Annotated in this window: 43 protein-coding genes and 5 pseudogenes; 27 read left to right on the plus strand and 21 right to left on the minus strand. The window is 68.7% G+C overall.

Annotated elements, in window-relative coordinates; all coding sequences use genetic code 11:
* From AB0L53_RS49750 to AB0L53_RS49765, 4 genes are all read right to left on the minus strand, one after another.
* Window positions 1-296: hypothetical protein (locus AB0L53_RS49750; protein ID WP_364010977.1), on the minus strand; the 296-nt coding region annotated here is incomplete at its 3' end.
* A gap of 496 nt (window positions 297-792) precedes the next feature.
* A complete protein-coding gene (locus tag AB0L53_RS49755; protein ID WP_364010980.1) occupies window positions 793-1,608 on the minus strand; it encodes a DUF998 domain-containing protein in 816 nt (271 codons plus the stop codon).
* A 368-nt stretch (window positions 1,609-1,976) separates the two neighbouring features.
* Window positions 1,977-2,630, minus strand: coding sequence for a TetR/AcrR family transcriptional regulator (locus tag AB0L53_RS49760; protein ID WP_364010983.1), 654 nt, complete (start codon window positions 2,628-2,630; stop codon window positions 1,977-1,979).
* Window positions 2,627-3,520, minus strand: a complete 894-nt coding sequence (locus AB0L53_RS49765; RefSeq protein WP_364010986.1) for an alpha/beta hydrolase — start codon at window positions 3,518-3,520, stop codon at window positions 2,627-2,629. The genes AB0L53_RS49760 and AB0L53_RS49765 overlap by 4 nt, the downstream gene beginning before the upstream one ends.
* An 88-nt stretch (window positions 3,521-3,608) precedes the next feature.
* Between AB0L53_RS49765 and AB0L53_RS49770 the strand changes: the two genes are divergently transcribed.
* Together AB0L53_RS49770 and AB0L53_RS49775 are read left to right on the plus strand one after the other, a co-directional pair.
* Window positions 3,609-4,316: a DUF998 domain-containing protein gene (locus tag AB0L53_RS49770; RefSeq protein ID WP_364010989.1), complete on the plus strand. Its 708-nt coding sequence runs from the start codon at window positions 3,609-3,611 to the stop codon at window positions 4,314-4,316.
* 302 nt (window positions 4,317-4,618) lie between these two features.
* A pseudogene (locus AB0L53_RS49775) lies at window positions 4,619-5,070 on the plus strand (transposase); the annotation flags it as partial.
* A gap of 28 nt (window positions 5,071-5,098) precedes the next feature.
* Here the strand turns inward: AB0L53_RS49775 and AB0L53_RS49780 are convergent.
* Window positions 5,099-5,347, minus strand: a complete 249-nt coding sequence (locus AB0L53_RS49780; RefSeq protein WP_364011281.1) for a hypothetical protein — start codon at window positions 5,345-5,347, stop codon at window positions 5,099-5,101.
* A gap of 384 nt (window positions 5,348-5,731) precedes the next feature.
* Here AB0L53_RS49780 and AB0L53_RS49785 point away from each other — a divergent pair, with 384 nt between their 5' ends.
* From AB0L53_RS49785 to AB0L53_RS49800, 4 genes are read left to right on the plus strand one after another with little or no spacing between them, the layout of a single operon-like run.
* Window positions 5,732-8,578: a BTAD domain-containing putative transcriptional regulator gene (locus AB0L53_RS49785; RefSeq protein WP_364010992.1), complete on the plus strand. Its 2,847-nt coding sequence runs from the start codon at window positions 5,732-5,734 to the stop codon at window positions 8,576-8,578.
* 49 nt (window positions 8,579-8,627) lie between these two features.
* Window positions 8,628-9,524, plus strand: coding sequence for an alpha/beta hydrolase (locus AB0L53_RS49790; RefSeq protein WP_364010995.1), 897 nt, complete (start codon window positions 8,628-8,630; stop codon window positions 9,522-9,524).
* A gap of 9 nt (window positions 9,525-9,533) precedes the next feature.
* Window positions 9,534-10,547, plus strand: coding sequence for an aldo/keto reductase (locus AB0L53_RS49795; RefSeq protein ID WP_364010997.1), 1,014 nt, complete (start codon window positions 9,534-9,536; stop codon window positions 10,545-10,547).
* A 48-nt stretch (window positions 10,548-10,595) separates the two neighbouring features.
* Window positions 10,596-11,843, plus strand: coding sequence for an alpha/beta fold hydrolase (locus AB0L53_RS49800; protein WP_364011000.1), 1,248 nt, complete (start codon window positions 10,596-10,598; stop codon window positions 11,841-11,843).
* Window positions 11,844-11,888: 45 nt separating this feature from the next.
* Here the strand turns inward: AB0L53_RS49800 and AB0L53_RS49805 are convergent, their stop codons facing one another.
* Window positions 11,889-12,131 (minus strand): substrate-binding domain-containing protein, encoded by a 243-nt coding sequence (locus tag AB0L53_RS49805; RefSeq protein WP_364011003.1) that lies wholly within the window; start codon window positions 12,129-12,131, stop codon window positions 11,889-11,891.
* Window positions 12,132-12,225: 94 nt separating this feature from the next.
* Window positions 12,226-12,852 carry a TetR/AcrR family transcriptional regulator gene (locus AB0L53_RS49810; protein ID WP_364011006.1) on the minus strand — a complete coding sequence of 209 codons (627 nt, stop codon included), beginning with the start codon at window positions 12,850-12,852 and terminating at the stop codon, window positions 12,226-12,228.
* Window positions 12,853-12,955: 103 nt separating this feature from the next.
* On the opposite strand from AB0L53_RS49810, the gene AB0L53_RS49815 reads away from it, so the two are divergent.
* Together AB0L53_RS49815 and AB0L53_RS49820 are read left to right on the plus strand one after the other, a co-directional pair.
* Entirely contained in the window at window positions 12,956-13,543 is a 588-nt protein-coding gene (locus AB0L53_RS49815) for an NAD(P)H-dependent oxidoreductase (RefSeq protein ID WP_364011009.1), read from the plus strand.
* Entirely contained in the window at window positions 13,540-14,682 is a 1,143-nt protein-coding gene (locus tag AB0L53_RS49820; protein ID WP_364011012.1) for an erythromycin esterase family protein, read from the plus strand. The genes AB0L53_RS49815 and AB0L53_RS49820 overlap by 4 nt, the downstream gene beginning before the upstream one ends.
* A 441-nt stretch (window positions 14,683-15,123) precedes the next feature.
* Here the strand turns inward: AB0L53_RS49820 and AB0L53_RS49825 are convergent, their stop codons facing one another.
* Window positions 15,124-18,249 (minus strand): Tn3 family transposase, encoded by a 3,126-nt coding sequence (locus tag AB0L53_RS49825; RefSeq protein ID WP_364011015.1) that lies wholly within the window; start codon window positions 18,247-18,249, stop codon window positions 15,124-15,126.
* A 135-nt stretch (window positions 18,250-18,384) separates the two neighbouring features.
* Between AB0L53_RS49825 and AB0L53_RS49830 the strand changes: the two are divergent.
* The 3 genes and pseudogenes from AB0L53_RS49830 to AB0L53_RS49840 form a co-directional block, all read left to right on the plus strand.
* A pseudogene (locus AB0L53_RS49830) lies at window positions 18,385-18,576 on the plus strand (Tn3 family transposase); the annotation flags it as partial.
* A gap of 1,079 nt (window positions 18,577-19,655) precedes the next feature.
* Entirely contained in the window at window positions 19,656-19,988 is a 333-nt protein-coding gene (locus AB0L53_RS49835; RefSeq protein WP_364011018.1) for a GH32 C-terminal domain-containing protein, read from the plus strand.
* A 258-nt stretch (window positions 19,989-20,246) separates the two neighbouring features.
* Window positions 20,247-20,906 (plus strand): TetR family transcriptional regulator, encoded by a 660-nt coding sequence (locus AB0L53_RS49840; RefSeq protein WP_364011021.1) that lies wholly within the window; start codon window positions 20,247-20,249, stop codon window positions 20,904-20,906.
* Between the two features lie 135 nt (window positions 20,907-21,041).
* On the opposite strand, the pseudogene AB0L53_RS49845 reads toward AB0L53_RS49840, so the two are convergent.
* Together AB0L53_RS49845 and AB0L53_RS49850 are read right to left on the minus strand one after the other, a co-directional pair.
* Window positions 21,042-21,530, minus strand: a pseudogene (locus AB0L53_RS49845) (hypothetical protein); the annotation flags it as partial.
* A gap of 39 nt (window positions 21,531-21,569) precedes the next feature.
* Window positions 21,570-22,121: a recombinase family protein gene (locus tag AB0L53_RS49850; protein ID WP_364011266.1), complete on the minus strand. Its 552-nt coding sequence runs from the start codon at window positions 22,119-22,121 to the stop codon at window positions 21,570-21,572.
* A 115-nt stretch (window positions 22,122-22,236) separates the two neighbouring features.
* On the opposite strand from AB0L53_RS49850, the gene AB0L53_RS49855 reads away from it, so the two are divergent.
* A complete protein-coding gene (locus AB0L53_RS49855) occupies window positions 22,237-25,158 on the plus strand; it encodes a Tn3 family transposase (protein ID WP_364011024.1) in 2,922 nt (973 codons plus the stop codon).
* A 13-nt stretch (window positions 25,159-25,171) separates the two neighbouring features.
* Here AB0L53_RS49855 and AB0L53_RS49860 read toward each other — a convergent pair whose 3' ends face one another.
* Window positions 25,172-25,831 carry a recombinase family protein gene (locus AB0L53_RS49860; RefSeq protein WP_364011027.1) on the minus strand — a complete coding sequence of 220 codons (660 nt, stop codon included), beginning with the start codon at window positions 25,829-25,831 and terminating at the stop codon, window positions 25,172-25,174.
* Between the two features lie 312 nt (window positions 25,832-26,143).
* On the opposite strand from AB0L53_RS49860, the gene AB0L53_RS49865 reads away from it, so the two are divergent.
* From AB0L53_RS49865 to AB0L53_RS49875, 3 genes are all read left to right on the plus strand, one after another.
* Window positions 26,144-27,271, plus strand: coding sequence for a hypothetical protein (locus AB0L53_RS49865; RefSeq protein ID WP_364011030.1), 1,128 nt, complete (start codon window positions 26,144-26,146; stop codon window positions 27,269-27,271).
* Between the two features lie 96 nt (window positions 27,272-27,367).
* Window positions 27,368-27,619, plus strand: coding sequence for a hypothetical protein (locus AB0L53_RS49870; protein ID WP_364011033.1), 252 nt, complete (start codon window positions 27,368-27,370; stop codon window positions 27,617-27,619).
* Window positions 27,620-27,837: 218 nt separating this feature from the next.
* Window positions 27,838-28,935, plus strand: a complete 1,098-nt coding sequence (locus AB0L53_RS49875) for a helicase-associated domain-containing protein (protein ID WP_364011036.1) — start codon at window positions 27,838-27,840, stop codon at window positions 28,933-28,935.
* A 143-nt stretch (window positions 28,936-29,078) separates the two neighbouring features.
* On the opposite strand, the gene AB0L53_RS49880 is transcribed toward AB0L53_RS49875, so the two are convergent.
* Window positions 29,079-33,113, minus strand: coding sequence for a S8 family serine peptidase (locus tag AB0L53_RS49880; protein WP_364011039.1), 4,035 nt, complete (start codon window positions 33,111-33,113; stop codon window positions 29,079-29,081).
* A gap of 199 nt (window positions 33,114-33,312) precedes the next feature.
* Here AB0L53_RS49880 and AB0L53_RS49885 point away from each other — a divergent pair, with 199 nt between their 5' ends.
* On the plus strand, window positions 33,313-33,636 hold the full coding sequence (locus AB0L53_RS49885) for a bacterial transcriptional activator domain-containing protein (RefSeq protein ID WP_364011042.1): 324 nt from the start codon (window positions 33,313-33,315) through the stop codon (window positions 33,634-33,636).
* 685 nt (window positions 33,637-34,321) lie between these two features.
* Here the strand turns inward: AB0L53_RS49885 and AB0L53_RS49890 are convergent.
* A complete protein-coding gene (locus tag AB0L53_RS49890; RefSeq protein ID WP_364011045.1) occupies window positions 34,322-34,513 on the minus strand; it encodes a hypothetical protein in 192 nt (63 codons plus the stop codon).
* A gap of 709 nt (window positions 34,514-35,222) precedes the next feature.
* On the opposite strand from AB0L53_RS49890, the gene AB0L53_RS49895 reads away from it, so the two are divergent.
* Both AB0L53_RS49895 and AB0L53_RS49900 read left to right on the plus strand, forming a co-directional pair.
* Entirely contained in the window at window positions 35,223-39,041 is a 3,819-nt protein-coding gene (locus AB0L53_RS49895; protein ID WP_364011048.1) for a hypothetical protein, read from the plus strand.
* A 61-nt stretch (window positions 39,042-39,102) separates the two neighbouring features.
* Window positions 39,103-39,303, plus strand: a complete 201-nt coding sequence (locus tag AB0L53_RS49900; protein WP_364011051.1) for a hypothetical protein — start codon at window positions 39,103-39,105, stop codon at window positions 39,301-39,303.
* Between the two features lie 220 nt (window positions 39,304-39,523).
* Here the strand turns inward: AB0L53_RS49900 and AB0L53_RS49905 are convergent, their stop codons facing one another.
* The 5 genes from AB0L53_RS49905 to AB0L53_RS49925 form a co-directional block, all read right to left on the minus strand.
* Window positions 39,524-40,384 carry a hypothetical protein gene (locus tag AB0L53_RS49905; protein ID WP_364011054.1) on the minus strand — a complete coding sequence of 287 codons (861 nt, stop codon included), beginning with the start codon at window positions 40,382-40,384 and terminating at the stop codon, window positions 39,524-39,526.
* 768 nt (window positions 40,385-41,152) lie between these two features.
* Window positions 41,153-41,428: a hypothetical protein gene (locus tag AB0L53_RS49910; RefSeq protein WP_364011057.1), complete on the minus strand. Its 276-nt coding sequence runs from the start codon at window positions 41,426-41,428 to the stop codon at window positions 41,153-41,155.
* Between the two features lie 98 nt (window positions 41,429-41,526).
* Window positions 41,527-41,793, minus strand: coding sequence for a helix-turn-helix transcriptional regulator (locus tag AB0L53_RS49915; protein ID WP_364011060.1), 267 nt, complete (start codon window positions 41,791-41,793; stop codon window positions 41,527-41,529).
* 27 nt (window positions 41,794-41,820) lie between these two features.
* A complete protein-coding gene (locus tag AB0L53_RS49920; RefSeq protein ID WP_364011063.1) occupies window positions 41,821-42,984 on the minus strand; it encodes a methyltransferase domain-containing protein in 1,164 nt (387 codons plus the stop codon).
* Between the two features lie 221 nt (window positions 42,985-43,205).
* Complete coding sequence (locus tag AB0L53_RS49925) at window positions 43,206-44,504, minus strand: helix-turn-helix transcriptional regulator (RefSeq protein WP_364011066.1); 1,299 nt, start codon at window positions 44,502-44,504, stop codon at window positions 43,206-43,208.
* Between the two features lie 183 nt (window positions 44,505-44,687).
* On the opposite strand from AB0L53_RS49925, the pseudogene AB0L53_RS49930 reads away from it, so the two are divergent.
* The 5 genes and pseudogenes from AB0L53_RS49930 to AB0L53_RS49950 all read left to right on the plus strand — a co-directional run.
* A pseudogene (locus tag AB0L53_RS49930) lies at window positions 44,688-45,383 on the plus strand (hypothetical protein); the annotation flags it as partial.
* Window positions 45,331-45,618, plus strand: a complete 288-nt coding sequence (locus AB0L53_RS49935) for a hypothetical protein (RefSeq protein ID WP_364011269.1) — start codon at window positions 45,331-45,333, stop codon at window positions 45,616-45,618. The pseudogene AB0L53_RS49930 and the gene AB0L53_RS49935, both read left to right, overlap by 53 nt.
* Window positions 45,619-45,692: 74 nt before the next feature.
* Window positions 45,693-46,661, plus strand: a pseudogene (locus AB0L53_RS49940) (threonine/serine dehydratase); the annotation flags it as partial.
* 25 nt (window positions 46,662-46,686) lie between these two features.
* Window positions 46,687-47,262, plus strand: coding sequence for a C39 family peptidase (locus tag AB0L53_RS49945; RefSeq protein WP_364011069.1), 576 nt, complete (start codon window positions 46,687-46,689; stop codon window positions 47,260-47,262).
* A gap of 22 nt (window positions 47,263-47,284) precedes the next feature.
* Entirely contained in the window at window positions 47,285-47,374 is a 90-nt protein-coding gene (locus AB0L53_RS49950) for a M55 family metallopeptidase (protein WP_364011072.1), read from the plus strand.
* Between the two features lie 72 nt (window positions 47,375-47,446).
* On the opposite strand, the gene AB0L53_RS49955 is transcribed toward AB0L53_RS49950, so the two are convergent.
* The gene (locus tag AB0L53_RS49955; protein WP_364011075.1) at window positions 47,447-48,112 is read right to left on the minus strand and encodes a recombinase family protein; all 666 of its coding nucleotides are present in this window, start codon (window positions 48,110-48,112) and stop codon (window positions 47,447-47,449) included.
* 239 nt (window positions 48,113-48,351) lie between these two features.
* Between AB0L53_RS49955 and AB0L53_RS49960 the strand changes: the two genes are divergently transcribed.
* Window positions 48,352-49,860, plus strand: coding sequence for a hypothetical protein (locus tag AB0L53_RS49960; protein ID WP_364011078.1), 1,509 nt, complete (start codon window positions 48,352-48,354; stop codon window positions 49,858-49,860).
* 27 nt (window positions 49,861-49,887) lie between these two features.
* On the opposite strand, the gene AB0L53_RS49965 is transcribed toward AB0L53_RS49960, so the two are convergent.
* Window positions 49,888-53,076, minus strand: a complete 3,189-nt coding sequence (locus AB0L53_RS49965) for a Tn3 family transposase (protein ID WP_364011080.1) — start codon at window positions 53,074-53,076, stop codon at window positions 49,888-49,890.
* Window positions 53,077-53,167: 91 nt separating this feature from the next.
* Here AB0L53_RS49965 and AB0L53_RS49970 point away from each other — a divergent pair, with 91 nt between their 5' ends.
* The gene (locus tag AB0L53_RS49970; protein WP_364011083.1) at window positions 53,168-54,433 is read left to right on the plus strand and encodes a hypothetical protein; all 1,266 of its coding nucleotides are present in this window, start codon (window positions 53,168-53,170) and stop codon (window positions 54,431-54,433) included.
* Window positions 54,434-54,586: 153 nt separating this feature from the next.
* Here AB0L53_RS49970 and AB0L53_RS49975 read toward each other — a convergent pair whose 3' ends face one another.
* Entirely contained in the window at window positions 54,587-55,306 is a 720-nt protein-coding gene (locus AB0L53_RS49975; protein ID WP_364011085.1) for a helix-turn-helix domain-containing protein, read from the minus strand.
* Window positions 55,307-55,537: 231 nt separating this feature from the next.
* Between AB0L53_RS49975 and AB0L53_RS49980 the strand changes: the two genes are divergently transcribed.
* Both AB0L53_RS49980 and AB0L53_RS49985 read left to right on the plus strand, forming a co-directional pair.
* Window positions 55,538-56,506, plus strand: coding sequence for an alpha/beta hydrolase (locus tag AB0L53_RS49980; RefSeq protein ID WP_364011088.1), 969 nt, complete (start codon window positions 55,538-55,540; stop codon window positions 56,504-56,506).
* Window positions 56,507-56,546: 40 nt separating this feature from the next.
* Window positions 56,547-57,557: an NAD(P)/FAD-dependent oxidoreductase gene (locus AB0L53_RS49985; protein WP_364011090.1), complete on the plus strand. Its 1,011-nt coding sequence runs from the start codon at window positions 56,547-56,549 to the stop codon at window positions 57,555-57,557.
* Window positions 57,558-57,671 lie beyond the last annotated feature (114 nt).

Here is a 57,671-nt window from a genome sequence, read left to right on the forward strand (position 1 = left end):
CGGGCGACGGCTTCGCGGGCCAGTTCGCTACTGCTCCACCGCGACAGCGGAGTCCCGGTCTCGGCCGGTAACTGGCAGGCCAGTGCCGTGATCTGGGGGCGAGACCGGAATACGGGCGAAACGTGCCACGTGGCCCACGGCCGGGTGCCGATCGTGATGGTCGACTCGGTGGCCTGGTAGGTGGTGCCGCGGCGCTCGGCCGCGGTGCGGAGGGCGGCGTGGATCCGGCCGCGCAGCCGGGTCGCCCGTGCCGGATCGGCCGCGCGGTCCAGGCCGCTGATCGTGAGAAAACACATCCCGGGATCGGGGTCCGGGGCCGCCGCGGGGGCGGCGTCGTGCAGGACGGCCTGGACCCGGGCCCTGCACGCCTACCTGCGCTGGCGCTGCCACCGCCGGCGAGTCCGCCCGATTCTGGACCTCGGTGATGAGCGACCTGCGCAACCGCGGCGTGCGCGACACCTCATCGCCTGCACCGACGGCCTGACCGGAGCGGGAGTCAGCGAGGTAGATATGGATGGGAAACCGTTCAGCGGTAGGAGGCCCGGGCGGGTAGAGGTCGGGATCGTCCTGCCGGACAGCCTGCCACGGCTGCAGCCCCCAGCCGGCGGTGCCGAAGTGGTGGCAGACGGCGAACCGGGCCCGACCCGCCTGGCCGTGCATGGCCGCCACTTCCTCAGCCGTCGGCCCGGGCACCGCGATGAGCAGCTCCATATCCTGCGGCGACAGCCGCCAGGACATCGCCTGACCAAGCGTCAGATGAGGAAGGGCACGGTTCCTGAAGATCAGCGGTGTCTAAGCCGTGCGATCCTCGGAGGAAACCGTGCCTGTGGTCCCATCATCGCTCGTGAATCCTCGACCTCTTGTGCGGTGCTGGGCGGCGGTGTTGCTTGAGGGGCGCCGGGACGGGTGAGCGACAGAGCGTCGGCCGGCGACTTGGGGGGCGTGCTCGCTGTCGCGAAGCAAGCGTGCCGAGTAGAGCGCGTACCAGCCGAAACCGATCGCCTGGCTGATGCGCTGCCACAGGCCGTGGCCGTTTCCCGAGAGGGTGTCAAAGCTGAAGCGCTGTGCCGCGATGTACAGCGTCAGCGGGGTCAAGATGCCGGCGATGACGGTGGTCAGGATCCAGGCCGGACCCTCTTTGCGGACGATGGCCCGATAGGCCGCCGTGAGGATGGCCGCCGTCAACGCTGCCCAGGCCGGGAAAAGGTTCAGGTTGTGGATCCAGCCGTGCAGGGTGGGTTCGGCGGGTGGCTGTACGCCGAGCGGGAAGCCCGGGTTCGGGTCCGTGACGAACACCCCGGCGACGATCAGGCAGAACCCGAGAATGCCGGTGAAGATGGGTATCGCCTTCGAACCTGGGCCGCTTTCCAGCGCGCGGGGTATCCCGGCGGCGAACGCGATGGTCAGCAGGCCGGTGATGACGAAGTTGACGATCTGGATCCAGCCCCATTCGCCATTGCTGAGTTCGCTGCCCCAGCGGTTGATCGGGTCGTAGCCGGGCTGCGCCGCTCCGTCCAGGAGGATCACCACAACGAACACCAGTGGGGCGAACCCGCAGGCCAGGAGCGTGCTGCTTCGCGCTCGTGCGGATCTTTTTGCGCCAGACATCCATTTCTCCTTAAGTGAGGACTGTGACTATCGCCTACATCGTAGACTATAACTACACTGTAGACATCGCCCGTTGAGATGACGGTCTTGATGGAGTCGCAGCCCAGCAGCGCGTCGGCTTGGGAACGCAGGAAATCGGCCCACGTAGTGGATGCCCGTGCAGGGGACGGATCTACGCCTTCCTGCTTGGGTGGCCCGGGCTGGATAAGAAGCGGCGACTAGGGGTCATTACTGGTCGGAAATTCCCGCTATGCGCTGAGGTGCTGGTCGGCGGGAGTTCGTCCCAGGTGGTTCAGCCGTGCTTGGAGATGAGCTTGGACCGCGGTCGATGGAGCGTTGCGTCGCGGTAGGAGCGGCGGTGGCCTTCTTCAGTGGGTGGACTGCTCGAAGCCACTCAGTATCGCGGTGAGCCCCATCTCGAAGTGGTCGTCGAGGGCGGTGGTGTCAGCGGCTTCGGCGAGCAGGTTGTAGTCGGGGCTGCCGGGCTGGGGTTTGCGGCTGCGCTGGTCGGCGCCGAGCTTGGTCACGGCGATGGCGAGGGTGTGGCCGATGGTGAACTCTCGCAGGCAGCGGATGATCCGCAAGCCCTGCGCCGGCGGGATGCCGGCGTCGCTGAGCTTGGTGAGCATCTTCACGCCGGTGTCGATGGAGGCTGGTGAGCGTACCGGGCGGGTGGCGAACAGCGGCACGGCGTGGGGGTGGCGCAGGAGTGTGTCGCGCAGGCGCAGGCAGTAGTTCTGGGCTAGTTGGCGCCAGGGGCCGTCCCAGGGCAGAGTGTCGACGTTGACCTCGGTGAACAGCGTCTCGGCGACGCCGTCGAAGAGGTCCTCCTGGTCGTCGTAGTGGCGGTAGACGGCCATCGGGTCGAAGCCGACGGCGGTGCCGAGCTTGCGCATGGAGAATTTACGCAAGCCGTGGGCGTCGATGAGAGCGAGCGCGGCGGCGGCGAGGTACTCACGGGTGAGGGTGGGCCGGGTGGGCGGCTCTGGCAACCCGACCGGTGGGCTGGGGTCGGCCGTCATGGCTGGAAGCCCTCCAGGATCTTCGTGAGCGTCGTGGTGAACTCGTGCGGGTGCTGCATGAATGGGACATGGCCGCCGGGGAACTCCTGGCAGGCTACGCCAAGGCGCTCAGACAACAGGTGCGCGGGCGCGTGGTAGGGCTTACCGACACTGTCGCGGCCGGTGGCCAGGCACCAGGGCGCCGTGGTGGCGGCCGGCGCGGTCAGGTCTGGCTGGTAGTCGAAGCAGAACGCGGGCAGTTCGCGGCGCAGGGTCAGCTCGGCGTTGCGGAGCTGGCGGGTCATCACGTCCGGCGTACGTCGGGTGATCTTTCGCACCAGGCCGTCGGCGGCGAGCATGAGGTGAGTGGCGGCGGCGATCACGGCTTGGCCTGATGGCGACAGGAACAGGCCCGGCGGGTCCGGTAGCGTCATCGCGCCGAAGGCCGCGTAAGCGCGCATCAGGTGACCGTCTCGGGCGAGGCGGCCGATGTGTTCGATCTCGCGCCGTTCGGGGCTGTCGGGAGCGAGGAGTTGTACCAGCGGCGGCTCGTGCACCACCGCGCCCAGAAGGCGGTCCGGGTGCCCGATCACCATCTCCAGGGCGATGATCGCGCCCGCGCTGTTGCCGAAGACATGGGCGCGTTCTATGCCGTAGTGGTCGAGGATGGCGACCGCGTCGTCAGCCTGCCGGGCAACGGTGATCGAGGCGCCGCGATCGGTGAACGGGCTGCGCGAGTTGCCGCGCCGGTCGTAGGCGATCACGGTGAAGCTCCGGGCCAGGAGCGGGATCACGTCCGCGTACATGCCGGCGTCGCCGCCGCCTCCGGAGATCAGTAGGAGCGGGGGTCCGTCGCCGGTCCGCTCGACATGCAACCGCGCTTCAGGCGCTTCCACCATGTCGCTCGCCATGACCATTCGCTCCTCACCTATCGCGTCTACATTGTAGCGTATGTCTACAGTGTAGATGAAGACAGCAGTGGAGTAAGGAGGCACACCCATGACGGACACCACCGAAGTGCTCACGTTGCGAAAGTCGGCAGACGCCGCCAAGCTGGCCATGGTCGGCAGCGCAGGAATTGTCGTGTTCGTGTTACTGGTCGCGATTTTGCACGTCATCGACCGGGCCCGGGACCCGATCAGCATCACCGTCAGCGAGTACGTGCTGGGGCCGTACGGCTGGATGCTCAGCTTCGCCGCGTTGGCGTTCGGGCTGGGCGTGCTCGCCCTCACCGCCGCGATCGCCGCAAACGCCTCACCGCGACCACGCGTAGTTCTCACCTCACTGGCGACGGCGGGGCTCGGCATGGTGGTGGTCGGGGCGTTCCCGACCGATCCGATCGACCCCACGGATCCGCAGTTCGTGACCACTGCGGGAGCGATCCACGCAGCGGCCGGCATCCTGGCATTCACCTGCCTCGCCCTCGCCGCGCCGCTGCTCACCCGTCCGATCGCCGCCACCACCAACGCCACAGGGCTGCGACGACTCGCCTTCCTCCCACCAGCGGGCTATGCAATCTTCTGGGTCACCGGCATCCTGGACAACCAGCTCGGCGGTCTGCTCGGCAGCCGCTCGGCCACCGGCCTGGGCGAGCGGCTCATGGCGGTGACGTTCATCATCTGGTTGCTCGCCGTCGCCCTCGGCATCAGGCGGGCACCAGGTGCTGCAGGCGGCCGTGGCCAACCAAAGGATGAGGCGATGGCGTAGTGGTTCGCCGAGTTCGGCGCCAGCCGACCCTCGACGAAATACACCGTGGAGGACAGCAACCCCGGCTGCATCGGAGTCTGGACCACTGCCATCGCTCGATCTCTCCCCACGCCCGGTGACCAACACCGATCACCCTGACACACCAGGACAGACCAACGCGAGATAGATCAAAAAAACACCAGTCACCTAGAAGCAGTGCTGGTTCCGCTTTGGTCAGACTCGATGGTATGCAGGGCAAGGCGGTCGGCGGCCCGGCCGGGCCGGATGTGTGGCAGACCTGCCGGGAGCTGATCCCTGAGGGCAGTGTGTTCGCGTTCTTGGCCGAGCACCGGCAGGCGTTGTTTCCCGAGGCGATGTCCGCCGATATGTACCCCTCGTCGAACGGGCGACCCAGCATGCCTCCGCAGGTGCTGGCCTGCGCGGTGGTGTTGCGCTGTTCGGGGTGTCGGACTTCGACGCGGTCCAGCAGTTGCGGTGTGATCTGCGGTAGAAGGCGGCGTGCGGGCTGGGCCTCTACGATCGGGCCTTCCGCCCGTCGTTGCTGACCTGCTTCCGGCGGCGGCTGGCGCGCTCAGTCGAACCGCATCGGCTGTTCGGGCAGGTGCGGGAGCTGGTGGCGGCCACCGGGGCACGGGCGGGCCGGCCGCGGCGGGCGCTGGATTCCACCGTGCTGGAAGACGGGGTGGCCACTCAGGACACGGTCACCCAGCTGATCGCAGCGATCCGGCGGGTAATGCGTGAGGTACCCGACGCGGCGGCAGTCGCCGAGGGCTGCTGGTGGCCTACCAAGATGTCGAACCCGCGCCCGGCAGCGACGGCGGTGACGGCGGTGACGGCCGCTGGACCTGCCGGCGTTCCTCACCCTGGCGCACAAACTTGGTGGCGACGTCGTGTACCTGCGGGCCGTGCCGTTCGATCCCGCCGCTGACGAGCACGAGCCCCAGGACCCGCCTGCGGACCTGGTCCAGCTTGGCGGTCACGGCGTTGACGACGGCGGTGACATCGGCGTCGGTGAAGCCGACGTCCTGCATGGTCAGGTGCAGGCCATCGGTAGGGGATCAGGTCGAGGCCGCTCAGGGCGGACAGCCGGGCCTGGTGCGCGGCGACCAGGCGGTGCAGGGCAGGTTGGTCCTGGAAGGTGGTGTGGAAGGTGTACATGCGACGGCCGACCCGCCAGCCGGGCCGCCACCACCAGTGATCACGCTCCGGGACTGTGGCACGCGTTTCATCTTTCAGTCGATCTGCCGGGAGGTCACGCGCGAACGTGCTTATTGTCCCTCCGGCAACGCTCCGGCGCAGGCTCTCTACTGACTTTGAGCAAAATTCGCATGGACGGTCCAAGCATGCTCCGCCCGCTCCCCGCGGCCATGGCGGGTTCAGGTTCATGTCCTAATCTGCCCTTCGGAGGAGAGCTGATGACCATGGACCTGCGGTTCGCCGTGTTGGGGCCGTTGCGGGGCTGGCGCGGCGCCGAGCCGCTGGATCTCGGTCGCCCGCAGCAGCAGGCGTTGCTGGCGCTGTTGCTGTTACGGCAGGGCCGGGCACTGTCCGATGAAGCGATTGTGGAGGGGCTGTGGGGTCAGGCGCCGCCCGCGCGACCGACGCACGCGATGCGGATTCTGGTCTCGCGGTTGCGGCCGGTTCTGGAGCCGGACGGGTCGCCCTGGAAGGTGCTGACCACGGTCTCCGGCGGCTACGCGCTGCGGCTTCCGCCCGGCGCGTTGGACGCCGCGGTGTTCGAGGAACGACTGGAGGCGGCCGACAAGGCCCGCGCCGCTGGGGAGCTGAGCCGATCCAGGGACCTGCTGTCCGAGGCGCTCGCGCTGTGGTCCGGCGTTCCGTTGCTGGGACTGCCCGGGCCGCTGGCCGAGGCTCATCGAGCCCGCCTCACCGAACGGCGGCTGCTGGCGCTGGAACAGCGGCTGGAGCTGGACCTGGAGTTGGGTCGTCACCATCAGCTGGTCGCGGAGCTGACGTCGTTGTCCGATGAGTTCCCGCTGCGGGAACGCCTGCGGGGGCTGTTGATGCTCGCGCTCTACCGGTCCGGGCGCCAGGCCGAGGCGCTGGCAGTCCACGCCGGCACGCGCAGGTTGCTCGCCGACGAGCTCGGCGTCGATCCCGGTCCCGAACTCACCGCCCTCCACCAGGCGATACTGCGTGCCGACCCGGCACTGGCCGCTCCTGTTCAGGCGTCCGCCCGTACGGCTCCCGCCCAGTTGCCCGCCGACGTCGCCGATTTCACCGGACGGCAGGCGTTGGTCAGGGAGCTGACCGGTCTGCTTCACGAGGGCGCGAGCCTGGTGATCTCCTCGGTGTCGGGGATCGGCGGCGTCGGCAAGACCGCGCTGGCCGTCCACGTGGCCCATCTCGTCCGCGACCGCTATCCCGACGGGCAGCTGTATGTGGATCTGCGCGGCGGCGAGGCGGCCCCGCAGGCGCCGACGGCCGTGCTCGCCGCGTTCCTCCGCGCGCTGGGCGTCGCCGGTGACACCATCCCCGAGGACCTGGAAGAGCGTGCCGCGCTGTACCGCACCACGCTGGCGAACCTGCGGATGCTGGTCGTCCTGGACAACGCGGCCGACGCCGCCCAGGTCCGCCCCTTGCTGCCGGGCGCGAGCGCCAGCGGGGTCGTCATCACCAGCCGGGCCCGGCTGATCGGTCTCAACGCCGACCGGATGATCGGTCTGGAGGCGCTCACGACCGGCGAGGCGCTGGAGTTGTTCACCCGCATCGTCGGGACCGCCCGCGTCGCCGCCGAACGCCACGCCGCCGAGCAGGTGGTCGCCGCCTGCGCCTGCCTGCCGCTCGCGGTCCGCATCGCCGCCTCCCGGCTGGCGGCCCGGCCGGGGTGGACCATCGCCTCGCTGGTCGCCCGGCTGGCCGACCAGCGCCGTCGGTTAGCGGAGCTACGCACTGGCGACCTGGCGATGGAGGCCACCTTCTCCCTGGGGTACGGCCAGTTGGACGTCGGCCAGGCCAGGGCGTTCCGGCTGCTGGCCGTACCGGATGGCGATGACTTCTCGGTGGCCGCGGCGGCGGCCGTACTGGATCTGGACGATTGGGCGGCGGAAGACCTGTGCGAGTCGCTGGCGGACGCCGGGCTGCTGGAGGCGCCGAGTCCGGGCCGCTACCGCTACCACGACCTGCTCAAACTGTACGCTCGCGGCCTTCCCGAGCCGGACCGGGACGCGGCGTTGCACCGGCTCGTCGACTTCTACCTGGCCACCGCCAGAAACGCGCAGTCACTGGTGGAGCCGGACGCGCTCTCGACCGCCCGGCAGCTGCCCACCGCCTCGCCCGGCCTGGCCTTCGCCGGCCATCCGGCGGTGACGGGGTGGCTTGACGCCGAGGTGGCCAACCTGTTCCACACGACGCTGCAGGCCGCGTCCGATCCGGCTGTGGCGGATCTGCTGTATGTGCTGCTGTACGTGGCGCGGGTGCACCTGCGATGGGAGCAGATCAGGCAGATCGCCCAGGCGATCGCACAGGCCTCGGCCGAGCGCGGCGACCGGCGCAGCCACGGGCTGGCCCGTACGGCTGTCGCGGCGATGCTCATCTACCAGCGGTCGCTCAAGGAGGGGGTCGAGGAGGGGACGGCGGCCCTCGCGCTGGGTCGTGCTATGGGCGACCCGGTGATCGTGGTGGAGAACCTTCAGGTACTCGGCTCCGCGGCGATGATCCAGCGTGACTACGAGGCCGCCATCGGTCATCTCGCCGAGGCACTCACCCTCCATCGCGAGCTGGGCGACGTGGCGGGAGTGGGGGCGGCGCTGGGGGTCATGTCCCGGGCCTGCCTGGCGCTGGGCCGGCATGACGAGGCGGTCGACCTGGCCAGGCAGGGCGTGGAACTGGTACGGGAGACGCGCCGCTCGCGGGATCTGGGCACCCGGCTGTACGACCTCGGCATCGTGCTGCACGGGGTCGGCCGGTGCGATGAGGCGGTCGAGACCTGGGCGGACTCGCTGACGCGGCACCGGGCCGCGGGTGATCGCCTGATGGAGGGCGGCGCCCTGTTCCGGCTGGCCGAATGCCATCTGGCGGCGGGCCTGTTCGACCAGGCCAGGGCACGAGCGGAAGAGGCCGTGGCGGTGAACGTCGAGATCGACGCCGTCTGGGAGCAGGCTCGGGCGCTGACCACACTCGGCAAGGCGCTGTCACAACTGGGCCAGGAAGAGAGCGGCCGGGCCCGGCTGCGGGAGGCGTTGGAGATCTTCGAGCGCCTCGACGTTCCCGAGGCGGAGGACGTACGGGCGCTGCTCTGACCGCCGCGTGGCAGTCGGTTGGCAGTCGAGATCCGGCACCGTTGTCCACATGACAGAGACCGCTGTGGAAAAAGTGACCTTCGACGCCGACGGCGTAACCCTCGCCGGGCTGCTGCACCTGCCCGCCACGGCCGACCGCGGACTGCCCGCGGTCGTGGTGGCAGGGGCGTGGACCTCGGTAAAGGAGCAGATGGCCGGGCTGTACGCGCGGCGCCTGGCCGAGCGCGGTTTCGCCGCGCTGGCCTTCGACTTCACCGGCTACGGCGAGTCGGGCGGTGAGCCGCGTGACGTGGAGTCGCCTTCGCTGAAGGCCAGGGACCTGAGCCACGCCGTCAGCTTCCTTTCCTCCCTGGACAGGGTGGCCCCGGCCCGGATCGGCGCGCTGGGCATCTGCGCCGGTGGCGCGTTCGCCGCGGTGGCCGCAGCGGACGATCCCCGCATCGCCTCGCTGGCGCTGGTCGCGCCCGGCCTGCAGGACGGCGAGTTGATGCGGCTCGCCCTGGGCGGCGAAGAGGCCTTCACGGCGCGGTTGGCGGAAGGGCAGAAGGCCCGCGCGCACTTCGAGGAGACCGGCGAGGTCGAGTACGTGCTCGGAGTCAGCGAAACCGACTCCACGGCCGCGATGTTCGGCCCGTACGCCTACTATCTGGACCCCGCCCGGGGCGCCATCCCCGAGTGGGGGAACAGGTGGGCGACCATGGCCTGGGCCGAATGGCTGACCTTCGAGCCGCAACCGGCCGCGGACCGCATCACCGCACCCGTGCTCATCGTGCACAGCGAGAGCGCCGGCATCCCGGTGGGCGCGCGCCGGTTCGCCGACCGGCTGACCGGGGCCAGAGAGCTGGTCTGGCTGGAGGGCCGCGGCCAGTTCGACTTCTACGACGCCGAGCCCACGGTCACCGAATCCGTGGACAACGTCGCCCGCCACCTACACGCCACCCTCTAAGGAGCGATCATGCGTTATCGACTGCTTGGCCGGAGCGGGCTTCGGGTGTCGGAGGCGTTTCTCGGCACGATGACCTTCGGGGAGGACTGGGGCTGGGGAACGCCTGCCGAGGAGTGCCGCAAGATCCTCACTGCCTACGCCGAGGCGGGCGGGAACGTGATCGACACCGCCAACAAGTACACCGAGGGAGCCAGCGAACGGATCCTCGGCGAGCTGCTGGGCACCGACCGGGATCGCTTCGTGTTGTCCACCAAGTACACGCTGACCGTGGACGGGACCGACCCCAACGCCTCAGGCAACCACCGCAAGAGCCTGGTGCGTTCGCTGGAGCAGAGTCTGCAACGGTTGCGGACCGACTACATCGACCTGCTATGGGTCCACATCTGGGACCCCAATACCCCGATCGAGGAGACCATCCGGGCCCTGGACGACGTGGTCCGCGCCGGCAAGGTGCTGTATGTCGGGATCTCCGACGCCCCCGCATGGGTCGTCGCCCAGGCCAACACGATCGCGGACCTGCGGGGGTGGAGTCGGTTCGTCGGCCTCCAGGTGCCCTACAGCCTGGTCAAGCGCGACATCGAGCGCGAGCTGCTGCCGATGGCCGACGCCTTCGATCTGGGAGTGGCCGCCTGGTCGCCGCTGGCCGGTGGCATCCTGTCCGGCAAGTTCACCCGCGGCGCCGGGGCCGCGAGCACGAGCCGTGGCACGCAGCCGTCGGCCCACGATCTGGTAGTGGCCCGGGCCGTGGACGCCGTCGCCGACGAGCTGGGAGTCACCTCCTCGCAAGTCGCGCTCGCCTGGACGCGCGCTCGCCGCAGGCGGATCCACCCGGTCATCGGCGCGCGCACCGTCGAGCAGCTCACCGACAACCTCGCCGCCCTCGACCTGACACTGCCCGAGGAGGCGCTGCGGCGTCTCGACGAGGTGAGCGGGATCGAGCTCGGGTTCCCGATGGAGTTCGTCGGCGCCACCTCGGAATTCGTCTACGGCCCGGTGGGCCGAGACGTGGACGGCCGGGCGTGAGCCCACCTGCCCGTCCGGTTCGTCTGTCGAAACTTGGAGTTGATACACGTGAGTGCTCTTCGTAGTGCCCTGGTCGCGGTGCTGGCGGTGGCCGCGATGGCGGCGTCAGCGACCGCCGTACACGCCGATGAGTGTGACCAGGCCTGTCAGGTTGGCTGGGCGTGGGCGGCGCAGCAGCAGAACGCGTTGCCCCGCACCGGCTTCTACGACGCGCCCGACCCGCTGCGATGGGCGCCGCTGGGGGCGTTGATCCGCAAGCAGGAGACCAGCGAGTACGTGGTCGAGGGCAAGCCCGTGACGGCCACGCGAGTGCTCTACCACTCGCGAACCTCCGCGGGACGAGACGTCGCGGTGTCCGGGGTGGTGCTCGTGCCGCAGGACCGCCCCCGGCCCCGCGGCGGATGGAAGGTCGTCGTGGACGCGCACGGTGCGAGCGGCATCGGCACCGCCTGCGCGCCATCGCTGATGCGGGACCTTTACCACGGCAACCAGATGATGCGGTTCCTGGGGCAGGGCTATGCCGTTGTCGCACCCGACTACGCCGGTCTCGGCACGACCGGCAGGCCCGAGTTCCTCAACAAGGCCGCGCAGGCCGCCGACCTGGTCGGCGCGGTCCGCTCCGCCCGGCAGGCCATGCCCGGTCTCTCCCGGCAGTGGGTGCTGTGGGGCCACTCGCAGGGCGGCGGCGCGGCCCTGGCCGTCGCCGAACGGCAGACCCGCGAGCCTGAGCCCGGCTACCTCGGCGCGGTCGTCACCTCGGCCGCCGCCGACCTCACCGCGCTGGTCGACCACCTCGCCGTCACCTCACCCTACGGCGGTTTCGTGCCGATCATCGCCAAGGGGGCGAGCTACGGCGATGAGCGGATCCAGCCCCAAGACCTGCTCACCCAGGCCGCCCACCAGCGCCTGGACACCATCCGCGACGGCTGCCTCAACGTCGCCGTCGCCGTGTACGCCGACGTGACCGGACCGGCCCTCCTCCAGCCCGGCTGGCTGTCGAACCCGGCGTTCGCCGGCTATCTCAGAGACAACAGCCTCGGCCGCGCCCGCGTCGCGGGTCCCGTCCTGTTCCTGCAGGGTGACGCCGACACCGTCACGCCGCGCGCCGTGGCGGACCAGGTGGCCGCCGGCCTCTGCCGGGCGGACTCCACGATCGACTACCGGACCTACCCGGGACTGGAGCACGACACCTGGGGCGGCTCCACGGGCATCGACGACGGCGCGATGCCCGACATCCTCGCCTGGACCAAGGCGCGCTTCGCCGGTCTTCCTGCCGCTTCAACCTGCCTCAAGTGATCGAGACCGAGGCCTGAGCACCACGGGGTTCCGGCCGTCCTGCGATCACGACAGGCCGGCGGGGCCCAAGGTGCTGGCGCGGATGGCCAGCTGGAGCGTGAGCAGCGTGGACTCCGGAACGGCTCGGCCGTCGAGTTTGTCCATGACCAGCCGGACGGCCTCCCTGCCCACCTCCTCCGCCGGGATCAGCACGGACGTCAACGATGGGCTGGCGCGTTCGGCCACGCCGTCTGGGCAGATCGCCATGACCGCCACGTCCTGCGGCACCGGCCAGTCGCCCCCGACCATCCCGCAACCCACCGACCGCCAACTCCACCTCCTGGACCTCCTCGATATAGATCACGAGACCTCCGCTGAGGATCACTCACATGCGGAAACGGGACTAGCGCTTGTAGCCGTAGAGGAAGGTCTGCACCCCCGCGGTGACCATCGCTCTGAGCGCGGTTTTGTCGTGCAGGGCGGCCCGGTCGGTCAGGTTGTCGGCGGAGATGAGCAGCATCAGGTGCCCGGCGGCGCGTACGGGGTCGTCCATCGCGAGATCACCGCGCTCGGCGATGCGGCTTAGCCGTTCGGCGAGTTCGCGCCGGGTACGGCCGGGGCCGGCCTCCTGCCAGAGCTTGAGCGCGGCCGGCGGGATGTGCTCGGTCTCGGCGTTGATCTGGCGGATGAGCGCGAAGTGCGGGGCCAGGTCGGAGGTCAGCACCCCGAGCCAGGCCAGCCCGAAGTCGACCAGGTCCTCCTCGAGGTCGACGACCTTGCTCAGGTGGCGGTCGATGATGTCGACCATGGTGTCGGCGACCCGCTGCGTGCTCTCCTGGATCACTGTCTGGAACAGCTCGGCCTTGTCGGTGAAGTGGTTGTAGATGGTGCGGTTGGAGACGCCCGCCTCGGCGGCGATCGCGTCCAGGCCGGCGCGGGTGTAGCCGTCGCGGGCGAACAGGGTCAGCGCCCCGGCCACGATCGCCCGGCGCTTGTCGGGCTGGCCGGCCGGTTTCCTTCTCTCCGTCACGCTCGCCGAGGCTACTCGATTACACCGCCACTTGCATGCGATGCACCGATGGATGTAGCTTCTACACCGATCGGTGCAACACCGTTGGTTGAGGAGAAACATCATGACCAAGATCGGGATCATCGTCGGCAGCACGCGCCCCGGCCGCCGTGGCCGCGCCGTCGCCGAGTGGGTCGCCTCGGTCGCCGCCCAGGAACATCCGGCGGCCGACTTCGAGATCGTCGACCTGGCCGACTTCGCGCTGCCGCTGCTGGATGAGGAGCAGCCGGCCCTGTTCGGCCGGTACGGCAACGCGCACACCATCCGCTGGGCCGAGGCGATCGCGCGCTACGACGGGTTCGTGTTCGTCACGCCGGAGTACAACCACTCCATCACCGGCGCGCTGAAGAACGCCCTGGACTTCATCTACGCCGAGTGGAACAACAAGGCCGCCGGCTTCGTCGGCTACGGCCTGCACGGCGGCACCCGCGCGGTCGAGCACCTGCGGCAGATCCTGGCCGAACTGAAGGTCGCGACCGTCCGCACCCAGGTGGCGCTGTCCCTGCACCACGACTTCACCTTCTCCGCCCCCACCGAGCCGGGCGACTTCACTCCCGGCCCATACCAGCGCCAGACCCTCACCGCCCTGCTGGACGAAGTCGTCGTCTGGTCGCGGGCGCTCCAGCCGATCCGCGAAGGCGTCCTGGCATGACCGCCACACCGAGCCCTCTGCCTGGGGCCGCGCTCGACGAACTGGCGGACGCGATCGCCACCGGCGCGACCATCGCCGGGCTCGGCGAGTCCACGAGGTTCGCCCACGAGACCTTCGGCGTGCGCGACCAGCTCTTCCGCCGGCTGGCCCGCGAGCACGGCTTCCGGGCGCTGGCCCTGCAGGACAACGCCTCCGTCGGCGCGACGCTCGACACGTACGTCACCGGTGGCGCGGGCGCAGCCGCATCCGCGCTGGAAAGCGCCTGGCGTCCCTGGCGCACCGCCGAGATGGCCACGGCGCTGGAGTGGATCCGCACCTTCAACCAGAACCACCCGGACGACGTCATCCGGATCTTCGGGGTCAAGCCCGAGCAGGCGCGGCCCGCCGACTACGACGCCGTGCTCGAACACGTCCACCGCGCGGCCCCGCACCGGCTGGCCGAGCTGACCTCCTACCTGAAGCCAATCCGTACCGCGCATGAGATCGACGAGCACGTGCAGCGCGCACGAGGCCTGCACCCGGGCCGGCCCTTCGCCGAGCACGCCCGCGACGCGCTCGCGATCGTCGAGCAACTGCCCAGCGAGTCTGTCCTGGACCGGATGCGGCTCATCGTGGACTTCCACGAACGCAGCGTCGCCGGACGGAACAACTACGCGGGCGACGCCCAGGTGTGGGCCGAAACAATCACGGACTACCAGCGCCGGACCGAACACCGCGTGGCCTACTGGGACGGCATCGCGCACACCTCGGCGGCGCCGGCGACGCTGGGTCTGGCTCCCCAGCGCGGCCCCCAGCCCACCGTCGGCAGCGTGCTACGCCGCCACTACGGCGCGGGGTACGTCTCCGTGGCGATCGGCTTCCACCACGGCGACCTCGGCATCGCCACCGTCCCGGAGCCGGCCCCGGACTGGCTCGATGCCCGGCTCGGCTCGGCGGACCGGCCCGCCCAATGGCTGGACCTGCGCGCCGGCGAGGCGCGCCGCCAATGGGACGGACCCGCGAAGACACGCGTCATCAGCGGCGTCTACGACCCCTCCCGCGACGCCGCCGAGCACCTCGCCGTCACCTCCCTGCCTGAGGCATTCGACGTGCTCGTCCACCTGCGCCGAGTGTCCCCGGTACGGCGGCTGCCCGCATAGGCCTCGTCTCCGCACATCACCGCACATGCCAGGCGCCGACGGCCGCGGCGAATCATCGTGCGCGCGATCCAGATCACGCCGGGGCTCCTTTTCCGGATCACGGCGTTCTACGGGGTATTCGCGTCCGGCGGCACCGCGGATTGGTCCCGGGGCCCGTCGGCCCTCGACCGGGACGTCGAGCGACGCCTCCAGCTGACGCCAGCCGAACGTGCCTTCGAGTACGGGGACTGAACCCGCTGCCCCAGGTTTTCGACTCGCCTGACATGAGCGTTCTGAAACGGCTCGTACGGCAACGGCCGCGGGGACGGTGTGTCGCCGTCTTCGCCGCCATTGAAGTCCCCGACCCGCTCATCGAGACATCCCGGCCTGTCAGTAGGAGTGATACCCCTCACCCGGGGCGGCGGCCGGCCTGCGGCGACACGTCTCGGAGCGGGGGAAGGATCACACCGGTGCGGCGGGGAACAGCGCGCGAGGGGTGAGGTCCAGCCTGGGCGCCACGTTGGTCTGCGGCGGGGTGGTGTCCACGATCCAGTCGCCGAACCGGCGTATCGTGCGCGTGATCAGGGGTGAGATAGTGGCCAGGTCGTCGGGGTCGACAACGTGGCCTTCGGCGGCCAGGGCGTTGGCGGCGTCGGTGATGTCCAGGGCGGTGGAGTAGATCGCGCAGTTGGAGATCAGCTCGTTGAACTTCACCACCCGCTCCTGGTAGTCCGGGTCGTTGTGGCCGATCAGCTGCCCGCCGATCATCAGGTGCGCGGCGAAGCCGTGGAACGCCTCGGTGCGGTTGGTGATCGCAGTGATCTGGTCTCTGAGCTGCGGCTCCGACAAGTACCGGAGCAGCGTCACGGTCCGCACCACACGGCCCAGCTCGCGCAGCGCCTTGTAGATCCGGTTGCGCCGGGAGTGGTTGCCCAGACGACGCAGCAGCGTCACCGACGACACCCGGCCCTCCCGGATCGAGATCCCGGTGCGCAGCAGGTCCTGCCAGTGCTTTTCTATGAGATCCCAATCGATGACGTTGTCGTCGAACAGCGAGTCGATGTGCTTGTACCTGGCCTTGGGATCAGGCCGGTAGAAGTTCAGGTCGTGCCAGTTCCTGATCCTCGGAAGAAGATCGAATCCGAGGATGGCCGCGAGCCCGAAAACAGGCAGCGACGCGCCTTGAGTGTCGGCGTGGATGGTGTCGGGCTGGATGTCGGAGACATTGGACAGCAGCGAGTCCAGCAGGTACACCGCCTCCCACACCCCACACGGGATGAAGTGGCTGAACAACGCGATGTAGGAGTCCGACACCAGCCGGAACGCCAGAGCGCCAAAACCTCCATACCTGACATGGGATTCAGCCCGGAGATTGTCTTCCCAGGTGTCGATCTGCGAGCCGTCGGTCGCAGCGACCGACCCGTCGCCCCACACCTGCGTGACGTCCAAAGCAGCGAAGGCGTTCACCACGTCTGCAGAGGCTTTGTAGATCTTGCCCGGGTCGGCGTGCTTGTTCCCGGCGGTGTAGATCTCGTGCGCGGATATCCCGCGCATGTGCCGGGCCACCTCGGTCGGGCCGAGGTTCCCGCCGTAGGCGAACGCGGTCACCACGTACCGACACAGCCGCTCCCCGGGCTTGATCTTCGGATCGGAGCCGGAGGCCGGTCCAATGCGGTGGTGCCAGCCGGTCAGGTGCGCGGTGCGGGCGAGGATGTCCAACAAGGGCCGCTCCGGCAGCCGGTCCAGCACCGCTCCTTCCAGTGCGATCGCCGACGGACGCCGCTCGGCGCCCCTACGCCGCGCCAGCACCGGACGGCCGCCCTCCAAACGCAGGTCGGTGTTCGCCGGATACCCCTCATCCACCTCATGGGCCGTCTTAGTCAGCAGGCTGCGGTAGTGCGCGACAAGGGCCTTCGGATCCGACGGTATGCCAGCCTGAGCGCAGAACTCCTCGGCCTGCCTCTCGCACTCCTCCCACGCCATCAGCTGGGTATGTAAGTTGGCGTAGGAATCCGACCCGACCACCGCGATATCCCCCGACCGCAGCTCGGCAGCCAAGTGGGAGAACACGCAGACCTCCAGGTGGCGTCGCGCCAGCATCCCGGGCCGGCGCCGGTCGCGCAGTGTGCGCTTCCACAAGGGTCCGGCGAACGCGTCCACGTCGATCCTCAGCACGACCTGCTTGCCGTCCCGCTCGACCAGAACGTTCTCCTCGATCCACTCAGCGCGGCGGTCGGCATCCCGGTTCGCCCGCACGAACTCCAACGCGTCCAGCACCGCCCGCTCGGCGGATGTCGCCTCCAGCTCGACCGCGTCCACCAGCGCGAACAACGTCGGCCGGTGCGACTTGTAATACTGCTCGCACAACGGCAGGTAGTTGTTGCCGTGGTGGGCAGCCACCGCCTCGTGCGACGCCGACAGAGCCGCCACCCCGCCGCCGGCGGCCAGGGCTTTGAGCACCAGCTCGCCGGTCAGCGCAGTCTGCGCGACGGCCGCCTCGGTCGTTCCTTCTTCGGGGTCGTCTTCGTGCGCACCAGATTCGTCGGCGACGACGCCGTCAGACGCCGTACTGCCGGGCCCGGCGGCCTCCCGGACGGCGGCCAGGACGTCGCTGAACACCTCCAGCAGCCGTTCGCTCGCCTCGCGGTGCTCCTCGCGCAGCGCCTCCAGCCGGGCCCGGCCCTTCTTGTGGATCACCGCCATGCGCTTGCAGAACATATCAGTGACCTCGTCTCGTGCCGACGTGCGCAACACGTGGACGAAGGCGGCCAGCAGCGTCAGCCGCTTGTCCTCGCCGACCTTGACCATGTCTGCGGCATCGGTAACCTTCGCCTCCCCGGCGAAGTGCGAGATCTTCCCCGGTGGGACTCCGCGCAGCCAGACCTCCGTGGGGCCGATCGCGTCCAGGTCGGCCAGATGCGCCAGCCGGATCTTGAGCTTGCCGATCGTCGCGGCCTTCGCCGGGTCCTTCAACCGGTCGAACTTGCTGCGCCGGGACGAGGGGTCTACCACCAGCAGCTCGACGAGCTTCGCGCGTCGTGCCGGGGTGATCCGGCGGGCAACCGTCGCGAAGACGTCGCGGTTCACCTCGGTACGGATCTTGGCGACCATCCGGTCCAAGGTGGTGTAGCCGGGCAGCTCCCGCCCGGAGGTCAGCAGTTCCTCCAGCGCCACGTTGATCAGGTCGGCCGGGTTGTCCTTCGTCGCCGCGGCCGCCCGGATCGCTGCCTCGGCGACGCCGCGCACGTCGGTCGCGTCGTACTTCACGCCGAGACGTTCGCGTATGTAGTCGCGGTATCGCGCGGCCGTCCGCACGGACTCCACGCTGGCCGCCGGTGTGCCGGATAATCCCAGCGCAGCGCGTATGTGGTCGACGACGACCTCGGGGACCTTGTCCAAGTCGGGGAAGGAGCGCAGCCGCTGGTAGCACTTCAGCCATGTCACCAGCGCCAGGAATGCCTGATCGGCGGTCGTCTTTCCCCGCGCCCAGGCGGCCTCGTCGGGTGTGGGCGTGAACCCCTCCACCAACTCCCGCGCCGATACGATCCCGCGGAACCGCGGGTAGGCGGTGCGGTCGATCGACGTCAACACACACCTCGACGATCAGCGGGAGCCAACAGAGTGGCAGAATCCTAACGATCCCGATCAGGCTTCGACACACCGGCCTCTACCAGCGGTGGAACCGAGCCGTGGCACGCTTCGCTCGTATTCCGGTCTCACACCTACCGCGAAGGACAAGAAGATCAACTAGCGGCTCTCGGTCTGGTCGTCAATGCGGTCGCGCTGTGGAACTCGAAGTATCTGTCGGCTGCCGTTGACCATCTGCGGGCCCAGGGCGTGCCGGTCAAGGATGAGGACGTCGCCCGGCTCAGTCCGCTCGGCCACGCCCATGTCAACGTCCTGGGCCGCTACGCCATCGCCTCATCCGCCCCGGCCGAAGGCCTGCGCCAGCTCGGTGAGATCCCCGACCTGCCCGACGGCGAGGGCACGGTGGTGGAGAAGGGGGCGTGTAGATCCGGCGAATCGTCCGCGGCGGGCGGCGCGGCTGCGCGATTGTGGGCTTTCGCCGATCTTTCAAATGATGTGGGGATGAGCGAGGACATGAACCCGGCCTGGGATGAGGTCGTCGACGACCTGGACGCAGGCGACGTTGAGGAGGAGGGCGGGGTCGTCATCGTCGAGGAGCGTGATGGGCCACCTCGGCGGCGGTGGGTGCGCTACCTCATGCCGGTGATGGTGGAGGTCGACCCCGACACCGACCGGATCACCCGGGTGGTGACGCTGCCGGAGGAGATCCGCGACGACCGTGATGACCTGGGCCACTTCTGCGTCTATGACGAGAAGTTCGTCCGCCGCCGCATGGACTACCACCCGGTCGACCAGCCCGAGCTGCACGCCTGGAACGTCGCGGAGCCACGGTGGAGCTCCCGGTTCCGGGTCGGCGGCCCGGACAACTGGCCCAACACAAGCAAGTGGGAGGAAGGTTTCGACCTCACCGAGACCGACGACGTCTACGCCGAGGTTAACCCCTACGCCGATCCTCAGTGACGGTCCGCCCTTGGTCCGAGGGCTCACCGGCGGGCCTGACCTGGCCCCGTCCGGACGGCCCGTTGCCCTGGCTGGCTCTGGCCTGCGGCTTCAGGAGCGGTGACGCGCGATGTGTCAACGTTTGTGGCCGCTGGGACGTCTGTGGTGTCAGGAGGCCCATGTGTATGTTCTGAACGGATCGGAGGAAAACTTGCGTCTGGAGTTCCTCCTCATCGAGGCCCTGCACGACGAAGCGGAGCGGCGGCGAATTCTGACCGGCGTGCTCTACGGCAACAAGGCAAGGCCCCGCAGCGGCCCCTGCACCAGACTGACCTGCGGGCTTGGAGTCCCAACGAGCTACCGGAGTCGGCGGACGGGCGCCGCGATCATGTTTTCACGCCGGCAAGGCGTTCCCCGACAGGGACCAGAAGGACTGACCTGCGACATCACCTGGGACCAACTGACGGGTGCCGGGCTGGAGTTGCGGCGCTCGGCGGACGGCGGGCGGCACGTCGACGTGGGGGTCTACGGCGACTACGCCTTCGTCAACCGCGGTTACACCGCCGGCCCGATGCCTCGGGCCGCTGGCAGGAGAGCCGGACGCCCTTCCACCTGTCCGCCGCACGGTCCGCCTGCGCGTCCTCGTCGACCGCACGTCCGTCGAGATGTTCGTCGACGACGGCCGGTACGCGCACTCGACCGTGGTCTTCCCCGACCCGTCCGACACCGGGCTGGCCCTGTTCACCATCGACGGGCAGGCGGTGTTCCGGAACATGGTGATCCGGGAGTTCGCGGTCTGATCCGACGGGGGGTGGCCGGTGGGATGGCCGCGACGGACGAGGTCGGCGGCGGCGCCCGGCGCGCCGGGGCTCTCGTCGAGGAACAAGCGCGAGGGCCGCACCGGGCGCGCTCGGTTCCGCGTCGGCCGAGCTTCGGGGCCACGAGGTGGGGCGGGTCCCGCGTGAGGCAGCGGCCGGTGGGGCGTGATACGGGGGCTTCGGCTCGGCGTGACAAAATGGGGGGCCGTTCGTCCGTCCTTTGATGCTGCGAGGTTCTCCGTGAGCAAGCCCGTGGCCCGCGAGCCGCTGCGCCGTAATTCGCGGTCCAACCGGGCGCGCATCCTGGCCACGGCCCGTGAGGAGCTGGGGCGGAACCCCGATGTCACGCTGGAGGAGCTGGCGCGGGCCGCCGGGGTCGTCCGGCGCACCCTCTTCGGGCACTTCCCGGGGCGGGCGGCGCTGCTGGAGGCGCTCGCCGAGGAAGCCGCCGAGACGTTGCGGAACACGGTGGAGGCCGGGCCGGAGTCGGGGGAGCCGGCGGAGTCGGCCGAGCGGGCGTTTGCGCGGTTCGTACTCCGGATGTGGCCCGTGGGCGACCGCTACCGCATGCTGCTGGCGCTCACCCGGCGGGACCTCGGCTCCGAGCGCGTCGCCGAGGTCCTCGCGCCGGCCCGGGAGGCCGCCACCGGGATCCTGGAGCGCGGGCAGCGGGACGGCGTCTTCCACTCCCATGTGCCGCCGGCCGTGCAGAGCGCAGGCCTGATGGCGATGATCGTAGCTCTGGTGGAGTCCGTCAACACCGGCGCGCTGGAGGACGACGGGCACCGGATCGCCACGGCCACCCTCATCGCGGCCGGCGTGCCGGAGGATCGGGCGAGCGCGGTGGTCGAGGAGGTTGCGTCGGCGATGGCTACGGCTCTTCCGGCCCACGGCACCTGATTTCTCTCCGGCCGACCCGTTCGACGAGGTGTCCCGGGCGTCGTCGCGGCGGAAGGTGACCGACTTGCCGGAGAAGTGGGCGGTGAGGCCCTGCTCCGTGGTGGTGACCGAGCGCAGTCGGAGGCCGTTGGGGATGTTCCGCGGCGCGATCGGCTCGGCGAAGACCTGGCCGAGCAACTTCTCACCGGCCTCGGGCAGGGCGACGCGGCCCGCGACCTTGAAGTCCTTGAAGATGACGCGGTTGCCGGAGGCCGCCGAGACGGTCGTCGTCGCGGTGACCTCGAAGCCGAGGGTGGTCAGGACGCGGGCGCGGATCCGGTCGGAACCGTAGCCCCGGGTCAGTTCCAGGCCTAGGGCGTCGGACAGGTCCGCGTACGACAGGAAGACGGTCGCCTCCGCCGAGCGGGCCCGGGCCTCGCTGTCGTCGTCCGACTTCGTCAACCCGTCCATCCGCAGGGCGAGTTCGGTCACCGGCAGCGGGCGGTCGGAGCCGTCGTCGGGTTCGTACGAGTACGAGTACGAGTACGAAAACTCGCGCTCCTGGTCACGGTCGTGCTCGGGGCGGGGGTGGTACATCGGCCCTCCTCCAAGGGGTGGGAACTGAATACGTGAGAAAGGGGCCATGACCCGATCTTGAAAGCATAAACGTGCTGCTCAGATGGCCTACGCGATCGAGGCTCGTTCGGCGTCGTGAGCCTTGAACGCGTTGTAGAGCGCGCGGCGGGAGACCGTCCGTTCCTCGCCGCTCGCGGTCTTATACGTCAGCCCTTTGGCGATGCTGGTGACGGACTCGCCATCGGCCCGGCGACCGAGCGCGACGCGCATCATGTCCTTGGAGATCACCGCCGGGCGGCCACCGTGCCGACCTTCGGCGGCGGCCAGGGTGAGCCCGTCGCGGGTCCGTTCGATCATCATCTCGCGTTCGATCTGGGCGAAACCGGCGAGCACGGCGAAGAAGATCTGTCCCATGCCGCGGGGGTCGTAGATGCCGGCGAGCGGCCCGGAAAGGATCTCCAGCTTGGCCCCGAGGTCTTGCAGGGACCAGGCGGTCTCCATAATCTCCCGCATGTCGCGGCCTATGCGGTCCAGCCTGCTCACCACCAGTGTGTCGCCGGGGCGAAGTCGAGAACGCACGTCCTCCCACTGTGGGCGGGGGCTGCCTGCCTTGCCGGCTCTCCGCTCCCGAACATGTCCCCAGCCGCCAGGTAGCGGAATGCGATATCACGATTGCGGTTCGTGATCATTTCGGAGCGGTGAATGTGGCTGGTTGGGTGGGGTTTCTGCTTGATCGTGTTTGTGTCGGAGACGGTCGGGTGGAGGGCGGGTTCGGGTGCGTCGGGAGTGGGAGCCGGAAGAGCTGATCGCGGCGTGGACGCTGCTGGACGGCGACTGGGAGCTGGTGGGGAACAAGACGGGGGCGACCCGTCTGGGGTTCAGCCTGATGCTGAAGTTCTTCGAGCAGGAGGGCCGCTTCCCGCGGCACGTGGGTGAGCTGCCCAAGGCCGCGGTGGACTACGTGGCCGGCCAGGTGAAGGTCGAGCCGACGTTGCTGGCGGAGTACGACTGGTCGGGCCGGTCGATCGAGCGGCACCGGGCCCAGGTGCGGGACGCACTGGGGTTTCGGGAGTCGACCCGGGCGGATGAGGATGTGCTGGCCGAGTGGTTGGCGGACAAGATCTGCCCGATGGTGTTCACGGACGAGGGGCTGCGGGCGGCGCTGCTGTCCCGCTGCCGGACGTTGAAGATCGAGCCGCCGGGCCGGGTGGAGCGGATCGTGGGCGCGGGCAGGGCGCGGTTCGAGCGGGAGTTCTGCCTGCATGTGCTGAACGGGCTGTCGGCGGACTCGGCGCGGTCGCTGTGGGAGCTGGCCACGGGTGAGGACGGGTTCCTACTGGAGTTGAAGTCCGACCCCGGGCGGCTGGGGCTGGAGACGCTGCTGGAGGAAATCGTCAAGCTGCGGTGGGCCAAGGCTCTGGGGCTGGCGGTGGATCTGTTCGGCGGGTATTCGGATCGGCTGGTGGCCTCCTGGCGGGCGCGGGCGATGGCCTCGCATCCGTCGGACTTCGCGGCGAACCAGCCGCCGGTCCGGTTGACGTTGGTGGCCGCGTTGGCGTGGTCGCGGACGACGGAGATCACCGACGCGCTGGTCGATCTGTTCATCGGCCTGGTGTCGAAGATCAACACTCGGGCGGAGCGGAAGGTCGAGCGGGCGATCGAGGCCGAGGCCAAGAAGGTGCACCGCAAGACCGAGAAGCTGTTCTCGATCGCCGAGGCGTCGCTGCGGGCTCCGGAGGGCACGGTCCGGCAGGTGGTGTTCCCGGCGGTGCCGGGCGGGGAGGCGACGCTGCAGGCGCTGGTGGCCGAGGCGAAGGCGGACGCCAGGGCCTACAAGGCCCGGGTGCGGACGGTGCTGACCAGTTCCTACACCTCCTACTACCGGCGGATGCTGCCCAAGCTGCTGGCCGCAATCGAGTTCAAGTGCAACAACACCGCCTACCGGCCGGTGATGGACGCCGTGGACCTGCTGCAGCGATACGCCGACATCCCGAACACCACCCGCCACTACGACGCCGGCGAGAACGTCCCCATCCAAGGGGTGGTGCTGGACGGCTGGCTGGAAGCGGTCGTCGACGAGAACGGGGTCATCGAGCGGGCCTCCTACGAGCTGTGCGTGATCGTGTCACTGAAGGACGCTCTACGCCGCCGCGAGATCTACGTCGCCGGCGCCCGCCGCTGGCGCAACCCCGAGGAAGACCTGCCGACCGACTTCGAGGACAACCGCGACGTCCACTACGAGAACCTGCGCCAACCGCTGGACAGCAGCGTGTTCATCGCCACGTTGAAGGAGGCGATGCGCGCCTCGATGGCGGCATGCGGCCGGGCGGTCAGCAGGAACAAATCAGGCGGCGCAAAGGTGAAGACGCACCGCGGCGAGCCGCGCTGGCACATCCCCGACCTGGGCAAACTGGCGGTGCCGGAGAATCTGCGGGCGCTGCACACCGAGATCGCAGCCCGCTGGGGGATCATCGACCTGCTGGATTTCTTGAAGGAGTCGGACTTCGTCACCGACTTCACCGACGCGTTCACCACGGTCGCGACCAGGGAGGCGACCCCGCGGGAAGTTATCCGCAAACGCCTGCTGCTGGTGCTGTACGCGCTCGGCACGAATGTGGGGATCAAACGGGTCGCCGACGGCGGCCGCCACGGCGAGACCGAGGCGGCGTTGCGGGCCACCCGGCATCTGTTCGTCAACCGCGACAACCTGCGAGCGGCGATCGCGACGCTGGTGAACGCTACCCTGAGGATGCGGGATCCGCTGTGGTGGGGCAACGGGACCGCGTGCGCGTCGGATTCGAAGAAGTTCGGGTCGTGGTCGTCGAACCTGATGACCGAGTACCACGCCCGGTACGGCGGCCCCGGCGTCATGATCTATTGGCACGTGGACCGCAAGTCGGTGTGCGTCTACTCCCAGCTTCGCTCCTGTAACGCCTCCGAGGTCGCCGCGATGATGGAGGGCGTGCTGCGGCACTGCACCGACGCCACCATCGACCGCCAGTACACGGACAGTCATGGCCAGTCGCTGGTCGGGTTCGCGTTCTCCTACTTGCTGGGATTCAAGCTGTTGCCGCGGATGAAGAGGATCGCCCATCAGAAGCTGGTGAAGGCCGACGCCGATGACCAGGTCCCGTCCTGCCTGACCGGCATGGTGGCCGACAAGCCGATCGACTGGGAGATCATCGCTCAGCAGTACGACCAGATGGTGAAATACGCCACCGCCCTGCGGCTGGGCACGGCCGAGGCCGAGCAGGTGCTGCGACGCTTCACCCGCGGTGGCCCCAAACACCCCACCTACAAGGCCATCGAGGAACTCGGCAAGGCCGTCAAGAGCGTGTTCGTCGCCGAGTATGTCGCCTCGCAGGAACTGCGCCGCGAGATCCACGAGGGCCTGCAGGTCGTGGAGAACTGGAACTCCGCCAACACCGACCTGTTCTACGGCAGCGCCGGCACCATCCCGGGCAGCGACAAGGAGCATCAGGAGGTCTCCATGCTCAGCCTGCACCTGCTCCAGTCGGCGCTGGTCTTCATCAACACCTTGCTGGTTCAGTCCGTCCTCAAGGACCCCGCCTGGCAGCAGCGACTCACCGACGCCGACAAGCGAGGACTTTCGCCGCTGTTCTGGTCCAACGCCAACCTGTACGGCACGATCGACATCGACATGGGCCGCCGTCTTGACCTCGGCCTGGTCGCCTGACCCTTCCCGTCGATCACGCCGATGGCCGAGGCAGGACGCTCTGGCCGGGTAGCAGGTCGGCCAGGGCGGTTCGCACGGCCGCCCGGCTTACCCCATGAGCCCGTGCCAGGGCCGCGATCGAGGTGCCTTCGTGGAAGGCCGCCCGCACGTCCTTGCGCCGGTCACCGTCCAGCGCGGGGGGCCGGCCGCGGTAGCGGCCTTCGATCTCGGCGGCGCCGATCCCCTCGACGGTGAGCTCGTTCTGGATGTCACGTTGGAACTGGCCGACGGCGGTGATCACGTTGATGATGACGGCGGTGGTGGCGTCGCCTGCGGCCAGATCGTGGAAGTTCGACAGCGGTCCGGACAGGACGCGCAGGGCGACGCCGCGGGCTTGGCACCAGTTGCGGACGGCGTGGATGTCGAGCAGGTCGCGGCAGAGCCGGAACAGCTCCGAGACCGTCAGGGTGTCGCCGGGGTGCGCCTTGGCGGCGATCTTGCCGAACGCGGGCCGGTCGAGGGCGGGGATCTTGGAGGTGGTGGCGGGGTCCTCGAAGAGGAGGACGCCGTCGGCAGGCCGGAACCCCTCGGCGACGCCTTCGGTGCGCACGAGAAGTCCGGCCTCGGTGAGGATGTGGCGCTGCCGCAGCAGGGACTGGGTCGCGGTGGAGACGCGGGAGTAGACGATCTGCACCGGGCTCTCCTCGGGAAGGGGTTGGAGCCCGATTTTCCTGTCGGAAAATCCTGTCGTCAATTCGGGTGCGAAACCGGCCATCCGACGTCACGGTTCGTCACTCGATGTCCGGTTTTCGAGAGGACTTCCGGGCCTAATCAGAGGGTGTCGTTAAATCTTCTAAATCCGACACCCATCCCACGTAGACTCACAGCGAGATCAAGACCTACCGAGGGTTGGGACGCGTCGGGAGCGCAGTGCCAAGGATGAGGCGCAACGACTTCGTGGCCATGAGACTGAGTCCTGGTCCGGCCTTGCCTAGAATGCTGCAACGTGACCGAATTCGCGCAGGTTCTTGAGCGCTGGGGCGAAGCCGCTGACGTCGCAGTTGCGGACGAGCCGACGGCTCGGCGAATCGCGGAGGTCTTTATTGAGCGGGGCTATACCCAGGTCTTGCTCACCCCTTGCACCTACCGCGGCCGCTGGGGTGAGGAACCAGGCTGGCGTGTCCTGGCGTGGGACGACGGGCCATATCCCGACGACGACATCGAGTGGTGGACAGCCGAGGAGCACCGGTTCGTTGTGCGGCTGAAGGACGCCTACGGTGTCCGCCATCCGAGTCCGCCGGAACTCGGCTCCCTCGACGGGCTGCTCGTCGACCGGACGATAGAGGACGTGCGGGAGTTCCGTATGGCGTCCTTCGCTCACACCCCGCCCCGAGCCCAGCGCGCCGTGGTCCCGCGGCTGCTGGACCAAGGACCCCCATCGCTGTCAAGCGAGGGAGAACCGATCACGCTCACCGGACTGGACGACGTCGACTGGTCCTCTCTTGACCACGCATACGGCTCTGCAGATGACACGCCCGACATCCTTCGAGCGCTGGCTGCCAACGATGAGGGCTGGTCAGACGCCGTGCATGAGTACTTCAGCGCCATCGTGCACCAGGACACCGTGTATTCGGCAACGGAGCGCACCATCCCGTTCCTGGTGCAAATCGCACTCTCGCCGAACATCCTCCCCGAACGCCGTCTCGAACTCCTTCGGCACCTGCTCTACATCGCCTCCCAGAACGCCTGGGCGCTCTCCGAGCCCGATGGCGACAGCCCGGGGGCCCTGACGGCCCGGGCCGTTGCCGATGCCGTCCCCGACCTGCTGGCCTTGTGGCAGCTATCGCCGCAAGCCCACAAAGCCCGGCTACTCCTTCTGGCCGCGCTCAACCCGTCGGCAGCCACGACGCACCTCAAGCAGTTCACCGATTTCCGAGCCACCTTGGACGGACCAAGCCCCACTCTGGACCTCGCCCTTGCGCTCATCTCCCAGGACGAGCCCCGCGCTCAAGACATCGCCCTCCAGACCACCACCTGGGATGTCCGAACCCCGGACTACCTCGCCGAGAATCTCCCCCTCAACGCCCGCCTGATCAACGTCCTACTCCACCTCGCTGGAGACGAGCTGGGCTGAGCGGAACCACCTCAAGATCAATTTCTACTTTAAGGGCTGGGGACATGTTCGGGAGCGGAGGGCCTGTTCCGCTGCACGGAGTGCGGGGTCTATGAGGTGGCGGCACGCGACACGGACGGACCGATCAAGCCGTGCACGGGCCTGGTCGGCTACGGCGGTGACATCGAACGGGTCTACCTGCTGCTGACGGAGAACCTGGCGCTGCCGTACAGTCATGCGGCGCTCCTGGCGAGGGAGGTCCGCAGCACCGGCATTGGCCGAGCGCCGTGGTTCTCCTGGCGCAATGGGAGGCTGTTGGTCGAGTCGGCTCCCGTGTCGTCGCTGAACTGGCGCGCCGGATCGAACTGATCACGTCTTCCGCCGATGGGCGGCAGGTGCCGGCTGTCTCCTCGGTTGACCACCTCACCGCAGAGGCTGGCCGAGCCATCATCACGGAGAACTACGCGGCATACGTCGTCGAATACGGCGAGGCCGGGTAGTTACGGGCCGCTACCTGGCGGCTGGGGACATATTCGGGAGCGGAGGGCCATCAACGACGGATCTCCAGCCTCGACCATGACGACCGAGTGCCGCCCGAGGACGTCGTATCGGCGGTGCTGGCCGAGGCCGAACGGCTGGGCCTGGTGGTGCGCGGCGCGCTCACCCCGCTCGGCGACGCGCTCGCCACCGGCGGCCCGGCCGCGCTGAGCGACCTGGCCGAGCAGATGTGGCAGGTCACCACCACGGCCACCATCCAGGCCGACCACACCGTCATCGCCACCGGCCTGACCGCCCCCGACCTGACCGCCCTGCTCGACAGCTGCGCCGACCTGGAATCCAGCGACCCGCACGCCCGCATCTGGCGGCTGAGCCCGGCCAGCGTACGCCGCCACCTGGACACCGGCGCCACCGCCGACGACCTGCTCACCGCACTGCTCGCCATCGCCCCCGCCGGGATCCCGCAGGTCGTCCGCTACCTGATCAGCGACGCCGGACGGCGGCACGGAGGAGACGTGCGCGTCAGCGCGGGCGTGTGCGTGGAAACAGCCGATGAGGCCACCGCCGAGCAGATCCTCACCGACCCCATGCTGGCCAGGTTGCACCCGCGCCGGGTCGGCTCATGCGCGCTGTTGTGCGCCGGCGACCTCAACACCGTCCTGGCCCAACTGCGCTCTGCCGGGTATGCGCCGATCGCGCAGACCATCCAGGGATCTCCTCTGCTGTCCGCCCAGCGTTCCGCTCGGCCGTCACCCTCGGGGGGTGGCGCCCCCGATACGGCCGGTCAAGCAACGCCGGCAGGGACACCCTCCGTCAGCCGGTCCGCAGCGTCTCCTCTCGATCAGCTCGCGATCCTGATCGACGACTCAGACGGAGAGGAAGCGCTGCAGGGGACGGCGGCTGAGCTTTCCGCGGCCGCGCCCATCCTGTCCGCCGGCGACTGCCGCACCCTGGCCAGCGCGATCACCGACCGGTCCGCGATCGTGATCGAGTACAGCGCAGCGTACGGCACCGTAACGGCCACCGTCCGCCGCCCCGGGCTGGAGCGCCGTTACGGTGCGATGCGGCTGATCTCGCTGCGGACCAACGGACAACCAGACCACAAGACCGATGTGGCGCTGAACCAGGTCGAAAGAGTGCTCCCGCACAGCCCCAAGACGTCTCGGGCACGGCGAACCAGCTCGTGAACGAAGTACAGGATAGTGCCGGAGACCGCGCCGACTGCGAAGCTTCGCCGTCGGGGAGCTGATGTCGCATGAGCACACTCCCCTCTGACGGGACTTCACGCGGATCGCTCCTGACGGGACTGGGCGGCAGGGGACTCCTGCTCTCAAATCTGCTCGCGTTCCAGGTCCTCCAGTGAGAGCCCCGCGTCGGTCAGCCGCCTGCTCAACAGCTCGACGAGCTCTTCGTCCTGCTGCACGACCCTCCACGCCTTACGCCGCCTGACCTTAGGCTCCTCGCCCTCCTTCGGCTGGTACCGATCGCCGCCGCGCCAGAGCGCGACCGTCCGGACCGATTCGCGGGTGAACTGCGTCCCGCGCATGGTCTTACCCGTCGCCTGGAACAGCACTGTCCACACCCCGGGCAGGGCCGCGACGAGCGCCTCCTCGAACACGCCGGGCGCGGCCTCCGGCAGCGCGACGGTCGCGGCCGCACCCGTCGGGTCGGTGACCACCGCCCGCACCTCAGCGCGATGCGACATTGGGACGTCGTACTCGGAGAGCGTGACGCGGAGCCGCAACTCGGCGCCTGGCTCGAAGGAGTCCTGCCGGACCTCGGCTTGCATGCGCAGGTCCGAGGACGCGTGGACGAGCAGCGTGCCCCACAGCCCATCGCGGAGGATCTTCCGAGCGTCTTCGCGGCTGAGCTTGCCGTCTGCGGAGATCGCCTCCCTGACGGCCTGTCCCGACAGGTGGAACCGTGCCAGCCACTGCCCAGCGTGTGGGCCTGCCCCGATGGGGACCGGCAGCGTCAGCCGGTAGTACTCGACCTGATCGGCAAGTTTGAAGTAGTTGCGTCCGGTCAGCGTCGACACGAAGGCGGGGTCAACCACGTCCCCGTCCGGCGTGATCAGAGTCATCTCCACCAGCCAGGGGTGCTGCGTCAGGAACATGACGTCGGTGACGAAGTCCGTCTCGGCGAGGAGGAAAGGCACGTCCACGGTGGTGTCTGGGGGCACGGTGACCGGCGGGTCCACGACGATCTGGTCGTTCTTGACACCGGCGAGGACTTGCAGGAAGTACTTCGCCAGTTTGTAGCGGCTGTCGGTGTTCAAATCGTCGGTGAGCAAGCAGAAGCCGCCGGTGCCGTTGGTGACGCCCGTCAGGGTCGCCGGACGGATGTTCTCCGCCCGGCCGAGTGCCACCGCGTAGGTCCGGTCCGTGATCGACGGCGCCACGTCGGAGATGAACTTCAACCTGTTCTCGTAGCCGTCGGTGAAGACCACCGTGGCCTTGAGATCGTAGTCCGAGACCGGGTTGAGCTCGCTCTGTCCCAGCTCGATACCGTCACCGATCGACGTGGCGCCGTTGATGTTGACCGCGAACGTGGTGACAGCGGAGCGCACGGAGTCTCGGACGGGGTCGAACAGAGTGGGCTCCGCGAGCGGTCCGGCGGGCGGGGACACCACCGTCGAGGCGTCGTGATCGAAGCCGACAATGCCCACGCCGTCGCCTTCGTGGACGGCCTCGACGAGGATTCCGGCGGAGTAGCGCAACACGTCGATCCGCTCGTGTGTGTCGACCCCCGACGAGGAGCTCATCGACCCGGAACGGTCGAGGACGAGCATCACGCAGGCGGTCTTGCGCGAGACGCTGTTGGCGGTGATCGGAATGGTCCACTCCTCGCCGGTCTCGTTGTGGCGGACGGTGATGCTGTCCGATGCGCTGGTGCCGGGCGCGCCCCCGGTGAACGCGATCCACAGGTAGCCCTCCTGCAGCACGGCGTAGTTCGCCGTGCCGCTGAGGCTCTCGGTGGTACCGACCGGCATGCTGAACGGCGAGGCGGGTGCGGTGACCGTGGAGAACGTCGACGGGTAGAGGCTGTGGACGTCCCATCGGACGGCTCGGAACGTCGTCTCGCCCTCGGGCACGTCGAGGAACTCGATCCGGTCGGTGACGAGGTCGACCGTCCACGCCGCGCGTCGCACCGCCGCGGCGGCGTCGATCCGGCCAACGCCGTACCACTCGCTGAAGAACGGGCCCTGGTACGCCGGGTCGCTCGAGATGCGCCCCGCCACGTCCCGCCAGCGCCCGACCGCGTCCGTCTGACCCGTGTCGATCTTCAGCGCGGTCGCCCGCAGGATGTCGCCGACCTGATACCAGGCCAACTGCGGGTTGACGGAGTACATGAGCGCCGCGACGCCCGCCGTCTCGGGAGTGGCGTAGGAGGTTCCGCCGAAGTCGGTGCGGTACTGCCGTGGCGCGAAGGCGACGGTCGTCCCGTTGGCGAAGCCGGCCGGCAGTGCCATGTCAAGGGTGATTCGTCGCGTGCCCGCGTTGATGGCCACGATGGTCCGGCCGCGGGAGGCCGTGTTGCCCACGGGCCCGATCAGCGCCGAGCCGCCGACCACCGCGCCTGCGACGCTGGTCACATCGATTGTGGTGGCTCCCGCCCCGCTCGCGGCCGACAAGGTCGTCGTCGTGGCGGCCTGTCCGGGAATGGCGGTGCCTCGAGGGGTCGTGCGGTGCGTTGCGGTGAAGGCCCCGAATTTTTGCGGCGGGTTGTGGCTCGCGGGGCGGCTGTCGTTGGACGGCGCGCAGAAGTCGACCGTCGAGCCGAAGTTGCTGTAGGTCGCCTTCACCTCGGTGACACCGTCGTTAGCGAGGGAGGACGCCGCGACCCCGTAGCAGCGACCGTACATGCTCCACGGCCGACGGTTGGTGGTGTCGAGGTCGACGTTGTCGTTGCCGGCCGAGAAGAACAGGGCGGTGCCCCTGCCGCCGCGTCCATGGTCGGTCACCGCGTCAAATGTGTCCTGCATCAATAGAGAGATGGGGCTGTCGACACTGAAGCCGAAGCTGTTGGTGATGACGTCCACGCCGTCGGTGAGCTGGGCGGGGAAGCCGCTGGTCGAGCTGTCGGGATCGAGACCGGCGAGCCACAGGTACATCTCGGAGTAGCGCACCTCGTCGCCACCGCGCCTGGCGGAGATGAGGTGGCAGTTGCCGGCGACACCCGCTATACCCTCGCCGTTGTCCGTCGCTCCGGTGGCCGCAGAGGCGCAGCACATGCCGTGGTCCGACCTGATACCGGTGTTGGTCGCGTTGTTGTTGGCCACCATCCTGTTGAAGTCGAACAGCTGCGCGATCTTCGCGGTGCCGTCGGTGAGGGTGACCGCGACGCTCGGGTGCCCGGCGTCGATGCCGTTGTCGACCACCGCGATGGTGACCGCCGGGTCGCCGAAGGTGGCGGTGGCGTTGAGATCGCGCAGCACCTGCCAAGCGTCCGGCAGCCCGATGAGGCGGTGACTCCACTGCTGCGGGAACAGGAAGTCGCCGGGCGTCACGGCGTCGTCCTCGACCGTCGTCACGAGGTTGGGCTCGGCGTATCGCACGCCGGGTTCGGCGGCGACCGCGTCGACAAGGTCAAGCAGCTCGTAGCCAGCGCCGGTGGGCGACCGGAAGACATACGTCCGGGGCAGGGCGCCGAACCGCTTGACGACCTCGAGACCGTGGCGGGAGGCGACCTCGTCGGGGTCGACGTCGTCGCTGAGGAAGGACACGACCATCGAGTCGGTGAGGAAGGAGGCGCCGCGATCGGTGAGGGCGACGAGCGCCCCGATCTGCTCGACGCCCTCCAACCCCATCGCCCGCTCGTTGAGGCGGCGCACGGCCTGGTCGAGCCGCTGAGCCCGGCCCGGCGACACCTCCCGGACCACGTTGTCCGGCTCGTCGCTCTCTTGGCGCAGCTCCGGCATCCGCAAGACCACGACCTGCTCGTCGTCGAAACGGATCAACTGCGAGGCGTCGCCGTTCAGCCTCTCGACATCACGCACCGTGTCGTCCTGCCCGGACGGACGGCTGAGCCGTACACCGACGGCGTCCACGACGGGCCGGAACGGGACGCGCACCCGGCCCCGATTGTAGTGCGGCCATCCGGCCGGTCCCAGGACGAACTGCTCGACGCCGTCCGAACGCGTGGGGTAGCCGCCGCCGATCTCGCGGGAGTCGGGCGCGTAGCCCTGGGCGATGACGACGATGGCGGCCGGTTCCAAAGGGGAAACATCGAAGCGCGCCTGCCCCTTGCGGTCCGTGGTGACCGTCACCTGCTCTCGGGAGTTGTCCAACCGGGTCACCCGGGCGTCCACCACAGGCGAGCCGTCGTGGGACGTGACCGAGACCATCAGCGCCGATGCGTTCATACCTAGCCCCCACGTCTGTCAGCATTTTGCGCGAAGCCGGTGATACGGATGACACCAACACTATGCGATGAAAGCTATACAGACAGTGACCGGCGCAATGGCCAAATGTCGGCCCACCAGAGGTGTAAAGGCTGGCACGCCCTCGCTGTACGGCCACGCTGTGGCGTCCGCGCCAGATACGTCGACGTGGATTTCGGCGATGCACGCCCTGGAGGCGCTGGCTCGCCGACTGTGTCGGCTTGGCCGCCACCTTGACGCACTCGAGGCCGCCTTCGCCGCGATAACCGGAGAACCGTTGCGCGAGTCCGCGCATGCCGCCTTGATCGAAATCTTCCTGGCCGAGGGCAACGTGGCCCAGGCGCGCCGTCAGCTTGAGCGGTACGCGGCCCTGCTGTGGTCGGAGATGGCGATCAGGCCCTCGGCCGAGCTGACGAAGGTCGTCGCGTCCCAGAGGAGCCCGCGCGCCCCCGTCCCGGAGGGCTCGTATGGGGTGCGGACCACGGCGTGGGGCGCCGACGGCTAGCGGGCGTTCGATCATCCGCATCACGCTGGTCAGCCTCGACGCGTAGCGCAGGTCCGTAGCGTAGCCGGCCGCGACGCCCGCACGTGCGAACGCGTACGGGTCGTTCAGGTGAGCAAACGCCAGCGCGTACCGTTTTTTGTTCCGCAGGAAGGCGAGCCGTATGCAGAGAACCCCTCGGCCGGTGACCCGTAGGCCCGGAACCAGTCCTTGACGACGTAGTCGTACTTGCCCGTCCGGCCTGTAGGATCCGCAACTCGGTGTCGGATGGCAACCTCTGGACCTGCGCTTAGCGGCGAATCCGCATGATCTGTCGGACCTGACCATCCGCGCGGGCGTGTCGAATCCTCTCGCCATGCGATCTGGTCGGGACGCTGAGGTGAGAGCGCCGACATTCAGCCCCTGCCGGTCCGTCTCGGCATGTCGAATCCGACAACTACCTGACACGGAGGCGCGGATTTCGACAGCAAAACGCGGATCCTACACGGCCGCAGGGGCTCGCCGAGCCAACAGCCCGTTACGATCGTTATCTTGGGTAGTCAAGCGAAATAGCTGGTCAGTTGCTTGAAGGCCTGTCCGGGCACGTTAGGCAAGTAGCCTGGCCGCGGCTGCAGCGCCGGCGCCGCTGCTCGATTCGCTCACGTACTCGGTGAAGACGGCGAGCGAGGCGCTGGCCGCCGCCGTGTGACTATCCGGTGCCCAGAGAGACGCCCGTCGCCCTGGCCGTCTCGGGGCTCTGAGTGTGCCGGAACGGAAACGTACGCCAAGGCCTCCGGGTCAGCGCGCCGACCCGCTCGCAGAACTCCCCGAGGGCGTCGCCACCTGCCCACTCGGCCGCCAGGGGGCGGCCTTCTTGGACGTCGTGCTCTGCGAAAATCATGCGAACCCCTCACCGGAGCGGGCTGATGGATGAGCACGCAGTGTAATCATTTGCGTACCGATGCTTGCCGAATCTTCAGGTTGACCAGCCCTTCAGGTCATTGATTATCGTCGCTGCCCGAGCGATATTTCCGGGGAAGGTTCTGCATGGTCAGGGAGGTAGGCATGGCAGTTGTTAGGGACAAGAGCCCCGAGGCCATCGCCGATCTCTACGAACGGTGGACGCTCGACGTCGTCCTCTGCCTCGGGCCAGCCTGCGCGGTGCTCTGCCAGGACAACCCGCAACAATTCAAGGCCGTGCCCCCGGCTGTCCTCACCACCCTCGCCGACCTGCGGTACCGCACTGGCTACGACAGTTCCTTCCTTGCCGAGCAGCAGCGCAAGGGGATGCTTGTCCCGCTGCTCGGCGACAGCGACGGCGCGAAGTCGGGCGACCGATCCTGTCCGTTCCACCGGACCGCTGACGCGGTGCGTACCCGCGCCAAAGACTTCGTCCAGCGTGTCTTCACCACAGGCGAGCAGCAGTTGCGGGATGCCTTCCGTGATGCGGTGACGGCCTTTCATGGGTACCTGACCACCGTGCAGGGCACCGTCGTTGACGATGCCAACGTCCGCAACGCCAAACACTTCGACACGGTGGTGGGCATCCTGCGGACGCCGGCGTTCGCCGCGGGGCTGGGCCTGCAACCGGCGCCGGCGGCGCCGTCCAGTTGGCCGCTCGACGCGTCCTGGGATGGCAACGGCGCCTTCCTGATCCAGGCGATCACCCAGCATCCGCGGGCCGGCTGGGGGAAGCCACCGGTCACCGACTCGGAGTTCCTGCAGGCACAGCGCATCGCTACCTACGGCGCAGCGACCATCGACGCAGTGCTGAAGGACTCGGTGCTCAAGACCACGCCAGCGGTGGACGGCACCATCGGACTCGCCTACAAATGGTGGACCGCCATCGCCGAGCTCAACGGGGTGTCCAGCTCCGCCACGCGCTGAGCTGGCCTGCCATGCCACAGTCCCGCATCATGATCGGCCGGCAAGAGACCGCGACAACCGGCCTCGTCGGCACGCTGAACCAGTTCCGGCAGCGGCGACCGGCGCTGCCGTCGCCCTTTCCGGATCACCCAGCCGCCGACCTCGCTGCCGCGCTGCAGGGCCACTTGCGGCTGCGGAAACTTGCCGTTTTCGCCCGGGCCTTCAGCACCGGTGACGTCCTCACCCAACTGCCGCTGTACGCGAGCGCACACCTGACCGTCGCCTCGAAAGCCTGGAGCCAACAACGCAGCATCCCGCTCGGGCAGCTCGGCACCGATCACGTCGGCTACGCGTCATTCGATCTGTCGGCCGTCGCTGATCTCCAGACGCTGCTGCCAATCGCCGAGACGGCGCCGCCGGGTACCTCCACGAACGAGGTCACGGTGACCCTGCGCCTGCTGGTGCTGCCGTTCGGCGACGACCAGTTGGCCTTCGAGGCGCTGGAGAGGGGCGACAGCGACGGCGAGGTCGTGGTGGTGCGGTACGAGATTACCGACGAGGACCTCGCCGGCCGGACCCTCGGGCCACCGCTGATCTCGATGCAGGACCCCGGGATCGACGACTGGCGGCTCTCGCCCAGCTCATTCGCCTCGTCCGGCGCCCGGCTGGTCGGCGAGGCCGGGTGCGAGGACCTCTACCCCGCCAACATCGCCGCCTACCAGTACCGGCTCCACCAGTTGCTGCGCCTCGTGGACGAGGGAGCCTACCGGCCGCTGGAACAATTCAAGCTCGGCGGCATCCGGTACGGCTACCTGCTGGAGTACCGCAACGAATGGTTCCCAATCGGACACTCGCTCGGCCGTGTCCTCTACAGCCTGCCGCTCGCACCGGCAGAGCGGGTGAACCTGGCGCTGGTTGATTGGTCTCGCACCGACGGGTCCAGCAGGGTGGAGGACACGACGTTCAGTGAGGAGCTCACCCATGATCAGTCCCGCGACCGGCTGGTCGCTGAGACGGTCGAGGCCACCATCCGGGAGCACCAGTCCGGGCGGTCAGGGATGTTCGGCCTGTCGTCAAGCGTCCTGGTCCCGGCCGGCGGAGCGCTGGTCGGCGGGGCGCTGAACCTCGGCGGGGCTGCGTCCTCGTCGAAGGGCAGCCGGTGGATCTCGGCGGAGACCACCCAGGATCTGACCGACGGCTTCCATCAGGCCTCCACCGCGGTCCGTCAGCTGCGCTCCACGGTGGTCATCCAGGCCGGGCAGGAGGAGAGCGGCCGGTTCGAGACCCGTACGGTGACCAACCACAACCACTGCCACACGCTGACGATCATGTATTACGAGGTGCTCCAGCACTACCGGGTGGTCACCCGGTACCTGCGGCGCCGCCCGGTGCTGTTCATCCCGGGCCTTGAGATCACCGGGGACCCGTTGCAGGTGGAGTCGTACGTGCTGGCCCACCGCCGGGCTCTTGAACGGGCGCTGCTGGACACCCGGCACCTGGCCGGTTTCCCCGCGCTGGTGCGCAAACGGGCGGCGGAGCAGGCGCTCGCGGACGCCCGCACCAAGTGGGCCAGCATGCAGGCCATCCGCCATCATTGGCTGTTTCGCCGGTTCATCCTGGTTTTCACCACCGGCGACCTCGGCACCCAGAACAGCCCGTACGTGAACCTGTTCCTGACCGACGGCCGCAAGCTACGGCTGAGCCAGACCGAGCCAGCCGACACTGGAACATCCAGCCGGTACTACTTCGGCGCGCCTGGCAGCAGGCCGTTCGACGTGGAGCGACTCAGCACCTTCGTGGCCGAGCTGAGCGAGTCGGTGGCGTGGCGCGACATCCGCGGCTTCACTGTCGGCTTGCACACCGACGACTTCTCGTCTTCTGACTTGGGCTGGCGGCTTGCCCGGCTGCGAGTACTTGGCCTCTCCGAGGACGGCTCGACCAGCCTGCTGCTCGACCGGGCGTTCGACATCGTGCTCGGCGTGGAACACCCGGAAGTGCCGGTGGTTCCCGCGCCACAGAGTGAGGCGGATCCCGAGCCGGTCCTATCGGACTTCATCAAGGCCGAGACCCTGACCACGGCGAAACTGCTGATGGAGCATCTCGACGCCTTCGACGCGCACTACCGCACCGCGCTGACGGCCGACGCCGATCCGATCGCCCGGTGGGAGAAGTTGTCCCAGGAACGGCTTGGCCCGTACACAGTCGCCGACCTGCTGGCCGACAACACTGTAGTGGGATCGGCCGGGAAGGAGCTCGCGCTGCCGCTGTCGCAGAAGGGCGACGACGTCGTCCGCCAATACCTGAAGCTCGACGACGACGACGACGCCATGGCCGGCATCATCGCCGCCGAGCGGCTGGTCGGCCTGCCTACCCGCGGTGTGTTCGCCGAGTCCAAATTGGGCCGGTGCTCGGCCTGCGAGGTCAAGGACGACACCCGCTTCTGGGACTGGCAGACCTCACCCGTCCCGGAGGAGGCACCGCAGATCGCCCCGGTCGAAGCCGCGTCCCGCTATCAGCAGCCGGGAAACCTCTCACCGTCGGCCTTTCCGGCCCCGATCGTCGGCATCGCGACGCCGCCGGCGGCACCGGACCCGGTCGCGATGGCGAACGCATTGCAACTGCTCGGTAAGGGGGATGTGTTCCGCGACATGTCGGGCAAGGAGCAACTGGGAACACTGCTCACCAGTATGTCTAAGAGCACCACTGACGCGGTGTCGGCGTTCAGTGGCAACCAGCGGGAGAACCAGTTGACCGACAAGATCCTCGGCTCGGATGCCCTCTCCGGCGACCAGAAGGCCGATCTCATGGGGACTCTGCTCGGGAAACAGCCTTCGGAAGCTCCCTCACCCTCTCCGGCGGCGACTTCCTCGCCATCGCCGTCGGAATCGCCGAAGCCCGCCGCGCCCGCCAAGCCCGGCAAGGCACGGCCGCAGAAGACAGAGATCCAGTTCCACGTGCACTCCCCCCAGTTCGGGGACTTCCTGTTCGAGATCCACCGCATTCAGATCTCCGGCGCCGCTGGCTCCGAGCCGTTGACCTTCGACTTCCAGGTGAGTGGGGACAACGGATTCCTGGCGGTGTCCGACCCGCGCATTCCCCGGCAGGGACGGGTGCACATCGAAGGCCTCCGGTACGTACCGGTCTCCGCATATCCGAAGGACCAATACGAGAAGGAGCGGAATTACACGCCGGACTACTGGTGGTCAATCCCAGAAGCGAACATCGCGTACACCATGGACGAGGGGACGAAGTCGATGACCCTGGCCATGGAGCCGCAGCTTGAGGTGGAACCGTTCACCACGGGCCAGACCGAGGAGTTTGCCAATTTCAAAGAGCACACTCAGCAGCGCGGATGGGCGGTCGGTCTGAATGGCGGCGGCAAGTCCAAGATCATCTCTGGCATGGCGGAAATCGCCGCGGCGATCGGCGGCAAATATGAAAGTCAGGATACGGACATCGAAGTGCACGCGGATGCGACGAGTCACTCAAGCTCATGGACGTGGATGGTCTACATCCAGACCGGCGCGGTGGTCTGGAGCGCCCTCAACGGCACTACCGGTTGACTGAGGTCTTCACCCGGGGCGCCACCACTTCTCGGAGTCCGAGATCGCGTTCCAGTCATCGGTGACGATGTCGGCGGCCGCGGGCGCCGCGGTGGAGTTCGAGCGCGCCGCGGTCACCGCCGAGCAAGTCGTGACCTACAACCTGCCGACCGTTCCACCCAAGACGACTGACCGACGCTCGTTCTCCGGCACCGCCACCACCCAGCCCGAGGCCCTGCCTTCCGACATCGATCGTTACCCGCCGGACTCGGCGAGGTCGTGACCGCGGTTGGGGGCGTAGAGGAGGCACTGAAGGTCTTGAAGCAGGCAGCCGGCGAGTAGCCGTTCACTCGCAGCCGCCTCGCCGGTGGCCGCTCATCAGCCAGCCACCACCAGCTGCATGATCCCGCGTCGAAGGCTTTCGCCGACCTGAGAAATCCGCTCGGATCCGTGCGGCCGGGCGCAAAGGGCGGTGAGTGACCGGCGCTCTCCGCATGGCTTGATTACTGAGGTAGTCCCAGGGCGTGGCTGGCCTGCTGGATTTGATCTTGCCAGATCCACAGCCGGTGCTGTGGCGGCACCTGGTGGTAGCCGTACAGCCCCACGTTTTGCAGGTTCTGCAGGTCGATGCAGACGCGCCGGTAGGCCTTGTCGATCGTCTTGGCGGGATCGATGAGGTTCTTGACGCCGAGCTTGATGCAGGCGCGGTACTCGTATCCCAGGAGCAGGTCGTGGCCGAACTCCGCCCACGCGCCGAGTTTTCCGGTCCAGGCGGTATCGGCGGCATCCAGCAGCAGGGCCAGGTCGGCGTCGCGGGGGATGGAGGGGTAGATCAGGAACATGGCTGCCCAGCCGGAGGCGACCATGTCGAGGTTCATGGTGCGCCGGTCCGGGTCGCTGGGTGGCGGCAGAGGGTCGGCGGCGCTGCCAGCAAACCATGGGGTGAGGTAGCCCAGGATGCGGCCGTTGTCTTCAATGAGCTCGCCGGTGGCGATGACGCGGGCCTTGCGCTCGGTGCCGTCCGGTCGGGTCAGGCGGCGCTGCTTGAGGGCCTGGAGTTCGGCAGTGGCGCGGTTGCCCGCGGCGATATGCCGGGCGGCGGCGTCGGGCGTGATCCGTCCGATCAGGTAGTCGCGCAAGTCTTGGGGCAAGGCGTCGTATGTGCCGTCCATCAGCCTGGTCCGGCACCGGTCCAAGGTCGCCTGAGCGGTGACCGGTGGCCCTGCCACGTGTTCCTTTTCCGGGGTGTCGATCGACACCATGCGGACGGTGGCGCGGATGTCGACGGTGTCGCCGTCGATGATGGCAAGCAGCAGTTCTTCATCCAGCGGACGGCTGACCGGCGTGAAATGGAAGGCGACCATCGCGAGCCCCTGCCTGTGTCGATGACCTTGGGCTCCTGACGCTACGCCGCACCCTGGGCAACGGGCATGAGTACGCGCTACCCATGACGTGAACTTAAGGCAATGGCGAGACCGTGATTCCAGAGACGGCGAGGCCAACGGCACACAGCACCTGACTAGCCGGGCGATGGAGGCGATGGTCGCGGCCGTCTGCCCGAGCAGGGCGCGGGCGTGCCGAACCTGCTCGGGCGGCCCGGATGCTGACCGCGGGCGCGGGCGGTGGCCAGGCTCAGCGTGTCGGGTGGCACGCCGCGCACCAGGGCCGCCAGGTCCGCGCATGGCCCCCGGGCCCAAGCCCCGCATCGTTTGGGTGCTGGCCAGCCGCCACGCCGACATCCACATATGCCGTACCAGCTAATGCAATCGAGCGACCACTGCCCGAGCGCTATCAGCTGCGAGATCTAGGGGGTACGTGCGCGTCTATCTCACTGATCAGGTTTTGCACGCTGTGGGAGCGTTGGGTGTGACTTTCGCTGATCTGCGGCCGGGATCTTCGGCGCTATTTGGCCGGACCGAGCTCGTGAGGCGAGGAGATTCCGTGCGGTGGTGCCCTTGAGCTCCTGGGGAAACGCGCCATTGATCGTTATCGCGCCGGACATATCCCTCGATGTTCGAGCCGGAACCAGGTCTCCGCACCCGCTGCTTCCTGCCTCTCGCGTGGCCAATTAGCGCCGAAGATCCCGGCCGTTGAGCGTTGAAAGTCACATCCCCGGGCGGCATCCGCCTCGCTCATCGCGGTCTTTCTGAGCTGCCGCCGCCGAGCCGGGCGGCCATCCGGTAGGCGGCGTGTGCGTCGAGTTTCTTGGTGCCGTGGTTGTCGGGCTGGGTGGTGAGCGGGGAGGCGTGGCCCAGTTCTAGGCGAACGCCGTAGACCGCACACGGGCGACCAGCGCACCGCGGCGGGTCGGCACGGCCAGCGGCCCGCCGCATGCGCCGTGGGAGCAGCTTGAACCAGTCCGCCGCCTCAATGAGGGCCGCCAGGACGTCGCCGGCAGGCCCCACCACCGCCCACTCAGTCGCGGTCCACAGCAAGGACTGGCGGCGCGCCCTGCACGCCGTGCACAGTCGCGCCGGGTCGATGTCCCGGAGCCGGTGAAGGCGATTCAGGGTGAGGCGTGGCTGTAGGGCTCGGACTGTAGTGGGTCGGCGCTCAGGTGGGGACCGCCGACAAGGTCGCTCTCCGAGGCGCGCAGCGCCGCGGCGAGCCCGGCGATGTACGAGCGGCGATCTAGGGCGGACAGCCCGCGCTCGATGTTGGATAGGTGACTGATACTGGGCCCTGCCAGGCCAGCGACTTGGGCCAGGGTCATCTTGCGCCATGTGCGCAGGATTCTCAGCCGGGCACCGATGGTCGTGTTCTCGGTGTGCATCAAGACCTCCTAGCTCGCGTCTTCAGGCTACGTGCGCCGCAGGACGTTGTCCGGGGCGTCGAGCCAGATGCTGTGCCCGTCGGGAGTCACCGTCATGCCGAAGCGGGTTCGTCCGGGTCGCCCGCTACGCACCCACCGGAAGTAGGCGTCCACGGCTTCGTCCCATACGGGCCGCTCACCTACCTGCACAACCGGGTACACCTCGTCGCCGGGGCGCCAGGCGATCATCGCTCGTTCGGCGGGGTCGGCCGGGTTGGTCAGCCAGGCCTTGAAGCGGCCGCCGTCTTGTTTCTTGGTGCGCAGGTGCAGCCCGGTGAGCGCGGCGATGGCCAGCGTGGCGCCGGGCGGCGCGCAGGCGATGGTCCGCGGGTCTACCCGGGTGCTCTGCTGGTGCAGTGATGCCGCGTCCGGCTTCGGCGGATATGTCGTTCGCTGGGAGCGCATCATCATGTAGGACGCGAACCCAGGAAAGCCCCCCTGGGCGGTGCCGTCCGGCAGGACGGTGAGCTGCAGGGCATGGTTCGCGCCGAAGCCGGGGCAGTAGGGCGCCACGATGACGGCGCCGGGCCGGCACTGCTCGATCCAGGCGTACGGCAGCGTGTGGATGCCGCAGGTGACGTGCACGCGGTCGAAGGGGGCACGGTCAAGGCAGCCCTCGGCGCCATCGCCGACGAGGAGGTGCGGGTGCGCGCCGGCCTCGCCGAGGTTCTTGGCGGCCTGCTCGGCGATGGCCGCGTCCACTTCGATCGAGGTGAGGCTGCCGTGCTCGCCGAGCAGGTGGCAGAGCAGGGCGGCGGTCCAGCCCGTTCCCGTGCCGACCTCGAGAATGCGATGCCCCGGGGCGGGATTGAGAAGCTCCAGGAAGTTGGCGACCGTTCCCGGCGCGCTGCTGGAGGAGGTGTAGCCGCCGTCGCCCTGCCCGATAGTGGTGGCGCCGTCGTCCAGCTGGGTGACGATAGGTTCGGCGGAGTAGACGGCGCTCCACCAGGCGTCGGGGTCGGTGTCCCGGTCGATCACCGTCTCGTCGCCATCGGCGCAGACCAGAGCCCGCGCCGGAATGAACAGGTGGCGCGGGACGGCCTGGAACGCCGCCTTGACCGGAGTGGCCAGGTCGGCGCGATCACGGGTGACCGCGCCGATCAGCACGCTCATCAGCGACCCGATGCGCGTCTGCGGAGGGAGAAAGGTCACTACGTCTCGTTGCCCTCATGCGCTCCGCCGCCAGTGGGCTTGCCATCAGGATCCTTCGGCGCATTGTCGGTGTCGATTTCCTCATAGGTGTGCGGGTCGCCTTCGTGCTTACCGGCCATTCCAGAGGTCCCTCCCCATCGAGAATGCTCACCGCGACCGTATGGCTACAAGGCGTAAGACGGCAAGAGCGGAGACGGCAGCTGGAGTCCGTCCACAAAAGGTCAACCGGCACACCGGCTGCCGTCGGTGATCTCGTTGGATCGCCTGAGCGCAGACTCTGCCATGCGTTGGCGGAGTTGGGCGATCACGGCGGAGTTGGGGTCAGCGTGTTCGAGGATTTGGCACAGGGCACTGCTGCGTGTCGCGATGGCCACCGCCTGCCGTGATGTGGTCAGCGCTATGAGGCCGTGAGCGACGGCCTCTTCAGGATCACCCAGACGGGCGCATGCGATGCCCAGATCCAGTGCGGTGATCGCTCGCCGTGTTGGGGAAGCGGTGGGATCTTGCTCGTAGACCTCCATCGCCTGCGCCCCGAACATCCGCGCCTGCTCGTAGTGGCCCAGCCACAAGCTGGATGTCGCAGCGGCCGACAAGGCCCGTACCGCGTCGGCGGTGAACAGCCCTGCCGCGTGCGCCGGGTACCGCTCAGCCTGGCGGCGCAGCCGCCCGAGGGCTTCGTCTGCGGGGGTGGTGTGACCGAGCCTGGCATGGGCGCGCGCGAGCTGGCCGGTCAACCGCACCTGAGCGGCGCTGTTGGCTGGCGCCGCGGCCATGCCGTGCTGAGCGGCGCGCAGGGCTTGGTCAGGTTGCTCCTCATAAAGCCACGTCGTGGCGGCCACGTCCCAGGACCATGCCACCGCCTCGGCGTGGTCGGCCTGGTCCGCGTGGTGGCGTGCGTCGCTCGCGTACGCGAGCGCGGCCCGCACGTCACCCCGATCGTGGGCGGCCCAGGCGATCACCAGCGACAGCCACGCCGCGGTGACGTACAGTTCCCGACGTTGCCGCAGCGTCATGCGCCCTTCGAGCAACTGCGCGACGTGATGGCGGTCGCGGCGGGCGTCCTGCCACAGTTCACCGGCGCTGTAGCGGGCGTAGTCGCGCCCGTAGCCGCTGACGGCCTCACGCAAACGCGCCAGGCTGGCCGCCCCCAGATCGGTCTGCTCGCTTCGGCGAGTCAGCTCCCACGCCTCATCTTCAGCTCTGGCGAGCAACCCGCCCGCGACGAGCGCGGTCCCCAGACGCAGAGCGTCCCGGCGATTCGTACGATCACCTCCCGATAGTTGCCGACCTGGCGCGTCCTGCCAGGATCGCCACAGCTCTCCCGCGGCCGACAGCGCCGCCTCGGCGCGGCGGACGAAGTCTTCGCTGGCCCGGTAACGGCCGGACTCGATGTGGCTGATGTAGGACCGGTCATAGCCCATCGCTTCCGCGAGGGCCCTCTTCGTCATCTTGCGGCGGTTCCGCCATAACGCCAAGACAACGCCGAAGGCGTGCTGTTCCTGATCGGGGGTGGCCTCCATGCCCCCATGGTCCTCCGGTGCATCCGTGAGTGAAAGGTGAGTGAGCGGCACTCACCATGACCTCACCAGCCGTGGCCGGGGTCTGCTGGCAGACGACCAGTACACCCCCGATCATCGGAGACTCGCGTGTCCCTGCTCACCGACGCCCACGAACTCGCGCTCCCCGGCCAAGGCCGCATCGGCGTGCTGACCGGCGGCCGCTCCCGCGAGCGGGCGCGCTCGCTGCTGTCCGGCAACACCGCCCACGCGGGGCTGCTGCGGCTCGGGCTGTCCGCCGTCCTGATCGACACCAGCGAGCCCGGCTTCCTCGACCAGCTGCGCGAGATCGACGTGGCCATGCTCGCCATCGCCGGCCAGTACGGCGAGGACGGCAAACTCCAGGGCCTCCTGGAGCACCTCGGCATCCCCTACACCGGCTCCGGGGTGCTGGCCAGCGCGCTGGCGATGCACAAGACCGCGGCCAAGACGATGGTCGCCGCGGCCGGCGTCACCGTGTTGCCTGGCTGCGACATCGACGCCGAACGACCTGCCGAGCTCGTGGCCAAGGACGTGACCGAGGCCCTTCCCCTGCCGATCATCATCAAGCCGGTGTCCGAGGGCGGCTCCATCGATATGCGGCTGAGCCGCACCGAAGACGACGTCGCCGCCGCGGTGGACGAGCTGCGCACGGCCGGACAGGCGCTGTTCGCCGAGCGGTTCCGGACCGGCCTGTCGGTGACCGCAGGAGTGCTGGACGACGGCGAGCACCTGCAGGTCCTGCCGCTCCTGGAGACCCGGCCGAAAGGCGACTTCTACGACTACCCCACCAAGAACAACCCCGACGCTTTTGTCAACGTGTGCCCCGCCGAGTTGCCAGCGCGGGCGGAGGAGGCGGTCAAGCGGCACGCGCAGACCGCACACCGCACACCGCGCGCTGGGCTGCTCGGGGTACTCGCGCAGCGACTTCGTCGTCGCCGATGGCGATCAGGTCTGGTGGCTGGAGACCAACACCCTGCCGGGCCTGTCGGCCACCGGGAACATGGCCACCATGGCCGCGGCCGACGGTATCGGTTACGACGCGCTGATCACGTTCATCCTGTCCACCGCCCTGACGCCGCACGGCTACCGGCCCTGAACGGAGGCGTCGACGTGATCGGCATCGATGACATCCGCACCGCCGCCGCCCGCCTGGCCGGGCACACCGCCCGCACGCCCGTGCTGGGCGCGCCGGCGCTGGACGAGCTGTGCGGCGCCCCAGCGCTGTGCAAGGCCGAAAACCTGCAGCGCACCGGCTCGTTCAAGCTGCGCGGGGCGCTCAACCACGCGCTCAGCCTCTCCCCGGCCGAACGCGCCGGCGGCCTGATCGCGGCCTCCTCCGGCAACCACGCCCAGGCGCTGGCGTGGGCGGCGCGGCAGATCGGCACCTACGCCATGGTCGTGGTGCCCGCCGACGCGCCGCAGACCAAGGTGGAGGCGGCCCGCGCGCTCGGCGCCGAGGTGGCCTTCTACGACCGCGGCGGCGACGACCGCGACGCCATCGTGGCCGACCTGGCCGCCAGGCACGGCCTGGCCGTGGTGCCCTCGGCCAACTCACCGGAGGTGATCGCGGGCGGTGGCACCGTCGCCGCCGAACTCCTCGACCAGTGCGAGCAGCTGAGCGTGCTGCTGGTACCGGTCGGCGGGGGCGGGCTGGCCGCCGGAAGCGCGGTGGCCGCCAAAGCCCTCCACCCCGCCGTCCGGGTGATCGGCGTGGAGCCCGAACACGGCGCCGACACCGCCCTGTCACTGCGGCAAGGCCGCCGGGTGAGCATCCCCACCCCAGCCACGATCGCCGACGGGCTCACCCACGCCACTCCGGCGCCGCTGCCGTTCGAGATCAACCAGGCGCTGCTGGACCAGGTGGTCACCGTTACCGACGCGGAGATCGTCGAGGCGATGGCGGCCTGCTTCACCCACCTGAAGACCGTCGTCGAGCCGAGCGGCGCGTGCGCGCTGGCGGCGGCGATGTGCGGGCGGATCGAGATCTTTTCCGGCACAATCGGTGTGGTCCTGTCCGGGGGGAACATCGCCTGGACCACGTTCCGGTCGCTGGTCGGCCGGGCCGAGAGCGCTGGGGGAGATCGTGGGGTGCCTGGCCTGCACGCCGGGGGCGTGCAGTGCGCAGCAAGCGCTCCATGACGGCGTCGGCCTGTTCACCCAGTACATGAGCCCAGAGCGGATCGCGGCCATCGCCTACCACGGCGCCGATGCAGCCGACGATCCGCTCTGGCATGTCTCCGGAGCCGCCAGCCGCTCCGAGTACGGCCGCTGGTGCGGCCACGCCTGCGGCATGGCCTGCCTGCAGATGGCCCTGGATCACCGCGATGGGCACACCCCGCCGCTGCTGGACCTCCTGCACGGCTGCCGCGCCTACGGCGGCTACATCGAAGACGCAGCCGGTCAGATCAAGGGCCTGTACTACGCGCCGTTCGCCGACTACGTGCGCGCCGAGCACGGCCTGCACGCCGACGTGCACCCGCACCTGGCCGCCGCCGAACTGCCCGGCCTGCTCGCCGACGGGCACCTGGTCATCGCCTCGGTCCACAAAGAGATCCGCCGCCCCGAGGTGCCCTCCCCCGGTCGCGGCGGGCACCTCGTCCTGCTCACCGGCCACGACCACGGCCTGATCCACCTGCACAACCCCTCCGGCCACACTCCCCACGCCCGCCAGGCCAGCCTGCCCATCGACGTGTTCGAGACGTTCTTCGGCGGGCGCGGCATCGCCCTGCGCACGCGCTAGACCACGCCCCGGGGGAAGCAAGGTGGCCATCAAGGTGCTGATCTCAGTGGACATGGAGGGCATCGCCGGCATCGTCCATCCGGCGGAGACCACGCCGGAGCGCTACGACTAGGGGTGGGAACTGAATACGTGAGAAAGGGGCCATGACCCGATCTTGAAAGCATAAACGTGCTGCTCAGATGGCCTACGCGATCGAGGCTCGTTCGGCGTCGTGAGCCTTGAACGCGTTGTAGAGCGCGCGGCGGGAGACCGTCCGTTCCTCGCCGCTCGCGGTCTTATACGTCAGCCCTTTGGCGATGCTGGTGACGGACTCGCCATCGGCCCGGCGACCGAGCGCGACGCGCATCATGTCCTTGGAGATCACCGCCGGGCGGCCACCGTGCCGACCTTCGGCGGCGGCCAGGGTGAGCCCGTCGCGGGTCCGTTCGATCATCATCTCGCGTTCGATCTGGGCGAAACCGGCGAGCACGGCGAAGAAGATCTGTCCCATGCCGCGGGGGTCGTAGATGCCGGCGAGCGGCCCGGAAAGGATCTCCAGCTTGGCCCCGAGGTCTTGCAGGGACCAGGCGGTCTCCATAATCTCCCGCATGTCGCGGCCTATGCGGTCCAGCCTGCTCACCACCAGTGTGTCGCCGGGGCGAAGTCGAGAACGCACGTCCTCCCACTGTGGGCGGGGGCTGCCTGCCTTGCCGGACTTCTTCTCGGCGAAGACGTTGGCCGCGGCGACGCCGGCCTCGTTCAGCGCGGCTAGCTGGACCTCCAGGGTCTGGCCTCGGGCGGACACGCGGGCGTATCCGAAGCGGCCGTGGTCGATCGGGCGGGCGTCGGACTTCGCAGGGCGCCTCGTCATAGCCCGAGTGTGCATCAAACCCGTGCATCAAATCAACGACGCGAGCACCTTTGATGCACGCGTTGATGCACAGCCGGGCTGGGTCGAATCGGGCATCCGGTAGGGCCTGGCCGATCGTGCATCTAACGATCGTTAGATTCCATCGCGGGCCTCGGACACGGGAGCTCGCAGTGCGGAACGTCCGCGCAAGCGTCGTATTCGGATGGCCGTTCGATTCCTGCTCGGGCAGGATTCCTCCTGTGCGACATGCTCTCCTCGGGCTGGCCGAGAACACGGCGCTACCGCCCGAACTGATCGATCAGCTCATCGCGACTGCGGACGCGGACGTCGCCGAGGCCGTGGCCTGCCGGTCGGATCTCAGCCGCGTGCAGGTAGCCGCGCTGTCACGCTTCGAGGGAGCCGCCATACGACTCGCCCACGAAGGGCGGCTCACGGCCGACGACGTCGATCCGGTAGCCCAGCCACGTGTCGCACTCGCCCTCCTCGAAGAACGTTCCGGCAGGCCGGAGTGGGCGAGACTTCTCGCTGCCGATCCTCTGGTGGAGACGCGGGAGAAGCTGGCGGCCTGCCCCGGCCTGCCACACGATGTGATGCAGACACTCGGCTCCGACCCCGATGTCCGGGTGGTCGCTGAGCTCGCGCTGTGGGCGCCCGCGGACATCGCTGGCGAGCTTGCGGCGCATTCGCATGCCGATGTTCGTCGTTCGGTGGCGGCCAACGAAGGGACGCCGGCAACTGTACTGGCGTCGTTGCTGACCGGTGACGGGCTGCCGTCGGCGCGGTCCTGCGTGGTCTGTGATCGAGAACCGGTCCCGTTCGTTCACGATCCGAGCTGCGAACGATCTGACTGCTCACTGCCGCCGGGCGCTTCCTGCGATGGCTCCCATGAGTCGGCTGCGCAGGAGATTCAGCAGATGGCGCTTCGGAACCCGGCTGCCCCGGTCGACGCCGTTGTGGGCTTCGTCAGCCATCCTTCGACTCTGATGCGCGTCGAGTTGGCGGCCCGCACCGATCTGCCCGCACAGGTGTACGCGCAGCTTGCCGAGGATCCCATCCCGTGGGTGCGCGCAACACTCGCGGACAACCCCTCGATCAGCGAGAACCTGATCCGCACCCTGGCCACCGATCGCGGCCACGACGTCCAGCGTCGACTTGCCCACCATCCCGAGCTGCCGCTCGACGTTCTGTCCGACGTCGCAGGCAACACCCGGATCGGCCCGGTACTCCTGCCGCGCATCGCATCTGCCTCTGGGGCCGAAGTCACGGCACTGGCCGCGTCAGCGATCCCGGCGGTACGCATGCTGCTCGCCCAGCGGCGCGACCTGTCACCCGAGATCCGTGACGCGCTCGCCGACGATCCCGATGCGAAGGTGGTCAAGTCCGTCGCGCCGCACCCGGGCCTGTCCGAGGCGCAGCTCCGTGCGATGGTCACGCGCCACGGTGCGCGGGTGCTGGCGAAAGTGGCCGTCAACCCGGACGCCACGGCCCAGTTGCTGGAGGACCTTGCTCAGCACCGGCCGCCGGTGCAGAAGGCGTTCCGCGAGATCGCTCGGCATCCCAGCGCCACGGCCGTGGCGCTGCTGGCCTGCCTCGACGATCGCCAGGCCAGACCCTTGGCCGCCCGCCACCCCGCCTTGCCGCTCTCGGCGATCGTCGAACTACTCCACGACGAAGACTGGCAGGTAGTAGAGGCCGCGGCCGCTAACCCGTCGTTGCCGCTCGCCGCGATGCGAGAGCTTATTCCCTGATCCAGATGGTCTGTGCGGGCGTGCGGCTCAGCTCACGCGGAACAGGACACGGGACTCCAGGTCCAAGCGGGTGGCCGGGGCCTGGGCGGGCGGTGTGAGATCGACGACCCAGCTGCCGAAGCGGCGTATCGTCCGAGTGACGTATGGGGAGATCGTGGCCAGGTCGTCGGTGTCGACCGGATAACCCTCACCGGCCAGGGCGTTGGCGGCGTCGGTGATGTCCAGGGCGGTGGAGTAGGTCGCGCAGTTGGCGACCAGTTCGTTGAACTTCACCACCCGCTCCTGGTATTCGGGGTCGTTGTGGCCGATCAGACGCCCGCCGATCATCAGGAACTGGGAGAAGTTGTGGAACGCTTCGGTCCGGTTGGTGACCGCCGCGATCTGATCCCGCAGTCCGGGTTCGGACAGGTACCGCAGCAGCGTGATCGTCCGGATGACCCGCCCCAGCTCGCGCAGCGCCTTGTAGAGCCGGTTTCGCCGGGAGTGGTTGCCCAGGCGACGCAGCAGCGTCACCGAGGACAGTCGGCCCTCCCGGATCGAGATGCCCGCCCGTAGCAGGTCCGGCCAGTGCTTCTCGATCAGCTCCCAGTCGATGATGTTGTCGCCGAACAGCGAGTCGATGTGCTTGTACATCGTGCTAGCCGTGGGCCGGTAGAAACTCAGGTCGTGCCAGTTCCGGATCCTGGGGAGCAGGTCGAACCCGAGCAGAGCCGCGAGCCCGAAAACAGGCAAGCTCTGGCCCTGGGTATCTGCGTGGACCTGGTCGGGCTGTATGTCCGAGTCGTTGGCCAGCAGGGAGTCCAGCAGATACACCGCCTCCCACACCCCGCAGGGGATGAAGTGGGAGAACAGCGCGATGTAGGTGTCGGAGACCAGGCGGAACGCAATGCCTCCGAACCCGCCGTACCTGATCGAGGTCTCGGCGAGGATGTTGTTCTCCCACGTCTCGATCTGCGAGCCGTCGACCGCGGCCACCGATCCGTCGCCCCACATCCGCGCCACGTCCAGGGCCGCGAAAGCGTTGATGACGTCGCCGGAGGCGCGGTGGATCCGGTCGCCGTCGGCGTGCTTGTTGCCGGCCGTGTAGATCTCGTGTGCTGACACGCCGCGCATGTGGCGGGCGACCTCGGTCGGGCCGAGGTTCCCGCCGTAGGCGAAGGCCGTGACGACGTACCGGCCCAGTTTGTCGCCGCGGATCTTCGGGTCGGATCCGGAGGCCGGGCCGAAGTGCCGGTGCCAGCCGGTCAGGTGCGCGGTGCGGGCCAGGATGTCCAGCAGGCTGCGATCGGGCAGCCGGTCCAGCACCGCGCCCTCCAGCGCGATCGCCGAGGACCGCCGCTCGGCGCCTTTGCGCCGGGCCAGTACCGGACGTCCGCCCTCCAGGCGCAGGTCGGTGTTCGCCGGGTAGCCGGAGTCCACTGTTGCGGCCATCTTGGTGAGCTTCTTCTTATAGAACGCGACCAGCGCTTTGGCGTCGGTGGGGATGCCGGCCTGGGCGCAGAAGTCCGCGACCTCGTCCCGGCACTCCTCCCAGGTCATCATCTGGGCGTGCAGGTTGGCGTAGGAGTCGGAGCCGGCCACGGCGATGTCGCCGCTGCGCAGCTCGGCGGCCAGGTAGGAGAACACACAGACCTCCAGGTGCCGGCGGGCGAGCATCCCGGGCCGACGCTTGTCCCGCAGGGTTTTGCGCCACATGTCCGAGGCGAACGTCGTGATGTCGATGGACACCTCTGTCTTGTCCTTGCCGCAGCCCAGGACGACGATCTCCTCGATCCAGTCCCCGCGGCGGGCGCGCACGGCGCGCACGAACTCCAGTGCGTCCAGCACCGAACGGTCCTCGCTGGTCGCCTCGAACGCGACGGAGTCGACAAGGCTGAACAGGGCCGCACGGTGGGACTTGTAGTACTGCTCCAGCAGCGGCAGGTAGTTGTTGCCGTGGTAGGCGGCCACCGCCTGGTGCGCGGCCGCCAGGCGCTCCAGGCCGCCGGCGGACTCCAGCGCCTTGAGCACCAGCCGACCGGTTCGTGCCGCGAGCTCGTCCGCGCCGCTGACGTCGGGCGACGCACCTTCCTCACCGAGGCCATCATCAACGACAGCCGACTCGTCATCCTCTGCGTCGTCGGCGACCTCCTCGCCGTCCTCGGCCCGTGCGTCTTCCGTATCGGGGTCGGCGGATTCTGGGTCCGGCTCCGGCGGCGGCCCGGTCGGGGCGGCCGCGTCTTTGGCGGCCGCAAGGACCTCGCCGAAGACCTCCAGCAGCCGCTCGGACTCGGCGCGGTGCTGCTCGCGCAGCTCCTCCAGCCGGTCCTTGCCCTTGCGATGGATGATCGCCAACCGCTTACAGAACATGTCGGTGACCTCGTCCCGCGCCGCCGCACGCAGCACGTGGATCAGGCTGGCCAGCAGGGTCAGGCGCTTGGCCTCGCCGATCCTGACGAAGTCCTCGACCGTAGTGGTCCTGGCCTCCCCGGCGAAATGCCCGACCTTCCCCGGCGGGATCCCGTCCAGCCACCTCTCGGTGGGGCCGAAGGAGTCCAGCCACTGCGTGTGCTCCAGGCGCTGCTTGAACTTCGTCAGGCTCGCCGCCTTCGGCGGATCCTTCAGCTTGTCGAAGCCGCTGCGCCTGGTCGCCGGATCCACCACCATCAAAGCGTGCAGTCCCGAACGCTGGGCCGGATCGATCCGGCCCGCCGCGGCGTCGAAGAAGCCCCGGTTGACCCGGGCCCGGATGGTCTTCGTCGACAGGTCCAGCGTGGTGTAGCCGGGAAGCTCACAGCCCTTCTTCACCAGCACGTCCAACGCCACGTTGATCAGGTCAGCCGGGTTGTCCTTAGTCTGGGCGGCCTGCTCGATCGCCTCCTCGGCGATGCCCCGCGCCTGTGCGGAGTTGTACTTCACCCCCAGCCGCTTGCGAACCAGATCGCGCTGACGCTTCGCCGTGCGCACGGCATCCACTTCGGCAGCGACGCTGGCCGGGAGGTTCAGCGCGTCGCGGACGTGTTCGACAACGGCGTCCGGCACGTCCTCCAGCTTTGGGAAGTAGCCCAGGCGTCGGTAGCTCTTGAGCCACACCATCAGGGCCAGCAGATGCGCGTCGGTCGAGGACTTGTCCCGCGCCCACTCGATCTCGTCGTCCGACGGGGTGAACGCGTCGGCCAGATCACGCGACGCCATCCGCTTGAACGTCGGGTAGGCGGTGCGATCGATCGACGTCACACGCACCTCGAAGATACGACCGACAGGACCCCGGGCATCGTAGCCATGGCCGCTATTCGCTCGCTCAGCGCCTCCACCACGGGGATACTGCATGTCGATGATCGAATATGACAGTCCAGCCTCGTTCCGCGGTCAGCTCCAACGGGGACGCGGTGCCGCAGTGCATCGCACGTCGACCGCCCCCGGCGCCGCCGACGCGGTGTATGAGTGCGTGATTACGGACACGCGCTGGGACCGACAAGTTGATCAACGCGACAGCTACCTCGCCGGTCTCATCGCTCGGCTCGACCTGCCACTGGCACCGATCCAACAGCACCTGCTCACGTACGACGGCGAGGACGCCGAACCGGTTGAGCTTGCCTTGCAGGTCCTTGCCCTGCTTCCGATGGTCGGTCGACTCGACGCGGCGGCCGTGCTGCGCGGGTACGCGATCGATGGGCCGCATTGGTCCACGGCACTGGAGGCGATCGGCGACAGCGGGGCGACGAAGCTTCCCGCCATCTGGGACGGGCTCGCTGACGACATCATCGCCAACCGCGACGATGCCCAGCTTGCACAGGCGATCTGGTGCGACACGGAGCCGTGGACGACGTTCGCGCAGTCCCAGCCACGGGTCCGGCGAATCATCGACGAGCTCAAGGCCTCCCGTTCACCCGGACCGGCCAGGCACGGCACACGACCCGAAATCGTCGCCATCGACAACGAAGACCTGATCGGGCTTGTCGCTGCCGGCGGCTCCGAGCGGCGGCGGGCGCTAAAGGAACTGGGTAGGCGCGGCGATCGCATCGTCTTCGACTTCGCCGAAGACCCCGGCCTACGCAACGCGGCCGGGTGGCTGCCGGGTATCCCACAGGCGCTCCACCACCTTGGGCCAGACGCGCTGCCACGCGCCCGCACGTGGATCGGCAGCGGCGACGACACACTCGTCGCGTTCGGGGAGCGTGTGGTGGCAGAGGTCGGTGACCGGGGCGATGCGCCGGTGTTGCTGGCCGCGTTGCACCGCACAGTCGTCGCTGGGGAATGGTGCGCTGCCGAGGTTCCAGCACGAGGCCTGGGCCGGTTGGGGATCCATGAAGCCGCGAGCGAGCTCATGGCCGCGTGGGAAGGCACGGTTCATTCACTTGCCCGGGAAGCTTTCCTGGACGGGCTTCGGGGATGTGCGCCGCATGAAGCCGAAGCCGTCATGGTCGAGGGACTTGACGATTGCGAGCCAACGGTTCAGCAGCGCGCGTGTGAGGCAGCGCCAGATACGGCCGCAGTCCGCTCGCGTCTGCGGGAGTTGACTGCCGATCCCCTGGCACCTGAGGTTCATGAGGCCGCGAACACGAAACTGCAGGTCCTGGCCATCAGTCCCTGAGCTTCTCACCCGCGCAGCATTACCTGACCAGAAACCGGCGTCGACCTCCGGGGAAGCACTACCAAGATCGGGTCATGGCCCCTTTCTTACGTATTCAGTTCCCAGCCCTCCAAAGGGCTTCGGGGGACAGGGAGTTGGGGGCGGGCACGGGTTTCAGACGGGACTCGGGGGCGACCCGGTCTTCCGTACGTGATCGACCTTCGCGGCGGCGGTGTCCGGGGCGACTCCGGCGGCGATGAGGGCGGCGGTGGCGGCGCCGGTGCCGTCGTCGGACCACAGGCCGCGGTCGACGCAGTCGAGCAGGGTCGCCAGTTGGGCCTCGATGGCTCGGGTGAGCGGGTCGGGCGGGACGGTGGTCTGGAAGACGCCCTGTCGACGGCCGTGGGCGAGGACCCTCGTGGCCATGTCGCGGGCGGGGGTCAGCAGTTCGTCGACGCGTGCGGGGGCGAGGTCCTGGCCGCGGGCCAGCCGGATGAGGGTGCTGTAGCGGTCGCCGACGGGCCACACCATGAGGACGAATCGCGCCAGGTCCGCGACGGCGTCGGGGGTCGGGGCCGGGGCACCCGCGACGGCGCGCCGGATCGCCTCCGCGGCCTCGGCGGCCAGGCCCTCGACGAGCGCGGCCCGGCCGGCGAAGTGGACGTACACGGTGCGCCGGGCCACACCGGCGGCACCGGCGATGTCCTCCAGGCGGCTGTCGGGGTCGCGGGTCAGTTCCCGCCGAGCCGCGTCGAGGATCCGCGCACGGGTGGCCCGCGCGTCCCGACGCTGCGTCGAAGTCGAAGTCGGAGCAGGAGGGGGCGGCGTCTCGTGGGGCCGGGCCGGAGACCGTCTCGGCCTCGTCGTCGGTGTTCGTGCTGGTCGGCTGGTCACATCGGTACCTCGAGGGCGGGTGGGAGGAGGGAGTCATCGCGATATTTGCACGGCAATGGGCAATAAACTAGTCTGCACATCGATGGGCAATTAAGCGATTCCGCTCAAACATGTTCCAGCAGATCGGCTCCGTGATCGGCGTCAGCGTCCTGGTCGCCGTCAGCCGTACTTGCTACTTGGTCCGGGCTTGCCGGACCGCGACGCCGCGAAGGCGGCTTGGGGGTTGAACTCATGACACAGGTGACCCAGCGACCGTCGTCTGGCGAGGACTCCCCGGCCAGGGGGTCCCAGGCGACCGACCGCGTCCGTCATCGGACGGTTCAGGCAGGCGGACTGGAGGTTCCGATCCTTGAGGCCGGCAGCGGGCCGCTCGTTGTGTGCCTCCACGGGTTTCCCGACCATGCCGCCAGCTGGACAGGGATCCTCGACCGCCTTGCGCAGGAAGGGTACTGGGCGGTCGCGCCCGCACAGCGCGGATACTGGCCCGGCGGCGCGGCTCCCGACGGCTCCTATCGCATTGCCTCGACCGGCCAGGACGTCCTGGCCCTGATCGAAGCGCTCGGGCGCGAGCAGGCGGATCTCATCGGCCACGACTTCGGAGCCGGGGCGGCGTACGCGGCAGCGAGCCTCGACGCGACACGTGTCCGCAAGCTTGTCACCATGGCGGGTCCCCACGGCCGTCAACTGCTGACCGCATTGGTCACTGACGGTGACCAGCAGCGACGCAGCTGGTACATGTTCTTCTTCCAGACAGCCATGGCGGAGGCGGCCGTCGAGCTCGACGACTTCGCCTTCATCGACCGGCTCTGGCGGGAATGGTCACCCGGCTACGAGCTGCCGGATGCGGAGCGTGCCGCGCTCAAGGAAACCCTGGGTGCTCCAGGAGTCCTGACCGAGATCCTGGGCTACTACCGCCAGTTGTTCACGCCCCCCGCGGACGAGGCGACCCAATCCCTGCAAGCCCAGGCCATCGGTGCCCTCACCGTCCCGTCGCTCTACCTCCACGGGGCCGACGACAACTGCATGTCCGTGGAGTTGAGCGACGGCATGGACGACCTGTTCACGAACGGCCTCGAACGCATCGTCATACCCGGCGCAGGGCACTTCTTGCACCTGGAGCAGCCCAAGACGGTCGCCGACCACATCCTGGGCTTTCTGAACAGCTGCCCCCCTCCAACCACCCAGAACTCGAAGGGTTGACCGAACCATGACTGATAAGGAAAGGCAGGGGGCCATGGCTGTGACGACTCCTGCGTACGCGAGCGACGCACTGGCCGAGGGGACCGTCGACGCGGTGGTGATCGGCGGGGGCGCCGCGGGGCTGAACGGTGCACTGATCCTCGCCCGCTCCCGCCGCTCGGTCGTCGTGATCGACAGCGGCTCCCCGCGCAACGCGCCCGCGAAGGCCGTGCACGGCTTCATCGTCTTGGACGGCACCCCGCCGCCCGAGATCCTTCGACGGGGCCGGGAGCAGGTGGGCCAGTACGGCGGACGCGTCGTGTTCGGCGAGGTGGTCTCGGCCGAGTCTGCCGCCCCGTCGGCGGACGGGGACCTGCGGTTCACCGTCACCCTGGCCGACGGCCGCAGCATCACCGCTCGCCGCATCCTGGTGGCCACCGGCCTCACGGATGTGCTGCCGGAGGTGCCCGGGCTCGCCGAGCACTGGGGGCACAGTGTGGTGCACTGCCCGTACTGCCACGGCTGGGAGGTGCGCGATGAGCCCATCGGTATCCTCGCCACCGGCGCGGCCTCCATTGGCCACGCGTTTCTGTTCCGGCAGCTGACCGATGACCTGACCTACTTCACCCACGGCACTGACCTGGACGAGGACAGCCGCGCCCGCTTCGCCGCCCGCGGCATCCGCATCATCGACACTCCGGTCACCGAGGTCGTCAACGACGAGGACGGTGCCCTCGCCGGGGTGCGCCTGGCCGACGGCCGGGTCGTGGCCCGCCGCGTCCTCGCGGTCGCCGCGCCGATGCAGGCCCGCACCCAGGGCCTGGAAGGTCTGGGCCTGCCGGTGCGGGACCTGCCGAAAGGCCGCGGTTTCGCCTCCGGCATGGCCGGCATCACCGAGGTGCCGGGTGTGTGGGTGGCCGGCAACGCCACCGATCTGGTCGCCCAGGTCGGGGCCTCCGCAGCGGCCGGCGCGCTGGCCGGCGCCGACATCAACAGGATGCTGGCCATCGCGGACACCGACGCGGCCCTCCAGGGGATGGTCGAGGTAGGCCCGAAAGGGGCCACAGGATGATCTTGAAGCCCTGAGATCTCAGCCCGTCACCCGCTCGCCTCACCTTCGCTGGCGAGGAAACCGATCTGTTTTCCCAGGCGGAAACCGATCAGTTTCCAGACGGTTTTCGGCCAT

This window comes from Nonomuraea sp. NPDC052129 (assembly GCF_040680095.1).
GTDB lineage: Bacteria > Actinomycetota > Actinomycetes > Streptosporangiales > Streptosporangiaceae > Nonomuraea.

Bases quoted from the DNA above. Each gene is read 5' to 3' on its own strand.
- AB0L53_RS49755 (WP_364010980.1), bottom strand. From the start codon at position 1,608: ATGTCTGGCGCAAAAAGATCCGCACGAGCGCGAAGCAGCACGCTCCTG.
- AB0L53_RS49760 (WP_364010983.1), bottom strand. From the start codon at position 2,630: ATGACGGCCGACCCCAGCCCACCGGTCGGGTTGCCAGAGCCGCCCACC.
- AB0L53_RS49765 (WP_364010986.1), bottom strand. From the start codon at position 3,520: ATGGCGAGCGACATGGTGGAAGCGCCTGAAGCGCGGTTGCATGTCGAG.
- AB0L53_RS49770 (WP_364010989.1), top strand. From the start codon at position 3,609: ATGACGGACACCACCGAAGTGCTCACGTTGCGAAAGTCGGCAGACGCC.
- AB0L53_RS49780 (WP_364011281.1), bottom strand. From the start codon at position 5,347: ATGCAGGACGTCGGCTTCACCGACGCCGATGTCACCGCCGTCGTCAAC.
- AB0L53_RS49785 (WP_364010992.1), top strand. From the start codon at position 5,732: ATGACCATGGACCTGCGGTTCGCCGTGTTGGGGCCGTTGCGGGGCTGG.
- AB0L53_RS49790 (WP_364010995.1), top strand. From the start codon at position 8,628: ATGACAGAGACCGCTGTGGAAAAAGTGACCTTCGACGCCGACGGCGTA.
- AB0L53_RS49795 (WP_364010997.1), top strand. From the start codon at position 9,534: ATGCGTTATCGACTGCTTGGCCGGAGCGGGCTTCGGGTGTCGGAGGCG.
- AB0L53_RS49805 (WP_364011003.1), bottom strand. From the start codon at position 12,131: ATGGTCGGGGGCGACTGGCCGGTGCCGCAGGACGTGGCGGTCATGGCG.
- AB0L53_RS49815 (WP_364011009.1), top strand. From the start codon at position 12,956: ATGACCAAGATCGGGATCATCGTCGGCAGCACGCGCCCCGGCCGCCGT.
- AB0L53_RS49820 (WP_364011012.1), top strand. From the start codon at position 13,540: ATGACCGCCACACCGAGCCCTCTGCCTGGGGCCGCGCTCGACGAACTG.
- AB0L53_RS49880 (WP_364011039.1), bottom strand. From the start codon at position 33,113: ATGAACGCATCGGCGCTGATGGTCTCGGTCACGTCCCACGACGGCTCG.
- AB0L53_RS49885 (WP_364011042.1), top strand. From the start codon at position 33,313: ATGCACGCCCTGGAGGCGCTGGCTCGCCGACTGTGTCGGCTTGGCCGC.
- AB0L53_RS49890 (WP_364011045.1), bottom strand. From the start codon at position 34,513: ATGATTTTCGCAGAGCACGACGTCCAAGAAGGCCGCCCCCTGGCGGCC.
- AB0L53_RS49905 (WP_364011054.1), bottom strand. From the start codon at position 40,384: ATGGTCGCCTTCCATTTCACGCCGGTCAGCCGTCCGCTGGATGAAGAA.
- AB0L53_RS49915 (WP_364011060.1), bottom strand. From the start codon at position 41,793: ATGCACACCGAGAACACGACCATCGGTGCCCGGCTGAGAATCCTGCGC.
- AB0L53_RS49925 (WP_364011066.1), bottom strand. From the start codon at position 44,504: ATGGAGGCCACCCCCGATCAGGAACAGCACGCCTTCGGCGTTGTCTTG.
- AB0L53_RS49945 (WP_364011069.1), top strand. From the start codon at position 46,687: ATGAGCCCAGAGCGGATCGCGGCCATCGCCTACCACGGCGCCGATGCA.
- AB0L53_RS49955 (WP_364011075.1), bottom strand. From the start codon at position 48,112: ATGACGAGGCGCCCTGCGAAGTCCGACGCCCGCCCGATCGACCACGGC.
- AB0L53_RS49970 (WP_364011083.1), top strand. From the start codon at position 53,168: ATGTCGATGATCGAATATGACAGTCCAGCCTCGTTCCGCGGTCAGCTC.
- AB0L53_RS49980 (WP_364011088.1), top strand. From the start codon at position 55,538: ATGACACAGGTGACCCAGCGACCGTCGTCTGGCGAGGACTCCCCGGCC.